Source organism: Streptomyces sp. NPDC056347, from assembly GCF_042262625.1.
Lineage (GTDB): Bacteria > Actinomycetota > Actinomycetes > Streptomycetales > Streptomycetaceae > Streptomyces.
In genome coordinates, this window is record NZ_JBHJQP010000014.1 from 437 (window position 1) to 55,689 (window position 55,253).

General features: G+C 72.3%; 52 protein-coding genes and 1 pseudogene. 24 read left to right on the forward strand and 29 right to left on the reverse strand.

Annotation, left to right across the window (positions count from 1 at the left end; all coding sequences use genetic code 11):
• Window positions 1-201 precede the first annotated feature (201 nt).
• The 7 genes from ACFCV8_RS05715 to ACFCV8_RS05745 all read right to left on the reverse strand — a co-directional run bounded on the left by ACFCV8_RS05715 (window position 202) and on the right by ACFCV8_RS05745 (window position 7,745).
• Window positions 202-324, reverse strand: a complete 123-nt coding sequence (locus tag ACFCV8_RS05715; RefSeq protein WP_376683977.1) for a hypothetical protein — start codon at window positions 322-324, stop codon at window positions 202-204.
• Between the two features lie 266 nt (window positions 325-590).
• Window positions 591-734, reverse strand: coding sequence for a hypothetical protein (locus ACFCV8_RS05720; protein WP_376683978.1), 144 nt, complete (start codon window positions 732-734; stop codon window positions 591-593).
• A 23-nt stretch (window positions 735-757) separates the two neighbouring features.
• On the reverse strand, window positions 758-889 hold the full coding sequence (locus ACFCV8_RS05725; RefSeq protein WP_376683979.1) for a hypothetical protein: 132 nt from the start codon (window positions 887-889) through the stop codon (window positions 758-760).
• Window positions 886-3,621 carry a class III lanthionine synthetase LanKC gene (gene lanKC / locus ACFCV8_RS05730; protein WP_376683980.1) on the reverse strand — a complete coding sequence of 912 codons (2,736 nt, stop codon included), beginning with the start codon at window positions 3,619-3,621 and terminating at the stop codon, window positions 886-888. The genes ACFCV8_RS05725 and lanKC overlap by 4 nt, the downstream gene beginning before the upstream one ends.
• Window positions 3,622-4,142: 521 nt before the next feature.
• Window positions 4,143-4,283 (reverse strand): hypothetical protein, encoded by a 141-nt coding sequence (locus ACFCV8_RS05735; protein ID WP_376683981.1) that lies wholly within the window; start codon window positions 4,281-4,283, stop codon window positions 4,143-4,145.
• A 114-nt stretch (window positions 4,284-4,397) separates the two neighbouring features.
• Window positions 4,398-4,616, reverse strand: a complete 219-nt coding sequence (locus tag ACFCV8_RS05740; protein WP_376683982.1) for a hypothetical protein — start codon at window positions 4,614-4,616, stop codon at window positions 4,398-4,400.
• 258 nt (window positions 4,617-4,874) lie between these two features.
• The gene (locus ACFCV8_RS05745; RefSeq protein ID WP_376683983.1) at window positions 4,875-7,745 is read right to left on the reverse strand and encodes a BTAD domain-containing putative transcriptional regulator; all 2,871 of its coding nucleotides are present in this window, start codon (window positions 7,743-7,745) and stop codon (window positions 4,875-4,877) included.
• A 178-nt stretch (window positions 7,746-7,923) separates the two neighbouring features.
• On the opposite strand from ACFCV8_RS05745, the gene ACFCV8_RS05750 reads away from it, so the two are divergent.
• A complete protein-coding gene (locus ACFCV8_RS05750; RefSeq protein ID WP_376683984.1) occupies window positions 7,924-8,709 on the forward strand; it encodes an SAM-dependent methyltransferase in 786 nt (261 codons plus the stop codon).
• A 215-nt stretch (window positions 8,710-8,924) separates the two neighbouring features.
• Here ACFCV8_RS05750 and ACFCV8_RS05755 read toward each other — a convergent pair whose 3' ends face one another.
• Together ACFCV8_RS05755 and ACFCV8_RS05760 are read right to left on the reverse strand one after the other, a co-directional pair.
• On the reverse strand, window positions 8,925-9,485 hold the full coding sequence (locus ACFCV8_RS05755; protein ID WP_376683985.1) for a flavoprotein: 561 nt from the start codon (window positions 9,483-9,485) through the stop codon (window positions 8,925-8,927).
• Window positions 9,482-10,696, reverse strand: coding sequence for a helix-turn-helix domain-containing protein (locus tag ACFCV8_RS05760; RefSeq protein ID WP_376683986.1), 1,215 nt, complete (start codon window positions 10,694-10,696; stop codon window positions 9,482-9,484). Before ACFCV8_RS05760 ends, ACFCV8_RS05755 begins: the two co-directional genes overlap by 4 nt.
• 797 nt (window positions 10,697-11,493) lie before the next feature.
• Here ACFCV8_RS05760 and ACFCV8_RS05765 point away from each other — a divergent pair.
• Window positions 11,494-12,681: a serine hydrolase domain-containing protein gene (locus ACFCV8_RS05765; RefSeq protein ID WP_376683987.1), complete on the forward strand. Its 1,188-nt coding sequence runs from the start codon at window positions 11,494-11,496 to the stop codon at window positions 12,679-12,681.
• Window positions 12,682-12,764: 83 nt separating this feature from the next.
• Here the strand turns inward: ACFCV8_RS05765 and ACFCV8_RS05770 are convergent, their stop codons facing one another.
• Entirely contained in the window at window positions 12,765-13,280 is a 516-nt protein-coding gene (locus ACFCV8_RS05770; protein ID WP_376683988.1) for a DUF2231 domain-containing protein, read from the reverse strand.
• 295 nt (window positions 13,281-13,575) lie between these two features.
• Between ACFCV8_RS05770 and ACFCV8_RS05775 the strand changes: the two genes are divergently transcribed.
• The 3 genes from ACFCV8_RS05775 (at window position 13,576) to ACFCV8_RS05785 (ending at window position 16,696) form a co-directional block, all read left to right on the forward strand.
• Window positions 13,576-14,310, forward strand: a complete 735-nt coding sequence (locus ACFCV8_RS05775) for a response regulator transcription factor (RefSeq protein WP_376683989.1) — start codon at window positions 13,576-13,578, stop codon at window positions 14,308-14,310.
• An 80-nt stretch (window positions 14,311-14,390) separates the two neighbouring features.
• Window positions 14,391-15,812, forward strand: coding sequence for a sensor histidine kinase (locus tag ACFCV8_RS05780; protein WP_376683990.1), 1,422 nt, complete (start codon window positions 14,391-14,393; stop codon window positions 15,810-15,812).
• A 68-nt stretch (window positions 15,813-15,880) separates the two neighbouring features.
• Window positions 15,881-16,696: an exodeoxyribonuclease III gene (locus tag ACFCV8_RS05785; RefSeq protein WP_376683991.1), complete on the forward strand. Its 816-nt coding sequence runs from the start codon at window positions 15,881-15,883 to the stop codon at window positions 16,694-16,696.
• A gap of 20 nt (window positions 16,697-16,716) precedes the next feature.
• Here the strand turns inward: ACFCV8_RS05785 and ACFCV8_RS05790 are convergent, their stop codons facing one another.
• Window positions 16,717-18,027, reverse strand: coding sequence for a DUF6193 family natural product biosynthesis protein (locus tag ACFCV8_RS05790; RefSeq protein WP_376683992.1), 1,311 nt, complete (start codon window positions 18,025-18,027; stop codon window positions 16,717-16,719).
• A gap of 75 nt (window positions 18,028-18,102) precedes the next feature.
• Here ACFCV8_RS05790 and ACFCV8_RS05795 point away from each other — a divergent pair.
• Together ACFCV8_RS05795 and ACFCV8_RS05800 are read left to right on the forward strand one after the other, a co-directional pair.
• Window positions 18,103-18,754: pseudogene (locus ACFCV8_RS05795) on the forward strand (XRE family transcriptional regulator).
• 5 nt (window positions 18,755-18,759) lie between these two features.
• Window positions 18,760-19,230 (forward strand): NUDIX hydrolase, encoded by a 471-nt coding sequence (locus tag ACFCV8_RS05800; protein ID WP_376683993.1) that lies wholly within the window; start codon window positions 18,760-18,762, stop codon window positions 19,228-19,230.
• Between the two features lie 99 nt (window positions 19,231-19,329).
• Here ACFCV8_RS05800 and ACFCV8_RS05805 read toward each other — a convergent pair whose 3' ends face one another.
• Window positions 19,330-19,995 (reverse strand): MerR family transcriptional regulator, encoded by a 666-nt coding sequence (locus ACFCV8_RS05805; RefSeq protein WP_376684038.1) that lies wholly within the window; start codon window positions 19,993-19,995, stop codon window positions 19,330-19,332.
• A 180-nt stretch (window positions 19,996-20,175) separates the two neighbouring features.
• Between ACFCV8_RS05805 and ACFCV8_RS05810 the strand changes: the two genes are divergently transcribed.
• From ACFCV8_RS05810 to ACFCV8_RS05825, 4 genes are all read left to right on the forward strand, one after another.
• The gene (locus ACFCV8_RS05810; protein WP_376683994.1) at window positions 20,176-21,705 is read left to right on the forward strand and encodes a flavin-containing monooxygenase; all 1,530 of its coding nucleotides are present in this window, start codon (window positions 20,176-20,178) and stop codon (window positions 21,703-21,705) included.
• Complete coding sequence (locus tag ACFCV8_RS05815; protein ID WP_376683995.1) at window positions 21,702-22,742, forward strand: alpha/beta fold hydrolase; 1,041 nt, start codon at window positions 21,702-21,704, stop codon at window positions 22,740-22,742. Before ACFCV8_RS05810 ends, ACFCV8_RS05815 begins: the two co-directional genes overlap by 4 nt.
• Window positions 22,739-23,632: an SDR family oxidoreductase gene (locus tag ACFCV8_RS05820; RefSeq protein WP_376683996.1), complete on the forward strand. Its 894-nt coding sequence runs from the start codon at window positions 22,739-22,741 to the stop codon at window positions 23,630-23,632. The genes ACFCV8_RS05815 and ACFCV8_RS05820 overlap by 4 nt, the downstream gene beginning before the upstream one ends.
• 86 nt (window positions 23,633-23,718) lie before the next feature.
• Window positions 23,719-23,970 carry a hypothetical protein gene (locus ACFCV8_RS05825; protein WP_376683997.1) on the forward strand — a complete coding sequence of 84 codons (252 nt, stop codon included), beginning with the start codon at window positions 23,719-23,721 and terminating at the stop codon, window positions 23,968-23,970.
• Window positions 23,971-24,104: 134 nt separating this feature from the next.
• Here ACFCV8_RS05825 and ACFCV8_RS05830 read toward each other — a convergent pair whose 3' ends face one another.
• Together ACFCV8_RS05830 and ACFCV8_RS05835 are read right to left on the reverse strand one after the other, a co-directional pair.
• Window positions 24,105-24,512 carry a (2Fe-2S) ferredoxin domain-containing protein gene (locus ACFCV8_RS05830; RefSeq protein WP_376683998.1) on the reverse strand — a complete coding sequence of 136 codons (408 nt, stop codon included), beginning with the start codon at window positions 24,510-24,512 and terminating at the stop codon, window positions 24,105-24,107.
• Window positions 24,509-26,572, reverse strand: coding sequence for a heavy metal translocating P-type ATPase (locus tag ACFCV8_RS05835; RefSeq protein WP_376683999.1), 2,064 nt, complete (start codon window positions 26,570-26,572; stop codon window positions 24,509-24,511). Before ACFCV8_RS05835 ends, ACFCV8_RS05830 begins: the two co-directional genes overlap by 4 nt.
• Window positions 26,573-26,667: 95 nt before the next feature.
• Between ACFCV8_RS05835 and ACFCV8_RS05840 the strand changes: the two genes are divergently transcribed.
• Entirely contained in the window at window positions 26,668-27,060 is a 393-nt protein-coding gene (locus ACFCV8_RS05840; RefSeq protein ID WP_376684000.1) for an ArsR/SmtB family transcription factor, read from the forward strand.
• 90 nt (window positions 27,061-27,150) lie between these two features.
• On the opposite strand, the gene ACFCV8_RS05845 is transcribed toward ACFCV8_RS05840, so the two are convergent.
• Complete coding sequence (locus ACFCV8_RS05845) at window positions 27,151-28,236, reverse strand: alpha/beta fold hydrolase (protein WP_376684001.1); 1,086 nt, start codon at window positions 28,234-28,236, stop codon at window positions 27,151-27,153.
• 138 nt (window positions 28,237-28,374) lie between these two features.
• Here ACFCV8_RS05845 and ACFCV8_RS05850 point away from each other — a divergent pair, with 138 nt between their 5' ends.
• On the forward strand, window positions 28,375-29,133 hold the full coding sequence (locus tag ACFCV8_RS05850) for a TetR/AcrR family transcriptional regulator (RefSeq protein ID WP_376684002.1): 759 nt from the start codon (window positions 28,375-28,377) through the stop codon (window positions 29,131-29,133).
• 1,089 nt (window positions 29,134-30,222) lie between these two features.
• Window positions 30,223-30,480, forward strand: a complete 258-nt coding sequence (locus tag ACFCV8_RS05855; RefSeq protein WP_376684003.1) for a hypothetical protein — start codon at window positions 30,223-30,225, stop codon at window positions 30,478-30,480.
• Between the two features lie 82 nt (window positions 30,481-30,562).
• Here ACFCV8_RS05855 and ACFCV8_RS05860 read toward each other — a convergent pair whose 3' ends face one another.
• The 5 genes from ACFCV8_RS05860 to ACFCV8_RS05880 all read right to left on the reverse strand — a co-directional run bounded on the left by ACFCV8_RS05860 (window position 30,563) and on the right by ACFCV8_RS05880 (window position 37,817).
• Window positions 30,563-31,042 (reverse strand): hypothetical protein, encoded by a 480-nt coding sequence (locus ACFCV8_RS05860; RefSeq protein ID WP_376684004.1) that lies wholly within the window; start codon window positions 31,040-31,042, stop codon window positions 30,563-30,565.
• A 223-nt stretch (window positions 31,043-31,265) separates the two neighbouring features.
• Window positions 31,266-31,916 (reverse strand): chitinase, encoded by a 651-nt coding sequence (locus tag ACFCV8_RS05865; protein ID WP_376684039.1) that lies wholly within the window; start codon window positions 31,914-31,916, stop codon window positions 31,266-31,268.
• A 302-nt stretch (window positions 31,917-32,218) separates the two neighbouring features.
• A complete protein-coding gene (locus ACFCV8_RS05870; RefSeq protein ID WP_376684005.1) occupies window positions 32,219-32,554 on the reverse strand; it encodes a DUF1330 domain-containing protein in 336 nt (111 codons plus the stop codon).
• A gap of 226 nt (window positions 32,555-32,780) precedes the next feature.
• A complete protein-coding gene (locus tag ACFCV8_RS05875; RefSeq protein ID WP_376684006.1) occupies window positions 32,781-34,331 on the reverse strand; it encodes a serine/threonine-protein kinase in 1,551 nt (516 codons plus the stop codon).
• Window positions 34,332-34,523: 192 nt separating this feature from the next.
• Entirely contained in the window at window positions 34,524-37,817 is a 3,294-nt protein-coding gene (locus ACFCV8_RS05880) for a S41 family peptidase (protein WP_376684007.1), read from the reverse strand.
• A 242-nt stretch (window positions 37,818-38,059) separates the two neighbouring features.
• Here ACFCV8_RS05880 and ACFCV8_RS05885 point away from each other — a divergent pair, with 242 nt between their 5' ends.
• Window positions 38,060-38,632: a TetR/AcrR family transcriptional regulator gene (locus ACFCV8_RS05885; RefSeq protein WP_376684008.1), complete on the forward strand. Its 573-nt coding sequence runs from the start codon at window positions 38,060-38,062 to the stop codon at window positions 38,630-38,632.
• Window positions 38,633-38,846: 214 nt separating this feature from the next.
• The gene (locus tag ACFCV8_RS05890) at window positions 38,847-41,096 is read left to right on the forward strand and encodes an MMPL family transporter (RefSeq protein ID WP_376684009.1); all 2,250 of its coding nucleotides are present in this window, start codon (window positions 38,847-38,849) and stop codon (window positions 41,094-41,096) included.
• Between the two features lie 156 nt (window positions 41,097-41,252).
• On the opposite strand, the gene ACFCV8_RS05895 is transcribed toward ACFCV8_RS05890, so the two are convergent.
• A complete protein-coding gene (locus ACFCV8_RS05895; protein ID WP_376684010.1) occupies window positions 41,253-41,576 on the reverse strand; it encodes an SsgA family sporulation/cell division regulator in 324 nt (107 codons plus the stop codon).
• Window positions 41,577-41,777: 201 nt separating this feature from the next.
• On the opposite strand from ACFCV8_RS05895, the gene ACFCV8_RS05900 reads away from it, so the two are divergent.
• The 5 genes from ACFCV8_RS05900 to ACFCV8_RS05920 all read left to right on the forward strand — a co-directional run bounded on the left by ACFCV8_RS05900 (window position 41,778) and on the right by ACFCV8_RS05920 (window position 46,426).
• The gene (locus tag ACFCV8_RS05900) at window positions 41,778-42,842 is read left to right on the forward strand and encodes an energy-coupling factor ABC transporter permease (protein WP_376684011.1); all 1,065 of its coding nucleotides are present in this window, start codon (window positions 41,778-41,780) and stop codon (window positions 42,840-42,842) included.
• Window position 42,843: 1 nt separating this feature from the next.
• On the forward strand, window positions 42,844-43,605 hold the full coding sequence (gene cbiQ, locus ACFCV8_RS05905; RefSeq protein ID WP_376684012.1) for a cobalt ECF transporter T component CbiQ: 762 nt from the start codon (window positions 42,844-42,846) through the stop codon (window positions 43,603-43,605).
• The gene (locus ACFCV8_RS05910) at window positions 43,602-44,375 is read left to right on the forward strand and encodes an energy-coupling factor ABC transporter ATP-binding protein (protein ID WP_376684013.1); all 774 of its coding nucleotides are present in this window, start codon (window positions 43,602-43,604) and stop codon (window positions 44,373-44,375) included. Before cbiQ ends, ACFCV8_RS05910 begins: the two co-directional genes overlap by 4 nt.
• Before the next feature lie 78 nt (window positions 44,376-44,453).
• A complete protein-coding gene (locus ACFCV8_RS05915; RefSeq protein ID WP_376684040.1) occupies window positions 44,454-45,623 on the forward strand; it encodes a serine hydrolase domain-containing protein in 1,170 nt (389 codons plus the stop codon).
• On the forward strand, window positions 45,620-46,426 hold the full coding sequence (locus ACFCV8_RS05920) for an SDR family NAD(P)-dependent oxidoreductase (RefSeq protein WP_376684014.1): 807 nt from the start codon (window positions 45,620-45,622) through the stop codon (window positions 46,424-46,426). Before ACFCV8_RS05915 ends, ACFCV8_RS05920 begins: the two co-directional genes overlap by 4 nt.
• Before the next feature lie 134 nt (window positions 46,427-46,560).
• On the opposite strand, the gene ACFCV8_RS05925 is transcribed toward ACFCV8_RS05920, so the two are convergent.
• Entirely contained in the window at window positions 46,561-47,553 is a 993-nt protein-coding gene (locus ACFCV8_RS05925) for an Lrp/AsnC family transcriptional regulator (RefSeq protein ID WP_376684015.1), read from the reverse strand.
• Between the two features lie 317 nt (window positions 47,554-47,870).
• Between ACFCV8_RS05925 and ACFCV8_RS05930 the strand changes: the two genes are divergently transcribed.
• Window positions 47,871-49,487, forward strand: a complete 1,617-nt coding sequence (locus ACFCV8_RS05930) for an MFS transporter (protein ID WP_376684041.1) — start codon at window positions 47,871-47,873, stop codon at window positions 49,485-49,487.
• Here ACFCV8_RS05930 and ACFCV8_RS05935 read toward each other — a convergent pair.
• The 7 genes from ACFCV8_RS05935 to ACFCV8_RS05965 all read right to left on the reverse strand — a co-directional run bounded on the left by ACFCV8_RS05935 (window position 49,420) and on the right by ACFCV8_RS05965 (window position 54,420).
• Window positions 49,420-49,911: a hypothetical protein gene (locus tag ACFCV8_RS05935; protein WP_376684016.1), complete on the reverse strand. Its 492-nt coding sequence runs from the start codon at window positions 49,909-49,911 to the stop codon at window positions 49,420-49,422. The two genes, ACFCV8_RS05930 and ACFCV8_RS05935, sit on opposite strands and share 68 nt — an antisense overlap.
• Window positions 49,912-50,046: 135 nt before the next feature.
• Window positions 50,047-50,631, reverse strand: coding sequence for a GNAT family N-acetyltransferase (locus tag ACFCV8_RS05940; RefSeq protein WP_376684017.1), 585 nt, complete (start codon window positions 50,629-50,631; stop codon window positions 50,047-50,049).
• A 308-nt stretch (window positions 50,632-50,939) separates the two neighbouring features.
• On the reverse strand, window positions 50,940-52,124 hold the full coding sequence (locus tag ACFCV8_RS05945; RefSeq protein WP_376684018.1) for an SGNH/GDSL hydrolase family protein: 1,185 nt from the start codon (window positions 52,122-52,124) through the stop codon (window positions 50,940-50,942).
• Window positions 52,125-52,269: 145 nt separating this feature from the next.
• Window positions 52,270-52,974, reverse strand: a complete 705-nt coding sequence (locus ACFCV8_RS05950; RefSeq protein WP_376684019.1) for an SDR family oxidoreductase — start codon at window positions 52,972-52,974, stop codon at window positions 52,270-52,272.
• Between the two features lie 87 nt (window positions 52,975-53,061).
• Entirely contained in the window at window positions 53,062-53,283 is a 222-nt protein-coding gene (locus tag ACFCV8_RS05955) for a DUF397 domain-containing protein (protein ID WP_376684020.1), read from the reverse strand.
• A gap of 85 nt (window positions 53,284-53,368) precedes the next feature.
• Window positions 53,369-53,581: a DUF397 domain-containing protein gene (locus ACFCV8_RS05960; RefSeq protein WP_376684021.1), complete on the reverse strand. Its 213-nt coding sequence runs from the start codon at window positions 53,579-53,581 to the stop codon at window positions 53,369-53,371.
• Window positions 53,581-54,420, reverse strand: a complete 840-nt coding sequence (locus ACFCV8_RS05965) for a Scr1 family TA system antitoxin-like transcriptional regulator (protein ID WP_376684022.1) — start codon at window positions 54,418-54,420, stop codon at window positions 53,581-53,583. The genes ACFCV8_RS05960 and ACFCV8_RS05965 overlap by 1 nt, the downstream gene beginning before the upstream one ends.
• A 113-nt stretch (window positions 54,421-54,533) precedes the next feature.
• Between ACFCV8_RS05965 and ACFCV8_RS05970 the strand changes: the two genes are divergently transcribed.
• A complete protein-coding gene (locus ACFCV8_RS05970) occupies window positions 54,534-54,782 on the forward strand; it encodes a hypothetical protein (RefSeq protein WP_376684042.1) in 249 nt (82 codons plus the stop codon).
• A 44-nt stretch (window positions 54,783-54,826) separates the two neighbouring features.
• Complete coding sequence (locus ACFCV8_RS05975; RefSeq protein ID WP_376684023.1) at window positions 54,827-55,192, forward strand: hypothetical protein; 366 nt, start codon at window positions 54,827-54,829, stop codon at window positions 55,190-55,192.
• The last annotated feature ends 61 nt before the right edge of the window (window positions 55,193-55,253 follow it).

A 55,253-nucleotide genomic window follows, 5' to 3' on the forward strand; every position in this document is an offset into this window, starting at 1 on the left:
GAGCTGAGGCCGTCGGCCGCCTGGTCGTCCTGCGGGCCCTCGGGGAGGTCGAGGTTCTGGAGGTTGAGGATCGCCTTCATGGTGTTCTCCTTCTGCTGCGAGCGTTGGTGTGCGTGAGGTGTTTCGGGCCGTGGCCGGGGCCGGGGCCGTGGCTGTGGCCGTGGCTGTGGCTTTGGCCGTGGCGGTGCGGGGTGCGGTGGATCAGGACTCGGTGCCGCCGCCGTTGTTGCAGAACATGCTGATCGAGCTGAGGCCGTCGGCCGCCTGGTCGTCCTGCGGGCCCTCGGGGAGGTCGAGGTTCTGGAGGTTGAGGATCGCCTTCATGGTGTTCTCCTTCTGGAATGAACGGGGGATTCTGATGATGTTTTGGGGCGTGGGGTGCGGGGGTGGGGCGGTGGGAAATTCGGGACGATCAGGTCTCGTCCTCGAAACCGCAGTGGAGAATGGAGCTGACGGCGCTGCTGGCGAGGGCGTTGTCCTCGTCGGGGGCGAGCTGGGGGCTGACGTTCTGCAGAGCGAGGATGGTCCTCATGGCATGGCCTGCTTTCCTGGTTGTGGTGTTCATGGGTGCGGGTTCAGGGGCGCGGTTCTCAGACCTCGGTACCGGTGCCGCCCCCGCCGCCCCCGCCGCCGTTGTTGCAGCCGATGCTGATCGAGCTGATGCCCTCGGCGATCTCGTCGTCCTGCGGGCCGCCGGTGACTTTGAGGTCCTGGAGCCTGAGGATCAGGTTCATGGCTTCTCTCCTTCTTCTCGGGACTATTCGTCGGTGTTGTCGGAGGCGCAGTTGAAGCTCATGGAGCTGTGGATGACGCCGGGGTCGAACGGACCTCCGTAGCCTTCCGGGGGGTGGTCGGTGGCGAGGTTCTGCAGGGCGAGGACCGCGTTCATCCCTCCTCCTTCTCCTTCGACGGGGTTCCGGCGGAGGCGCGGGCGGCCTCGGCGGGAGCTTCGGTGCCCTCGCAGGCCCAGACGCTGTGCGGATCCTCGGTGGGAGCGATGCCGCGTGGTGCGCTGCCGTGCGGGGCGGTGGCGGACGCGGCGGCCCGCGGCGTACGGGCCGGGGCGCCGGGCCGGTCCAGCAGGGGCAGGGCGGGGAGCCGTCCCGCCACGGTGTGCAGGGTGTGCAGGATGCCCGCGCTGCCGGTGGCCAGATCCATGGAAAGACGCAGGTTCTGGTCGCCGGTGGTGGCGATGCCGCCCTCGTGGTCCAGTGCGTGCCAGGCGAGGTCGCGGACATGGCCGGCGAGGGCCGCCGTGCGCCGTGGATTGTTCTCGGCGGCACGGTTGTGGGCCAGGGCGGCGGCCAGCCCGGCCCTGCCGAGGAACAGCCCGCTCTGGATGGTGAAGCTCAACTCCGTGGCCGCGTGCAGGGATTCGAGGGTGGCGTCGAGCTGCTCGTCGGGCCGGTGGAGCAGATAGGCGTGGAGCGCGAGGGCGATTCCCGCGCTGCCCTGCCCGAGGTACGGCAGCAGCCGCCGGCCGTCGTTGAGATTGAGTACGGAGTCGGCCTCCAGGCAGTGGTCCAGATCGAGCTGGAGGGACTGGCGGGCCAGGTCCAGATAGCGCTCCTCGCCGGTGTCCTCGTACAGGCTGACGAAGAACAGGGCGGGGCCGCTCCAGCCGCGCAGCAGTCCGGCGCTCCGGGCGGGGGTGCGGGTGACGGTGGCGAGCCGGGCCGCGAGGCGGTCGCCGGTGTCCAGGACGTGGGCGTGCAGGCCCGGTTCGTCGAGGGCGCGGGCGAAGTGCCGCAGGTTGAGGCCGATACCGGCCAGCCCGTCGTGCAGGCCGATCGGGGCGGCGTCGTCGGTCAGGTCGATGGCCCGGTCGAGCACTTCCAGGGCCTGCGCGGTGCGGCCGACCAGATGCAGGGTGTAGGCCGCGCCGTGCAGCCCGTCGTACAGTCCGGGCCGTGGGCCGGTGGCGCGGTGGGTGGCCTGCCAGAGCCATTCGTGGTGTTCCGGATCGGTGGGGTGGCCGGTGGCGGCCAGGGCGTAGAGGACACCGGCGGCGCCGTGCGCCAGGGTGTAGCCGCCGTCGTGCAGCGCGGCGGGGTCACCGGGGAAGAGCCGGTCGGTGCGTTCGGGCGTGGCGGCGGAACGGATCGCGGCGACCAGGCGTTCCTCCAGCTCGCGGGCGTGCTCCGAGGCCGGGTCGGCGGCGGTGGCGGCGAAGAGTTCGGGCACGGAGCGGTCGGTACGGGCGGTGACACCCGGTGGGGTGAGTCCGGCGCGTACCCGGCTCGGGAACTCCTCCGGAAGGTCGAAGAGGCGGGTCGCCGCCTCGGCGAGCTGTCCGGCGCGGGCCGGGTCCAGCTCCAGCGTCATGGTGAGCGGAAGGAACAGCGAGAGCCGCAGGCAGTCCAGGGCGTAACGGTCGCGGTCGAATCCGGTGGCGTGTGCGGCGACGTACCCGGGGGTGCCGATGCTGGGCACGGCCTCACCCGCGTCGGGCCGGTACGAGATCTCGAAGTCCACCAGGGCGACGCGCCCGTCCGGGCGGACCATCACGTTGGTGGGGCTGAGGTCGCCGAACACGGTGCCGGTGGCGTGGACGGCCTCCAGGACGCGTTCCAGCTGATCGAGGACGTCCAGCGCCCGGTCCGCGTACTCCTGCCGCTGCTGGGCGGTGGCGTGCGGTCTGACCAGCGGGTTGGCGGTGGCCGTGAAGCGCTGGAGGGTCTCTCCCTCGATGTATTCCTGGACCAGGAAGTGGTGCTCCCAGGCGGTGAACGTGCCGAGCAGTTCGGGTACGCAGTCCAGGTGGGCGAGCCGTCGCAGGGTGGCGGCCTCGCGGTGCAGCCGGGTGACCGCGTCGTCCCCCGCGCCGTCCAGCCCGGCGAGCGGCCGGGCCTCCCGCAGCACGACCTGGCGGCCGGTCGCGTCGTCGGTGGCGAGATAGACGCCCCCGCCGTTGGAGTAGTGCAGGGCCCGTTCCACCGTGTACGGGAAGGCGGGGTCGTCCTGGGCCGCGTCACGGGCGTCGATCTGCGCGGCGACGAAGCCGGGCACCGGCGCCCAGTCGGGGACCTGGAAGACCGGGGTGCGCTCGTCGGGCACCAGTACCCCGTCGGGGCGGGAGACGGCGGGGCTCCGGTCGCCGTTCTCGGTCAGGCACTCGCGGCGGGCGAACCCGCCGTAGCGCAGGTAGAGGGGGCCTTCCCGCCACCGCAGGTCGCTGAGGATGTACGGGCCGGGGCGCCCGGCGAGCAGCGGATCGAGGTCGTCGAGGGTGCGCTTCAGGTCGGCCTCGTCGACCGGGTAGAGGGTGATGAGTTTGCCGCTGCTGCCCCGGGGGGCGTACTTCGCGTTCATCGCCCGGTGCACCTGGGGGTGGGGCAGGAACTTGAAGGACAGCGAGCGGGAGACGCAGTAGTCCCAGACCGTGTCGATGACCTCGGCGGCGTCGGAGGCCGTGGCGGAGACGTGGATCTTCCAGCCCTGGGCGGGCAGTTGCACGTGCTCGGGGTGGACGTAGAGCCAGACGCTGCTCTCGGTGCGGCGCCAGCCGGGCGGTGCGGGGCGCTCGGTGGCGGGGAACGGCGAACCGGTGCGGGCGGTGTCGTTGCTCTCGTAGAACGGCTCGTCCGCCCGGCAGTAGGCGAGGTGGTTGATTCTCTCCACGGGATTCTCCTCGGGGTGCGCCGGGGTGCGGCGGCGTGACGGATCGCCGGCCGACCGGGGCGGGGCGGACAGGGCGGGGTACGGAAGGAAGAGGGGCGGCGCGGTACGGCGCGGGAGCGGGCTGCCCGGGGAAGCGGGAGGCTCACCGCGTGAGGGGCCGCGGGGGGTGGTGAGGCGTCACGAAGGTCCGCGGGGGATCGTGGGGCGTCACGAAGGTCCGCGAAGGATCATGAGGATCATGAGGGGCTGCGAGGAATCGCGAAGGGCCGCGAGGGCTCGGGTGGGGGCCGCAGCGGACCGCGAAGGCGCGGGAGACCGCGAAGCGCGACGCGGATCGGCGGGCCGGGAAGCCATCGGCCGGGAAGTCGCCGGCCGGGAAGCCGTCGATCGGGAAGTCGCCGATCGGGAAGTCATCGGCCGGGCTGCCGGATCAGCGGGTCGACGGGGCCGCGGGCCGAAGGGGCTGAAGCGGCCGGGTGGACGGGCGGGTCACGGAACCGCGGGGGCGGGCGCCGCGCCGGTCACAGCACCACGACCTGCTCCGGTCCCATGTCCGGCCAGGGAAGGGCGCCGTCGGCGGCCGGACCGCCCTCCTCGTCCTGGCGGGGGTCGTAGAAGCGGTCGAAGAACGGGTCGTGGGCGGAGCTCGAGAACGCGTGCACGAGGATCATCTCCCTGAGGTGTGGGCTCGAACGGGGTTCTTCCGGGTGTACGGGACCAGGGGGCCGAGGCGCGAGGCGTGAGGCGCGAGGTGCGTACGGGGCGGAGGCCCGGGACTACTGGACCGGGCAGCCGGCCGGGACGGGGCGGGTGTTGCAGCTCGGCTCGCCCCAGCCGGTCTCGTCGCCGTCCGGCGCGGGGAGGGGGGTGAACGCGGTGGTCGAGACCGGGGCGGACGTCGCCGTCGTACCCTCCGCCGCGTAGGAGGCGCTCGCGCCGCCCAGGACGAAAGCCGTCGCCGCAGCCACTGCCACCACTCGGATCGCGTTGCGCATGTTCATGTCTCCCCACATCTCGATCGGCTCCGGTCCGGGTCGGTCCGGATCGTTTCGGTTCGGGTTCCTCCGGGATTCTCCGGCGGCCCCTTCCTTCTGATGAAGAGACTGCCGCCCCGGCGGCACCGGGACCATACGGCCGATCCGTCCTGAACGTGCAGCCCGGTTGAGAGGGGATGACAATCCGGTACGAACCCTCATCGAACCACCCACCGGACACCTCTCCGGAACCCGCCCACAAGCTGCAGACCCATCCGGTCAGGGAGACAAAACGGACCGATCGTCGTCCTCGGGCCGCACCGGCGGGGCCACCGCCCCTCCCAGGGAGGCGAGTTGGGACCTGGCCCGGTCCACGCCCTCCTGGAAGCCCTGACGGGTGGCCTCCGCGAGCGCCTGGCGTACGCAGCGCTCCGCCGCGTCCCGCTCGCCCAGCGCGAGCAGCGCCTCGCCCCGGCTCAGCCGCAGGGTGGCCCGGCGCATCACGCCCAGGCCGGTCGTCACCCCCTGGCCGTCGAGCGCCAGCGCGTACGCCGTGCAGCGTTCCGCCGCCGCGATGTCGCCCCGGTCCAGGAGCTGGTACGTGCGGTGCTGGAGGGCGAGGAGTTCGGTGAGTACGTCGTCGGCCTCGCGGGCCAGCCGGACGGCGCGGGTGACATGGTGCAGCGAGGTGTCGGTGACCCCGTCCGCGTCCAGCGCGACCGCCAGGTTGATCAGTGCGATCGCCTCGCCCGACGTGTCGTGCGCGCGGGCCGCGAGGGCCGGAGCCGGCTCCAGCCGGGCCAGCGCCTCGGAGAGCCGCCCCTCCCTGGTCAGCACCCAGCCCAGCAGCGCCCGCACCCGGGACTCCGCGTCCGGGTCGTCGAGCAGCCTGCTTGCCTCCAGGGCCTGTTCGAGCAGCGGCACCCAGCCGTCCCGGACGCTCCACACCACGTACGGCCACTGGAGTACGACCAGGCGCCAGGCCCGGTCGTCGTGGCCCGCCGCGCGGGCGGCGGACACCGCGGCGGCCAGGTTCTCGCGCTCCACCGCGTACCAGCGCAGGGCGTCGTCCCGGTCCGCGAAGGTCCGCACCGGGAGGTCCGCCGCGGCGTCCCCGGGCAGGGCGCAGCACGGCTTCTCGCCCGGTTCGGCGGCCAGCGACGCGGCGAGCGCGGTGGCCGTGCAGCCGTCCAGCAGCCGCAGCAGCGCCCCGTCGTCGGTGACGAGACCGCGCGCGTACAGCCGGACGAGGTCGTGCAGGGAGTAGCGGCCGGGGGCGTGCTCGGTCACCAGATGGGCCCCGGCGAGCCGGTCGAGCGCCTCGGCGGCCACGGCGGGCGGGCGGCCCAGCAGCGCGGCGGCGGCGTACCGGTCGAGGTCCGGCCCGGGCACCACCCCGAGCAGGGCGAAGAGCCGCATCGCCTCCGGCGCCAGCCCCTGCACGGTGATCCGCAGCGCCGCCGCGACCCCCGAGTCCTCCGCGTCGTCGAGCGAGAGCAGGGCCAGCCGGCGCTGCTCGTCGGCGAGTTCGGCCGCCAGATCGGCGAGCCGCCAGTACGGGCGGGCCGCGAGCTGGGCCGCCGTGATGCGCAGCGCGAGCGGCAGCCCGTCGCAGAGCCGGGCCAGCCGGTCCGCCGCCTCGGGCTCGGCCGCCACCCGCTCCTCGCCGACCGCCGCGGCGAGCAGTTCGGTGGCGGGTACGGGGCCGAGGACGTCGAGCGGCACGGGCCGGGCCAGCTCCTCGACGATCAGCCCGCCGAGCCGGGTGCGCGAGGTGACCAGGACGGCCGAGCCGGCCCCGGCGGGCAGCAGCGGGCGGACCTGGCCGGGGCCGCGCACGTTGTCCAGTACGACCAGGAGTGCGCGCTCGGAGGTCAGTTCGCGGTACAGGGCGGCGGCGCAGGCGGCGGACTCGGGCAGCCTGCGCGCGGGAACCCCGAGCGCGAGCAGGAACTCCCGTACGGTCTCGGCCGGTTCGGCCGGTACGCCGCCGAAGCCGCGCAGGTCGGCGAAGAGGGTGCCGTCCGGGTAGCGGGACTGCGCGTGGTACGCCCAGTGGAGCGCGAGCGCGGTCTTGCCGACCCCGGCGGGGCCGGTGACCAGCGCGACGGTGCCGGCCCCGGTGATCCGGTCCAGGGCGTCCAGCTCCGTGTCCCGGCCGAGGAACCCCTTGACCCCGCGCGGCAGCAGCCGCGGCACCGTCCCGGCCCGCTCCGGGCTCTCCCGCACGCGTGCCGGGCCCGCGGCCGACCCGGCAGCGGCCCCCGCGACCGCCCCCGTGACCGACCCGGCGGAAGAGTCCGCGGCAGCCCCCGCAGCCGACCCCGGACCCGACCCCGACTCCGCACCGGAGCAGGCCTCTTCCCGGCCCCCCGGTACTCCGCGCCCCGGCCGCCCCGGCGCCTCCCCGGCCCCACCGCGAAGGATCGCCTCGTACGCCCCCCGGAGCCCCGGCCCCGGGCCGACGCCCAGCTCGTCGGCGAGCAGGCAGCGGGTGCGGTGGTAGTGGTCGAGCGCGTCCGACCGGTGCCCCGCCCGGTCCAGCGCCACGACCAGCGCCTCGGCCAGCGATTCGCGCAGCGGGTGCGCCACCGCCTCCGCCTGGAGCACCGCGATCGCACCCGCCCGGTCCCCGAGCCGTTCGTACGCCTCCGCCAGGCTCTCCGCGACCTCCAGCCGCTCCTCCTCCAGCGCCTGCGCGGCGGCCAGCAACGAGGCGCTCGGGGCGGTGCCGTCGAGCGCCGGGCCGTGCCACAGGGCGAGCGCCTCGCCGAGGTCGGCCACCGCGTCGGCGGCCCGCTGCCGGGACCTGCCGCGCCGGGCCAGCCACTCGAAGCGGTACGTGTCGAGCAACGCCTCCGGCACCTCGAACACGTACGACGGGCCCCGGGTCACCAGGCCCACCCCGTGCTCCGCGGCACCGGCCGAGGACAGTAGGGCCCGCAGCCGCGACACATGGCCCTGGACGACCGTACGGGCATGGGCGGGCGGCGCCGTGTCCCAGACCGTGTCGATCAACTGGTCCACGGAGACGGCGGAGTTGGCCCTGAGGAGCAGCGCGGCGAGCACGCTGCGCCGCTTGGCCGGACCCAGCTGGACCCCACCCGCCCCGGTGACGACGCCCACCGTGCCGAGCAACCGGAATTCCATCGCCGCCTCCCCAACGGTCCCGGGGCCGTTACCCCGGAGGCCGTTACCCCGAAAGGCCGTGCTCCCGAGGCCGTACCCAGGACCGATGATCTTACGAGCCCTGCCGTGGGCCCAGGGAACCGAGTCACTTACGCTGGGCGCGTTCGCACGAGTGAGGAAGCCCGCGAGGAGGCGCCCCGTGCCGGTCGACACGCCCGAGCCCCGGATCGACACCAGCAAGCCCCACCCCGCACGCGTCTACGACTGGCTGCTGGGCGGCAAGGACAACTACCCCGTCGACCAGGCGGTGGCGGAGAAGCTTCCGGCGGAGGCGCGCGGCAACGCGGCACGGAACCGGGCCTTCATGCACCGGGCCTCCGCCTGGCTGGCCCGCGAAGGCGTCGACCAGTTCCTCGACATCGGCACCGGCATCCCCACCGAACCCAACCTCCACCAGGTCGTCCAGCGGATCACGCCCACCGCCCGGATCGTCTACGCCGACAACGACCCGATCGTGCTGCGCCACGCGGAGGCGCTGCTGATCAGCACGGCGCAGGGCGTCACCGACTACATCCACGCCGATGTACGCAGCCCCGAAGCGATCATCGAGCACGCCCGCACGCTGCTCGACTTCGACCGGCCCATCGCCCTCTCGCTCATCGCGCTGATGCACTTCCTGCCGGACGACCAGGACCCGTACGGCCTCACCCGCACCCTCGTCGACGCCCTGCCCCGGGGCAGCTGCCTGGTGCTCTCGCACGGCACGGCCGACCAGCACCCGGAGCTCCGGGCGGCGACCGAGGACGCGTACAAGAAGGGTGCGATCCCGCTGCGGATGCGGACCCGGAGCGAGGTCGAGCCCTTCTTCGAGGGCCTGGAGCTGGTCGAGCCCGGCCTGGTCTTCGCCACGGAGTGGTACCGCGACACCCCCGCACCGGTCCAGGAGCGCAGCGGCTTCTACGTGGGCGTGGGCCGGGTCCGCTGAGCCGTCGCGGTCAGGGCTCCGCGGGTTCGAGCCCTCGGCCTCGTGCCGGGACCGCCCGGTGACCTCGGCGTGCGCGGCGGTCGACGTCCGCGCCCGGGCCGCGGTCTCCACCGTCGGACGGTTCCTCCACCGCTCCGCTCACGTCACTTCGCCGAGCCGGACCAGCCGGACCAAGCCGGATCGGCCGGATCGGCCGGATCGGCTCGTCATCCGGTTCACCCGTCATGACGGGGCTCGCGCGGTGCCTGCCCGGCGAGCTTCGTGACCGCGTTCACCGCGGCGCGCCATGGGTAGTCCCCCGGCGCACCCTGTTTCGGCGGGTGCGACACGTACCCGTCCGGCCCGTCCAGATAGAGCACACCTTGCGCTCGTAGGTCCGCGATGCTGCGAGCCACGGCGGGCTGCGCGGCCTGAGCACGGTTGAAGTACGGCATGGCCACCACCGGTACACCGAGGTGAACGCCTTCGGACACCAGGCCCAGGGCGACCGTGTCGGCTATCCCGTTGCCCCATTTGTTCAGGCTCGTGCAGGACAGCGGAGCCACGAGCATGGCGTCCGCCTTCGGCAGCGCGTCGCGTTCTCCGGGCAGTTTGTACTGCGAGCGGACCCGGTGACCGGTCAGGTCCTCCAGCTCCGCGAGGCGCGGCTCCCACCACCGGGCGGCGGCCGGGGTCAGCACCAGGCAGGTGTCCCAGCCGAGGGCCTGTGCCTGCCTGACGCCGTTGTCCACGTACTGCGTGGGGCCGGCCGCGCAGGCGATGAGGTACAGGATCATGCGGGGAGTCCACACCGCGCGGCCAAGCGGCGCAAGTCTCCGGCCGGGGCCGGAGTCGCTCCGGCCACGTCGGAGACGAGGTCGATCGTGGACTGCCGGCCGATGACCTCTTCCGGAGCCAGCCGGGCTGCTTCGATCAGCGATTCGGCCGCGGCCTCCTTCCGCCGTGTCAGGAGTTGAGCGTGTGCCAGCGTGATGAGGTGCTGCGCCCGGCGCTCCTTCGACAGCCCGTGCAGCGCCTCGCTCCCGACCTTTTCGGCGGCCCTGAGCGCTGAATCCGCATCATCGAGCCTGGCCAGCACGTCCACCCGGTGCAGTTCGACGTTGGTGGGCCCGAACATGGTGTAGTCCTCGTCGAGGTCGGCGCCTTGTCGGTCAGCCACCTCGAAGGCTCGGTCCACGTGCTCACCCGCCTGACGCACTGCGGTCGGCGACCGCCCCGAGGACGAGGCCGCGACCGCGGCGGACAGGTACAGCATGCCGAGCGTCGAGAGTCCCATCGGCCCGCCGCCCTCCAGCTCCGAGGCCAGGCGCCGCGCCGCACCTGTGGCGAACTCCATTGCTGTTCGCGGCTGTTGTTGGTGGACGAGTGATTTCGCCACCCGTCTCGATGCCGCACCGATCGCGATCGGGTCGCCGGACCTCTCTGCCGCGGCCAGGGCCCGGTCGGCGACGACCGCCGCCTGCACCGCCGTTGCCGGGCCGTACTTGTGGAGGAACGAGGCCGCCAGTTGGAGGACCCGTGAATGCAGAGCGTGAGCTTCGCCGGCATCGGCACCAGCCCCCGCGGCGAGCCGCCTGGACCCGGTGATCAGCATGGGCAGGTCGCGGCCGAGCGCCCCGTAGTGGCACGCCTGGAACGCCTCGCAGCAGTAGACGAGCCGACGTCTCAGTTCCGCGAGCGTCGGGGCATCCCCGTCCTCCCTGTCCTCGCGGTACAGGACATCGATCACGGCGAGTGCCTCGACAGGCGGCGTGGTTGCCGGGACCGGTTCCGGGGGCCCGTCCATCAGAAGTTGCTCCAGCGGGATACGCAGTACCTCGGCCGCGCGCACCAGGACGGACAGCCGCGGGTCCTGCTGGCGCTGCCCGCCTTCCAGGTCCTGCACCCACCTGCGGGTCCGCCCCATCAGGCGGCCGAAATCCGCTTGTGTGAAGCCGCGGAACCCTCGCCAGTAGGCGATGCGGCGGCCGATGTGTCCAGTCTCCACCGAGCACCCCCGAACAGGGCACGCACCGTGCGTGCCCATGCCCGTTCTACCCGGCCCTACGGTGCGCGTACTGGAGATCCGCGGAGATCCCACCAGCAGGGAGCAGGGGCCGTCATGACGATGACCATCAGGGTGTACGAGGTCGACCGGCACGGTTCCACGACGCGCGTCGTGAAACCCACCACCGAGGTCGTTCCGGTCGATCACGTCGCCCTCTGCCACGCGTACCCGGCGTGCCGGTGCGAGCGGTGCACCGGCGCGGGCGGCTGGTGCGACTGGCACAAGGGGCCGTCCGGAACTGCCGTCCCGGTCGATGCCGCCGGGGAGGGACGGGGCCCGGACGCTCCGCGGTACGCGTGTGCGCCATGCCGTCGGCAGCGCGGTCTTCGGCCGGCGGGGGAGCGGTGACCGCGTCGGCCCGTACCGGCCTCGCGCCCGCGTGCCGCACCGGGGTCCACGCCGAATGCCCCGGGCCGGTCGACATACGGGTACGGGACGCCGTGGTCGAGCGCCTCCGCTGTGCCTGCCCGTGCCACGCCCGGCCCCACGCGCAGCGGAGAAGGAACGACGAGTGAGGACCCCCCACGACGCGCCGGACCCGGAGCGAGGTCGAGCCCGGCCTGGTCCTCGCCACGGAGTGGTACCGCGACACCCCCGCACCGGTCCAGGAGCGCAGCGGCTTCTACGTGGGCGTGGGCCGGGTCCGCTGAGCCGTCGGAGCGAGTCCGCCCCGGACCGATGAGTCCGGGGCGGGGCGGCGGTCCGCCTTCCGTACGGACGGACGGGAAGGTGGACCGATGAATGATCTGCGCGAGCTCCTGACGAGGACGACGGGCCCCGGACACGAGGGTGGCGGGGCGGCGCCCGGGGCGGTGGGCCTGGTGGCCCGGGGTGACCGGGTCGAAGTGGCGGCGGTCGGCACCGCGGAGGAGGGCGGCGCGGTCCCGATGGCCCGGGACACCCTCTTCCGGATCGCCTCGCTCACCAAACCGCTGACCGCCGCGGCCGCCATGCTGCTGGTCGAGGAGGGCCGGATCGCGCTGGAGGAGCCGGTACGCCAGTGGCTGCCGGAGCTCGCGGAGCCGAAGGTGGTCCGCACCCCGGGCTCCCCGCTCGACGACGTGGTACCCGCGAACCGGGCCGTCACCGTCGCCGACGTGCTCGCCTCCCGGGCCGGGTACGGCTTCCCGGCGGACTTCTCGCTCCCCGCCGTCCAGGCGCTCTTCGGCGAGCTGAAGCAGGGGCAGCTGCGGCCGCAGCACGTCCCGGACCCGGACACCTGGATGGCCGCGCTCTCCCGCATTCCGCTGCTCCACCAGCCGGGCGAGGCCTGGCTGTACAACACCTGCTCCGACATCCTCGGCGTGCTGATCGCCCGGGTCGCGGGGCGGCCGCTGCCCGAGTTCCTCGCGGAGCGGCTGTTCGCCCCGCTGGGCATGACCGACACCGGTTTCGCCGTACCGCCCGGAAAGCTGGACCGGTTCACCGGCTACTACGGCCCCGCCCCGGACGACGGCGAGGACGGTGACGGCGGCCTCCGGCTGCTGGACGCCCCCGACGGCCAGTGGAGCAGCCCGCCCGTGTTCGCCTCCGGCGCGGGCGGTCTGGTCTCGACCGTCGACGACTGGTACGCCTTCGCCCGGATGCTGCTCGCCGACGGGCACGCGGCGGCCACGGGGCGCCGGCTGCTGTCCGCCGGGTCGGTGCGGCTGATGACCACCGACCACCTGACCCCGGCGCAGCGCGAGGACGCCGCGCTGTTCCTGGAGGGCCAGGGCTGGGGCTTCGGCGGCTCGGTCGACGTACGGGCCACCGAACCCTGGAACGTACCGGGGCGCTACGGCTGGGTCGGCGGTACGGGTACCGCGGCCCACCTCACCCCCGCCACCGGCACGGTCGCCGTGCTGCTGACCCAGCTCGCCATGACCGACCCGGCCCCGCCCGCCTCGACGCGGGCCTTCTGGCGCTACGCGTCCGGCACCTGAGCCCGGGGCCGGCCGGCACGGCCGGACCGGCCGGGGCGGTGGGACCGCTCCCGGGCGGCCGACGTGACACGGCCGTCCGTTCGTCAGCCGCGGTCGGAGCGGGCGGTGGTGGAGTAGGCGTCGTGCCAGGCGGCCTTGGCGCCGGAGTCGCCGATCCGGTACACCTGCACGCCCGCGCCGACTCCGACGACGAGGGACAGCACCGAGGCGGCGACACGCAGCGGTACACCCACCGTGCCGGCCGGTCCCGCGGCGCCGGGTGTCCGGCGGGCGGCGCCGCGGTGGAGCCACCACACCGCCGCGGACACCAGGAAGAGCCCGACGGACCAGGGAAGCAGCCCGTCGCCGAGTTCCGCGTGCCTGCGGACCAGCGCGTCACTTCCCACGTGCCGCTCCAGCCACTCGCCGGCGTCCGTCGTCAGCGGAACGGCGATCAGGGACACCAGGGCGAGAACGGGCAGCGCACTTCCGAACCGGCGCATGACGGGGGGCAGCGCGGCGCACAGCACCAGGGCGAGAGCGGTGAGGGGTACCAGGACCACGACGACATGCACGAGCAGGACATGTGCCGGGACGCCGTTGATCAGATCGAGTTCCACAGGGGGCTCCTTCGGGGTCGGTGTTCGATGCGGGGCGGGCCCTGCGGTGGTGGTGAACACACAGGTCACGGGGCGCCTCCGGACGGGGCGCGCCACGGCGCTGGGTGGCCACCCTCACAGCCCGACCTCTGTGAATCCTCTGAACCCGCGAGCCGTCGGCGTCCCTGACGCCGCCGCGGAGGAGGTCCGGAGGAATCCCGGAAGAATCCCGGAGGGAACTCGGAGGGAACTCAGAGAGAACTCAGAGGTACGGCCCGCCCCGCCGGGGCCCGTGGCGGGGCATGCTGACAGGACCATGGACGAGCCGCGTACGACACCGCTTCTGCACCGACCCGACGGGGAGCCCGTACGGATACTCGTCGTCGACGACGAACCCGATGTCACCGACGTCCTGGCAGGAGTGATGGCCGGCGAGGGCTGGGAGGTCCGCACCGCCCCCGACGGCACGACCGCGCTCGCCACCGCCCATGACTTCCACCCCGACGCGGTGGTCCTGGACTGGATGCTGCCGGACCTGAACGGGCTGCAGGTCCTGCGGGCACTGCGCCGCGAGGAGCCGGGCGTGTGCGTGCTCTTCCTCACCGCCCGCGACGCGGTCGAGGACCGTATCGCGGGCATCACCGCCGGTGGCGACGACTACGTCACCAAGCCCTACAGCCTGGAAGAAGTCCTCGCCCGGCTCCGCGGGCTGCTGCGCCGAGCGGGCATGACCGCCGCGCGGGGAACGGACCAGCTGGCCGTCGGTGACCTCGTCATGGACGAGGACGCCAGGGAGGTCAGGCGCGGCGGGTCCGTCATCGACCTGTCCCGCACCGAGTTCGAACTCCTCCGCTTCCTCATGCGCAACCCGCGCAGGGTCCTGTCCAAGGCGCAGATCCTCGACCGGGTCTGGGCCTACGACTTCGGCGGCCGCGCCCACGTCGTCGAGCTCTACATCAGCTACCTGCGCAAGAAGATCGACGCCGGACGGACGCCGATGATCCACACGGTGCGCGGTGTCGGCTACGTACTCAAGCCGGACGTGTCGTGAGGCGTCCGTCGCCCCGGCGCCGGCGCGGCCTGCTGCCCCGGCCCTTGAGCGGCCTGCGGCCCCGTACCCTGCACGGCCCGTTGCCCCGTACCCTGCGCGGCCAGCTCACGGCGGGGCTGGTCACCCTGCTCGCCCTGGCCTGCCTCGCTGTCGGCGTCACCACCGCGCTCGCGCTGCGCGGCTTCCTCGTGGGCCGCCTGGACGACCAGCTGGCCGCTTCCGACGGCCGGTTCGCCGCCAGCCTGGAGCACGAGGCCAGGCCAGACGCCGACAACCGCCCCGACATCCGCGGCCAGGCCGAATCAACCTTCGGCGCCCGCCTCCTGAACGGGACCGTCGCCCGGGCCGCCGTCGTCGACGGTGTCACCGACCGGCCCCTCCGGCTCACGCCCCGGGACCGCCGTGCCCTGGCGGGAATCCCCGTCGACGGAACCGGGCACAGCATCCGGCTCTCCGCTCCGGGGGCCTACCGCGTCACGGCCGTCCGGGGCGACGACCAGGACATCCTGGTCACCGGCCTGCCCCTGCACCCGGTGGAAGAGACCGTCCACCGCCTCGAAGCGGTGGAAGCCGTCCTGTTCGGCGCCGCACTCGTGGCCACCGGCCTCGCCGGAGCCCTGTGGGTACGGATCTCCCTGCGCCCCCTCCAGAACGTCACCGCCCGCGCGGTGGAGGTGGCCGGACTGCCACTCGCCAGCGGGGAGGTCGCCATGCCCGGACCGCTCCCCGACACCGACCCGCGCACCGAGGTCGGCCAGGTCCGTACCGCCTTCGACCACATGCTCGGCCACGTCGAGGACGCCCTCACCCGCCGCCAGGCCGGCGAGGAACGGCTCAGGCGCTTCGCCGCCGACGCCAGCCACGAACTGCGCACCCCCGTGGCCAACATCCGTGGCCACGCCGAGCTCGCCCTGCGCCACCACAGTTCCGTCCCCGCGGAAGTCCGCCACGCCCTGGAGCGCATCGACGGCGAGTCGCGGCGCATGACCCGGCTCGTCGACGACCTGCTTCTCCTCGCCCGCCTGGACGCCGGACGCCCCCTCGAACACGAGCCCGTCGACCTGACCCTGCTGATCCTCGACGCGACGGACGACGCCCGCGCCGCGGGCCCCGGCCACCACTGGATGCTCGACCTTCCGGAAGAACCCGTCACCGTGACCGGTGATGCCCACCGTCTCCAGCAGGCCATCGGCAACCTCCTGGCCAACGCCCGCACCCACACCCCGCCCGGCACCGATGTGACCGTCACCCTCACCACGGGTGACGGCCTGGTTCGCGTGAACGTGAGCGACAACGGCCCCGGCATCCCCGAAGAGGTCCAGCCCGAAGTCTTCGGACGGTTCGTCCGCGCCGACCACGCCCGCTCCCGAAGCGCCGGAAGCACCGGAAGCACCGGTCTGGGCCTCGCCATCGTGCACGCCGTCCTGACCTCCCACGGCGGAACCGCCGCCGTCACCAGCCGCCCCGGGCACACCGTCTTCCGCCTCGCGCTCCCCGGCTGACGTCCCCGCCCCCGTGCGCGCCTTCCGGCGTTACGCGTCCGGCGCCCGGCCTCGGTATCGTCGGGTGAATGCTCACTGTGTCCACTGCCAATGTGAACGGGCTCCGTGCCGCCGCCAAGAAGGGCTTCGTCGAGTGGCTGGCCCGGACCGAAGCCGATGTGATCTGCCTCCAGGAGGTGCGGGCCGAGCCGGGCCAGCTGCCCGGGGAGGTACGTGACCCGGCGGGCTGGCACACCGTGCACGCCCCGGCCGCCGCCAAGGGCCGGGCCGGGGTCTCCCTCTACACCCGGCGCGCGCCGGAGCGGGTGCAGGTCGGCTTCGGTGGGTTCGGGATCGCCGGGAGCGACGAGTTCGACACCAGCGGGCGCTACGTCGAGGCCGACCTGCCGGGCGTCACGGTCGCCAGCCTGTACCTGCCCTCCGGCGAGGTGGGCACCGAGAAGCAGGAGGAGAAGGAGCGGTTCATGGCCGCGTTCCTCCCGTACCTGAAGGGCCTGAAGGAGCGGGCCGCGGCCGGCGGCCGAGAGGTGCTGGTCTGCGGCGACTGGAACATCGCCCACCAGGAGGCCGACCTGAAGAACTGGCGCGGCAACAAGAAGAACTCCGGGTTCCTCCCCGAGGAGCGCGAGTGGCTGACCCGCGTCTTCGACGAGGCCGAGTACGTCGACGTCGTACGCGCCCTCCACCCCGACCAGGAGGGCCCGTACTCCTGGTGGTCCTACCGCGGCCGGGCCTTCGACAACGACACCGGCTGGCGGATCGACTACCAGGTCGCGACGCCGGGCCTGGCCGGGCGCGCGGTGAAGGCCCTGGTGGAGCGGGCCGAGACGCACGCCGAGCGCTGGAGCGACCACGCGCCCGTGACGGCAGTCTTCGACCTCTAGGCGGCTGGTCAGGTCGTTCATCAACCGCCGAGCGTGACCGGGGCGAGGCCGGGCGGCAGGTGGCGCACGGCCGCTGCCACCGCATCGCGTGCCGTGCTGAACTGAACGCCGCCCGTGCCCGTTATGGTCTTGGAAACTGAGTACTCGTCGACACCCTGAGCGATCAATATCGGTCCCACGACAGCAAGCCCGGGCCGGGTTTTGGCGGAGAAACGCAAGGCCCAGTGGCTGGTAAAGGGGTACAGGTTGCGTAGCGCCGGTTCGGCGTGGGCCGCTTCCACCAGGGCCTGATAGGCGGGTCCCCAGGGGTATTCCAACTCGCTCGCCTCCGTGCGCAGGTGGTGCCATTCGCTTTCCGTCAGGCGGGAGGGGTCGAGGTCTGGGACCTCGAAGCGGCCGCTCAGGTGCACGAACGGGGCGTCTCGTGGGATGTCGCTGAGTGCTTCTCCGTCGTGCCATGCCCGCATGGCTGCGGCGATCTGCACCGGGTCCTCCGTCGTGCCTCCGACGAGTTTCAGGTCCTGGAACGACTCGGTACCCCTGATCGACCATCGCCGCTCGTGGTGCCAAGCGTTGATCTGCAATGGGTTGCGGTGCCGCAGCGTGGACTCGACCGACGTAAACATCAGTGGCTCGGCTTCCGAGCTCACCATCGGGATGCCAGTCAGGCGGCCCTCTGCCACAGCCTGCAGAGCGGCGCTGAGGCTGCCATGGGCCGCGATGTCGGGGTACAGGACGGCTGGATCAGGAGGTATGGGCACAGGTCCCGATTGTGCCTGACGCGTCACGCCGTGGGTACGTCTCATGGGACGCGTCATCCAGAGCTGAGGAGTGCGACCCGCTGAGCGGTCTTGCTCGCCGTCGCTCAGCGGGCCGGGGTCAACGTCGGTGGCCAGCCTCGCACCGGTCGCACCGGCAGGGGGGGGCCATGCGGAGGACACCAGCGGAGCCAGGTCGTCCGAGCCGTGTACGGCTTGCTGCGGGCCGAATGTGCGCCCGCTGTTCCGAGAGACGCGGATCGTCATCAACGGACGCTCAGCCGTTCTCCGCGCGGTCACCGCGTCACCTTGAGGCAAGCCACGTGTCGGTAGATCACCGTGGGCGCAGCGGACGGGCGTTCCAAGGTGCCGCGCATCAGTCTTGAGTGGCCCGCGCGTTTCCTTGGCCAGATCAGCGACCAGGCCACGCGCAGACGGCGTGTAGCGAACGGTCTCGGGAGACGCCTTGTACGCGCGGCTCATCCAATGCAGCGCGCCCGCAGGGTCCTTGCGCTGACGCTGGGCACGGGCCAGCTCCACCAGGACGCGCGAACGGCGTTCCATGCTGGGCATGGCGTCAAGGTCGATGGACTCGGCGCGGCTGAGGGCAGTTCCCGGGGTGCGGAGATCCACACCGACGCTGACCGCATGGAAGTCCGTGTTGGCGCGACCGAACACCGTCCATGTGTGGGCGTAGTCGCTGGGCAGTCGTTCGGCCGTGCGGTCGGCTTCGTCCTCTGGCCGGCGCTCCGGCAGGCCCGCGCCGCACGCGCCGTCAGTCCCGAACTGGTCGCTCTGTACGGGCAACGGGCGGATCTTCCTGTTTCGGTCTTCGTGAAGCTCCTCTCCGGGGCGGGGCGTCGGATCGACATCCTGGTGTACGCGGCCGTCTTCCTGCACGAGGCATACCCCCCGTCTCAATGACCTCCTGCGTGAACGCGCGGACGAAGGCTGCGCGATCCGTATCGCGGTGTGCGACGCCGATGACCCCAAGGTCCAGCAGCGCGGACGGGAAGAGAAGTTCGGCCACGGCATCGAATCCCGCTGCCGTCTCGTGCTCCTGCACTACCGCCCCCTCGTGGGCGTGCCGGGGATCGAGCTACGCACGCACGGAACGACCCTCTACAACAGCTTGTACCGAGCCGACGACCAGATGTTGGTCAACACGCATCTATGGGGCGTCAACGCCTACGGTGCGCCCGTGTGGCACCTTCGGCGCCACGGCGGCGGAGGCATGTTCGACACCTACGCGGGGAGCTTCGACGCCGTATGGGACACGGCGCGCCCCGTGGAAGGCTGAGCGGCATGGCCCGAACCGAGTACTACGACGATCCGGATGCCCCCCGGCCGAACAGTCTGGTGGTGGCGGCCTCCGCCGCGGTCACCGACGGGGACGGTCGCGTCCTTCTCCAGCGGCGCCGGGACAACGACTTGTGGGCGCTGCCGGGCGGGGCGATGGACATGGACGAGTCCCTGCCCGGCACGGCGGTGCGGGAGGTGAGGGAGGAAACCGGTCTGAACATCGAGATCACGGGGCTCGTCGGCACGTACACCGACCCCCGTCACATCATCGCGTACGGTGACGGAGAGGTGCGCAGGCAGTTCAACGTCTGCTTCACCGCCGAGGTCGTCGGCGGCTCCCTGGCCATCTCGGACGAGAGCACGGAACTCCGTTTCGTGACACCCGAAGAACTCGACTCGCTCCCCATGCACCACACGCAACGACTGCGGATCAGGCACTTCCTGGAGCGTCGTGCCGCCCCGTACCTGGGGTAGGGGCAGCGCGCTGTGGAGGGGTACGGGGCCGTGCGGGGCGGGCAGGATTCCGGGGTGCGATCAAGGAAGTTGCCGTGCCCGGACCCGTACCGACGGCCGTCAGGCGGGCTTTTTGGGCTCCCCGGCAGGCTCGTCCGGCTTCGACGGCGGCTCCCCGCGCAGGCGGCGGTCCAGGGCCATGGACAGTTCGGCGTCCACCACCGCGCGGGCCAGCGGGCGGAGCTGGGCCGGTTCGGGCTCGTGGCTGTGTTCCCGCAGGACGTCCACGAAGAGTTCCGCGAGCGCGTCCGCGTGTTCGCGGACCCGGCGCCCGGCCGCCAGCACCGTGGCCAGCGGCACGCCCTCCCGTACCAGCTCGGACGACACGTCCAGCAGGCGGCGGCTGATGTGGACGATCTCCTCGCCGTCGGTGGCGAGGTAGCCGAGTTCGAGGGCGGTCGCCAGGTTCTCGGTGGTGGTCTCGCCCTCGAAGTAGTCCGCGAGCTGCTCGGGCGTGAGGTGGACCGGGGTCTCCTCGCTGGGCTCGCCCAGCCCCAGCACCTCGGCGACGTCCCGGCCGCTCTCGAAGGTGCGGGCCAGGTCGGCGATCCCGGTGAGGGTGTGGCCGCGCTCCAGCAGGCCCGTGATCGTCCGCAGCCGGGCCAGGTGCCGGTCGTCGTACCAGGCGATGCGCCCCTCGCGGCGGGGCGGCGAGATCAGCCCGCGCTCCCGGTAGAAGCGCACGGTCCGCACGGGGATCCCGGCCTTCTCGGCCAGCTCCGCCATGCGGTACTCACGCTGCTCGTCGCGCTTCTCGCGTCCTTCGGCCACACCCGCACCCTATGTTGTACCGCCAGTAACTTTCCCCCGTCGTACCCCTACCCATCGGTACGGAGCTGCTCTACTCTCCCAACATTGCCAGTGATTGCTGGCAGAGTCGTGTGACGTACCGCGGGAGGCGGCAGCATGGCCGAGCACGAGCACGTACGGGTGGCGGTGATCGGATCCGGATTCGGGGGCCTCGGTGCCGCGGTCCGGCTGCGCCGCGAAGGAATTACGGACTTCGTCGTCCTGGAACGCGCCGACTCGGTCGGCGGCACCTGGCGCGACAACAGCTATCCGGGCTGCGCCTGCGACGTACCGTCCCACCTCTACTCGTTCTCCTTCGCGCCCAACCCCGACTGGCCGCGCACCTTCTCCGGGCAGCGGCACATCCGCGCGTACCTGGAGCACGTCGCGGACACCTTCGGACTGCGCCCGCACATCCGGCTCGGTCACGAGGTGACCGTCATGCGCTGGGACGGCACCGAGCTGCACTGGGTCATCGAGACGGCGAACGGGGCCACCCTCACCGCCGACCTCGTGGTCTCCGCCTGCGGCCCGCTCTCCGACCCGAAGATGCCGGACATACCCGGACTGGCCGACTTCCCCGGCAAGGTCTTCCACTCGGCCCGCTGGGACCACGGCGCCGACCTGGCCGGCAAGCGCGTCGCCGTCGTCGGCACCGGCGCCTCCGCCATCCAGATCGTGCCCGCGATCCAGCCGGAGGCCGGCCGCCTCACCCTCTTCCAGCGCACCCCGCCCTGGGTCATGCCCCGCATGGACCGGAAGATCAGCGGCGCCGAGCGCTGGCTGCACCGCGCCCTCCCGGCCACCGGCACCGCCCGCCGCGGACTGCTGTGGGGCATAAGGGAGTTGCAGGTCAGCGCCTTCACCAAGCACCCGGGCGAGCTGGGCCTGGTCGAGAAGATAGCGAAGGCCAACATGGCCCGCGCGATCAAGGACCCGGCGCTGCGGGCCAAGCTGACCCCCTCGTACCGCATCGGCTGCAAGCGCATCCTGCTCTCCAACACGTACTATCCGGCGCTCGCGCAACCCAACACGGACGTGGTCGCCTCCGGGCTGGCCGAGGTGCGCGGCTCCACGCTCGTCGCCTCCGACGGTACGGAGACCGAGGCCGACGTCATCATCTTCGGCACCGGCTTCCACGTCACCGACATGCCGATCGCCGAGCGTGTGGTGGGCGCCGAGGGCATCACCCTCGCCGAGCACTGGAAGGACGGGGTGCAGTCGCTGCGCGGCGCGGCCGTCTCCGGCTTCCCCAACTGGCTGTCGATCATCGGCCCGAACACCGGGCTCGGGAACTCCTCGATGATCCTGATGATCGAGTCCCAGCTGAACTACCTGGCCGACTACGTACGCCAGCTGGACATGCTGGGCGGCCGGGTCGCCCTCGACGCGCGGCCCTCCGCGCTCGGCGCCTGGAACCGCCGGGTGCAGGACCGGATGCGGCGCACCGTGTGGAACACCGGCGGCTGCGACAGCTGGTACCTGGACGCCAACGGCCGCAACACCACGGTCTGGCCCGGCACCACCGCCGACTTCCGCCGGGCCACCCGCACGGTCAACCTCGCGGAGTACCAGGTCGTACGCCCCCCGAAGCAGGCGCCCGCGGCCGGCGCGGCGGTCCCGCTCGCCGAGGAGGTCGTGGGGTGAGCAGACTCCTGCGGCGCGACGGCGCCCCACCGCCGCCGACGCGTGAACTCACCGTGCGCTCCGCCGACGGCGCCCGCCTCCACGTCGAGGTGCACGGCCCGGACGGCGCCCCCGCCGTGGTCCTCGTGCACGGCTGGACGTGCAGCACCCGTTTCTGGGACGCGCAGCTGAGGGACCTCGCCGCGGACCACCGGGTGGTGGCCTACGACCAGCGGGGCCACGGCGGCACCCCGGCCACCCCCGGGGGCTACAGCACCGACGCCCTCGCCGACGACCTCGAAGCCGTGCTCGCCGCCACCCTTGGGCCGGGGGAGAAGGCGGTGATCGCCGGGCACTCCATGGGCGGCATGACGATCATGGCCGCCGCCCGCCGGGCCGGGCTGCGCGAGCGCGCCGCCGCCGTACTGCTGTGCAGCACCGGCAGTTCGCGGCTGCCCGGCACATCGACCGTGCTGCCGTTCCCGGCGGGCAGGGCCCGGACCGCGGGGACCCGCGCGATCCTCGCGTCCTCGGCCCCGCTGGGCCCGGTCACTCCGATTACCCGCCGGGTGCTCAAGTACGCCACGATGGGAGCGGGGGCGGCCCCGGAGCGCGTCGCGCTCTGCGCCCGGATCGTGCACGCCTGCCCGCGGGCGGCCAGGTCCGGCTGGGGCAGGGTCCTCGCCGATCTCGATCTCGACGCGGGCGTACGGGAGTTGAGGGTGCCCACGGCCGTGGTCGCGGGCACCGCGGACCGGCTGACGCCGATCGGGCACGCCCGCGCCATCGCGGCGGCGCTGCCCGAGTGCCTGGGGCTCACCGAACTGACGGGCCTGGGCCACATGACACCCGTGGAAGCGCCGGAGGCGGTCACCGCGAAGATCCGGGAACTGGTCACCGCGTACCTCCCGGCAGGAATCCCGAGCCCGGACGGACGCACGGACGGACGCCCGGACGGACGCACGGACGGACACGCGGACGGACACGTAGACGGACACGTAGACGAACGCACAGGTGATGGCACGGACGGCACGGCCGAGAAGGAGGAAGTCGCATGAGCGGCAGGCGGAGTCTCGAAGGACAGGTCGTCGTCGTCACCGGCGCGGCACGGGGTGTGGGCGAGCTGCTGGCCCGCAAGCTGTCGGCGCGCGGTGCCAAGCTCGCGCTGGTCGGCCTGGAGCCGGACGAGCTGAAGAAGGTCTCCGAGCGGCTGCACACGGAGAGCGACCACTGGTTCGCGGACGTCACCGACCACGAGGCGATGGCCCGGGTCGCCCAGGAGGTCAAGGAACGGTTCGGCAAGGTCGATGTCGTCGTCGCCAACGCCGGGGTCGCGGCGGGCGGGCCGTTCGTCGACTCGGACCCGGAGGCCTGGCGGCGGGTCATCGAGGTCAACCTGATCGGCGGCGCGGTGACCGGGCGGGCCTTCCTGCCGGTCCTCATGGAGAGCCGCGGCTACTTCCTCCAGATCGCCTCGCTGGCCGCGATGACCCCGGCCCCGATGATGACGGCGTACTGCGCGTCGAAGTCGGGCGTGGAGGCGTTCGCGCACTGCCTGCGCGCCGAGGTCGGCTACCGGGGCGTGAAGGTGGGCGTCGGCTACCTGTCCTGGACCGACACGGACATGGTGCGCGGCGCCGACCAGGACGACGTGATGCGGGAGTTGCGTCAGCGGCTGCCCTGGCCGGCGAACCGCACGTACCCGCTGGGGCCCGCCGTCGACCGGATCGTGGCGGGCATCGAGCGCCGCGCCCCGCATGTGTACGCGCAGTGGTGGCTGCGCGGGATGCAGTCGGTACGGGGCTACCTGCCCTCGGTGATCGGAGTCGTCGGCCAGCGGGAGGTACGGAAGTTCGCCCCGCGGCTGGACGGCATCGGCAAGGGGCTGGTGGGCGCCGGGGGCGCCGCCGACCAGGACGCGAGGGCGGCGAACACGCAGCGTAAGTGATCGACATGCGGTGCCCACCGGGGGCTGCGAGGCTGAACGCGGTCCTCATGGACCGTCCCCCACGCACCCACGAGGAGTGACACCGCATGGGTATCGCAGACCAGTTCAAGGACAAGGCGCAGCAGCTCGCCGACGAGGCCAAGAAGCGGGCCGGCCAGAGCGGCCAGGGCCAGGGCCAGGGCGACGACAAGGGCCGGGGCGGCCCGGACCGGATGGGCGACGAGGCCCAGGAACGGATGCGGGACGCGTCCGACCAGGCTTCGGACACCATGAAGCAGGGCCGTGACCGGGCGGGCAAGGCGGCGGACGACCTCCGCAACCGCCGCGACGACCGCTGACGCGGACCCGTCGTGTCCCGTCGTACGGCTTGCTCGCGCATTGTCCGTGAGCTGTAGGTGAGTTGTACGTGATCTGCCCGTGAGGGGCGTGCTCGGCCGGGCACGCCCCTCACGCACGCCCACCGTGTTGCCGGTTACGTGTCGTGCAGTTCGGCCTGCACGCGGCGGGAGGGGCGGAACGCGTAGAGGTCGAGCACGGCGGGCGGGTCGGCGATGCCCGGTCCGCCGTCCTCGACCCAGGCGGCGATGTCCGCGGTGGCGTCCGGGTCGTTGACCAGGCCGAGCCAGACCGGGCGCCCGCCGCTGCGGCGGCCCTCGGCGCAGGGCTGGACGACGACGACATTGGCGCGCTCGCACGCGTCGAGGCAGTCGGTGACCCGTACGGTCGCGGTGGAGCCGAGGGCCTGGCGCAGTGCGCGCAGCTGGGCGGCGTGGTCGAGGCCGGGGACCTTGGGGCTGCCGCAGCAACACCCCCGGCAGACGGTGACGGTGGGCCGTGCCGCCCCCTGGGCGGGGGCGGCCTTGCGGGTGCGTTTGCTCATGCCGCGTCCTTCTCGGAGTCGAACCGGGGCCAGGCGGCTTCACGCAGCAGGCGCAGGCCGTTGAGGCCGACGATGACGGTGGACCCCTCGTGCCCGGCGACGCCGAGGGGCAGGGGGAGCGTACCGATCAGGTCCCAGGCGACCAGGCCGGTGATGAACACCCCGGCGATGACGAGGTTCTGGACGACGAGGCGCCGCGCGGTGCGGGAGAGCTGCACGACGGAGGGGATGGCGGCGAGTTCGTCGCGGACCACGACGGCGTCGGCGGTCTCCAGGGCGAGATCGGAACCGGCCCTGCCCATGGCGACGCCGGTGTGGGCGGCGGCCAGGGCGGGGGCGTCGTTGACGCCGTCGCCGACGACGAGCACCTTCCGGCCCGCCGCCGCCAGCTCCTGTACGGCGCCGGCCTTGTCCTGCGGGAGCAGCCCCGCCCGTACGTCGACGATGCCGGCCTCGGCGGCGAGCCGGGCCGCCGCGCGCGGGTTGTCGCCGGTGAGCAGTACGGGAGCCGTTCCGGCGAGCCCGCCCAGCGCGGCGACCGCCGTGCCGGCCCCCTCGCGCAGCCGGTCGGCGATGCCCAGGACGCCTGCCGGGGTGCCGTCGACGGTGACCAGTACGGCGGTGCGGCCCTGCTCCTCCAGCCGTACGGCCGTGGCGGCCGCGGCGCGGGCGGCGGAGTCGGCGCGGCCGTCGAGGAGCCGGGCCGGGCTGCCGACCGCCACGGTGCGGCCGTCCACCTCCGCGCTCACCCCGGTGCCGGGTGCGGAGGAGAAGTTCTCCGCCGTGGGGATGCCGAGCCCCCGCGTGCGGGCGGCGTCCACGACCGCGCGGGCCAGCGGGTGCTCGCTGGGGTGCTCGGCAGCCGCCGCCAGCCGCAGCAACGCATCCTCGCCCGCACCGGAGCCGTGCGTACCGAAAGCACTCGCCCCCGGAGCCCCCGCCTCCGACGCCCCGGCCCCCGTGCCGGCCCCCGCTCCGGCCGTCGGGTGGACGTCGGTCACCCGGGGCGTGCCCTCGGTCAGCGTGCCGGTCTTGTCCAGCGCGACCGCGTCCACCTGCCCCAGGCGCTCCATCACCACGGCCGACTTGACCAGGACGCCGTGGCGGCCCGCGTTGGCGATCGCCGACAGCAGCGGCGGCATGGTCGACAGCACCACCGCGCACGGCGAGGCCACGATCATGAACGTCATCGCCCGCAGCAGCGCCGCGGACAGCGCGTCGCCGAAGGCGAGCGGTACGGCGAACACGGCCAGGGTCGCCGCCACCATGCCGACCGAGTAACGCTGCTCGACCTTCTCGATGAACAGCTGGGTGGGGGCCTTGGTCCTGGACGCCTCCTCGACCATCCGCACGATCCGGGCGATCACCGAGTCCGAGGGGTCCCGCTCCACGCGTACGCGCAGGGCGCCGGTGCCGTTGACGGTTCCGGCGAACACCTCGTCCCCGGCCCGCTTGACCACCGGCAACGGCTCGCCGGTGATGGTCGCCTGGTCGACATCGCCGACACCGTCGAGGACCCGGCCGTCGGCGCCGATCCGCTCGCCGGGCCGGACCAGGACGATGTCCCCGACCGCCAGCCGCTCGGTGCCGACGCTCTCCTCGGTGCCGTCCGGCAGGAGCCTGGTCGCGGTGGCCGGGGCGAGGTCGAGCAGGCCGCGCACGGAGTCCGCGGTACGGGCGGTGGCGACGGCCTCCAGGGCGCCGGAGGTGGCGAAGATGACGATCAGCAGCGCCCCGTCCAGCACCTGTCCGATCGCCGCCGCGCCGAGGGCGGCGACGACCATCAGCAGATCCACGTCCAGCGTCCTGTCCTTCAGCGCCTTCAGCCCGGCCCAGCCCGGCTCCCAGCCACCGGCCACGTAGGCCGCGCCGAAGAGCGCTCCCCGCAGCCAGGCCGGACCGTCCAGCAGGTGGACCGGCAGGGCGATCAGGAACAGCACGAGGGATGCGAGCGCCCACCGGGCCTCCGGCAGGGCCAGGACGCGCGTACGGCGTCGTGGCGGGGCCGGACGGGGAGCGCCGAGCGGCGGCACGGACCGCTGGTCCAGGACAGAAGACATGACCGGGCAATCCTTCACATGGCGGGGAGGGCCGACGCTCCCACCGTACAGGAATATATGAACAGGTCTTCAAGTGTCATCGTTATGCTGGACGCATGGGCCACGGACACGTCACCACCAGCAGCGCCGGTGCCGGCACCCGCGAACGCCTCGACGCGGTCGGTACCGCCGACGTCGCCGCCACCCTCCAGGCGCTGGCCACCCCGTCACGGCTGTACATCCTGGCCCGGCTCCAGGAAGGCCCCTGCGCGGTCGGGGAACTCGCCGACGCCGTGGGCATGGAGGCCTCCGCCTGCTCGCACCAGCTGCGCCTGCTGCGCAATCTCGGGCTGGTCGTCGGCGAGCGACAGGGCCGCTCGATCGTCTACTCCCTCTACGACAACCACGTCGCGGAACTCCTCGACCAGGCCCTCTACCACGTGGAACACCTGCGTCTGGGCGTCCGCGATCTCCCTGCGGACCGGGCCGAGCGGGTCGCCGCGGACTGAGGAGCGCGCCGGGAGGGCGTCGCTCGCGCACCCCCGGACCGCGGCACGCCGCTGCGTGACGTCCGCGTCCGCCGGGCGCCGGGCGCCGGATCAGGGGCGGGGCGCCGTTTCGTCGTCGAGGGCCGGGCGGACCTTGGTGAGCATCAGGTCGAGGAACGTCTCCGGGTGCCGGAAGGAGGCGAAGTGGCTGGCGTCGGGGATCAGGGCGAAGTCCTTCACCGGTGCCTCGACGTCGTCGAAGAACCGCCGGGCGGGTCCGGGCGGGGTGAGGACGTCCCGCGCGCCCTGGAAGACGAAGAAGGGGAGGGCGAAGGTGGTGCCCTCGCGCCACTCGTCGATGGTCACCGCCTCCGGCGCGAGCTGCTCGGAGAAGGTCATCCCCTTCATGTAGGCGCCGAGTCCCCGGAGCGTGTGCTGCGGTGAGAACCACAGTGAGCGGACCACCACGGTCTTCATGGTGTCGTAGGACAGCGGGTCGCTGGTGATGACCAGCTTGTTGTACGTCGACCACTGCCGCGTGGTCCAGGTGGACCTGTCGGGACCCATGGAGGTGGCCCCGGCCAGTTCCTTGCGTTTGCCGGTCCGCCGCAGGCGTTCCAGCAGTGCGTCGTAGGCGGAGGTGTCGCGGCCGCCCCCGGCGATGTTCTGGTCGGTGCCGACGTACGCGGAGTACAGCTCGGGGTGGCTGCGGGCCAGGCGCAGTCCCAGCACCGTGCCGAAGGAGTTGGCGACCAGCAGCACCTTGGGGACGCCGAGCCGCGTGCGGACGTGCTCGGTGACCTCCAGGGCGTCCCGGTGGAGCCGGTCCAGCGTGAACTCGCCCTGCCCGTCGGCTCCGTTCCGCACGAAGGTCCGGCCTGCGCCCCGCATGTCCCACCGGACGATGGTGAAGTGCCGTTCCCAGGCGCGGGTCCGGGGGAGGAACACGTGATTGGCGGCGCCGGGACCGCCGTGGAGCTCCAGGATCACCGGGTTGCGGCGGTCGTCGCCGCGCACCGAGACCCACTGGTCGATGCCGCCGATCCGGACGAACCCCGACTCCTCGATGCCTCCGGGGGCTGTGATGCGGAGCCGCTTGGCGTGGGCGGCGCGCTTGAGCTGCCGGTATCCCAGCAGGCCGGCTGCCGGGCCGACGAGAACGGTCGCGGCGGTCGCGGTGAGGATGCTGCCGAGCATGAGTTGGCTCCTTAAACTGTTTATGCCGTAAGCGGTGAACTTTAAGGTATATACAGTTGTGGTCGGGCGTCAACGCCCGCACCGGAAGTCGCGTGACCGAGTCGCGTGCCGGGTGGAGCACAGAGAGGACCGGGAGCCATGGCCGGAACCAGAGCCGGGGAGAAGAAGGCGCGTGACCTGCGTGCCGGGGTCGCGCTGTTGTGGGGCGAGCAGGACCAGCCCACGCGCGGCCCCAAGCCCAGCCTCACCCCGCACCGGATCGCCGAGGCGGCCGTCGAACTGGCGGACGCCGAGGGTCTGGACGCCGTCTCGATGAACAAGGTGGCTGCCGCCTTCGGCGTCTCGGCGATGGCCCTGTACCGCTACGTCCCCGGCAAGACCGAGCTCGTCGAGCTGATGGTCGAGGCCGCGGTGAAGGACGCCCCCGCCCTCGCGGCCGAGGGGTCGGAATGGCGACCGCGCCTGACCGCGTGGGCCCGGTCCTGCTGGGAGGTGTACCGGGGTCACCCCTGGCTGCTGGCTGCCACGGCGATGCGCCGCCAGGTCATGGGCCCCCATCAGCTCGCCTGGCTCGACGCCGCCCTCGGAATTCTGGAGCCGACCGGCCTGACCGCGCCCCAGCGGCACCAGATCTTCCTGCTCGTCATGGGCCACGTGCGCAGCCTCGCCCAGCAGCTCGCCGACTTCGACGAGGAGCACGAGCGTCAATGGCTCGCCCTGACCGGTGAGTTGCTCGTCCGGCAGGCCGACCGCTTCCCGGCGCTCACGCGCGCCGTCGATGCCGGTGTCTTCGCCCCCGACGGCGAAGGGGCCGCCGATGGCGACGACCCCTTCGAGTTCGGACTCTCGCGCATCCTCGACGGCGTCCAGGCCCTCATCGACCGCCCCGGATCTTGAGTCCCGGGGCCTGGGTTCCGGGCCTCGGGCTTCGGGCTTCGAGTGCCGGGGAGGGGGCGGTTCACTCTTTCGTGGGTGTGGGAGGGGGTGCGGGGCCGGGTCCCGAGCTTCGGGTTTCGGGGGTCGGTCTTCGGGGGCCGGGATTCGAGCGGTGTGTTCCAACCGGGGGGTGACCGGGGGTGGTTGGGTAAACCCCCCTGCCCTCCCGGACCCGTCACGGCCAGCAAGTATGACTAATTGTGATCGAGTTGCGGCGGAGAGTCGCGGCGGCTTACGGTGCGAACGAATCGACCCCGGCACAGTGTTAGCGCACTGCCCGGGGTCTGACCCCAAGATCGCACCGTTTAGAAAGACGATCCCGTGGCTGTTTCAGACCTTAGTCCTGCCGTGCCTGCCGTCGCATCTTCGCGTGCGCACCCGAGGGCGAAGCCCGGTTACGGGAAGCGGACCGTGGTGGAGGGGTGTTCGTCGGGTGCGGATGTTTTCGCGTTGCTGCCGGTGCGGGAGCGGCATATCGCGGGTTATGTGGATGCGTTGCCCGAGGGGGCGGCGATGGACATCAAGTCGCTGGCCCGTAGCCAGCCGTTGTACGGGCAGATGGCGGTGGGCAGTGCGTTGCGGGCGCTGGGGGTGGCCGGACATCTCCGCCATGTCCGCTGCCTGAGTGCTGAGGGTGGTCAGGTCCGCTGGGTGACCCGGACGTTCTGGTCGCGCACGGCCCACGACAACGAATGGTGGGACGCCTTCCTCGACGCCGAGGAACGCCGCTCGGCCCCACCCGCCCCCGAACCCGGGGCCGCAACCCCCGCACCCGCCGACGTACCTGCCCCCGACCCCGCCCCTGCCGACGTGCCTGCCCCGACCGTTCCGCAGCAGCGCACCGCAGAGCCCCAGTCCGACCCCCAGCCCCAGCCCCAACCGGAGCCGCAGTCGCAGTCCGGCACAGGTGCGGCTGCTGGTGCTGGTGCGGGTGTTTCGCCTGGGTTTGCTGTGTTGGCGCAATTGGGTCGGGTGGATGCGCGGTTGGCGTTGTCGGCTGTGGACTGTGTGGCGTTGGAGGGGTTGGTGGCGGAGTGGTTCGGGCGGGGTGTGGACGCTGATTACGTGGTCCGTGTGCTGACGGCCGGGCTTCCCGAGCGGGTGGGTTCGCCCTTCGGTCTGGTCCGGCGTCGGCTGCGGGACAAGCTGCCGCCCCGGTTGCCCGCTACTCCCGTACCGCCTGCTCCTGCGCAGGCGCCGGTGCGGCGGCTGATGCCGGAGTGCACCGAGTGCGGCGTACCGGGAAGGCCCGAGGCGTTCCGCGACGGACTCTGCTGCCCCTGCCGCGAGTCCGACCACACCCCCTGACGAAACGACCTGTCGAACACCCACCCAACTGTCACGTCAGAAACACGGGCAGGGGCCGGGGTCGAGTCGGCGGCGCGGTGCATCATTCGATTCCGAGGGGGCCGATCCCCAGGTCCTCGCGCATGAGGTGACGCATTCGTGCCATGGCCCTGCGTCGGCGCTCCAGCAGGGGCGCCACATCGGCGGAGCCGACAGCGGCTCCCCGGGCATAGGCGTCGCGAATCTTGCGCAGACAGCGGAACGCCTCGTTCCCGGCCTCCACGACCTGCGGCGGACCCACGAGCCAGAGGCGCTCGCTCGCCGTGTAGATGCCGGTGCCGCGCACCGCCTCCCGCACCGCCGCGTCGCGTGCCGACTCGGACATGTGATCGCCGAGGGCGACGGCCCGTATCTCCTCGCCTGCGGCCTTGAGCGCGGAGACGTAGTCCGTGTAGGCCTCGCGCCGTACTTCCAGAGCGTTCCTGGTTTCCTCCCGCCGCCAGCGGTTGCGGTCGGCGATCAGAGTGGCCGCGATGCCGATGACGGCACCGGCCAGTGTGGAGAGCAGAGGCGTCCAGTCCATGTGTCGCAGCCTGTCGAAACCGGCGCGTCGGCACCAGTGGCTTTCGCCGCGAACGACCGTGACCGGCATCTCGGAACGCGCCTCGGGGCGGGGCTGCCGCAACAGCGCGGTAGGTGTCGCCCCGGCGGATCGAGAGGTGCCCGCGCTCGCCCACGCACTCCCGGCGCGGACCGGTGCCGTGAGGCATCGACCGCGCCGGGAGTTCCATCAGGTCACTCGTGCCTCAGCAGGAGAGGTTGCCGCCCGGGTCGGTACCCAGGGCGGCGGTGAACTGCTTGTACAGGTTGATCCGGGCGTCGCGCTGGTCCGGATTGTTGCCGTTGCACTCCAGGGCGCCGTTGATGCTGCGGATGGTCTCGCCGAAGCCCTTGTCGTTGACCATCGCGTTGTGCGGGGTCATGCTTCCGGCGCCGGACTGCGTGTTCCAGAACCAGAGCCCGGTCTTCCAGGCGGTGGCCGGGTTCTTCTCGACCTGCGAGGGGTCGTGCAGCAGGTCGATGCCGAGGGCGTCCCCGGCGGCCTTGTAATTGAAGTTCCAGCTGAGCTGGATCGGCCCGCGCCCGTAGTAGGCGGACTGGCCCGCCGGACAGCCGTAGGACTGGGAAGTGTCGCAGTAGTGCGGGTAGTTGGCGGTGTTCTGCTCGACGACGTACTTCAGCCCGCCCGTCTCGTGGCTGACGTTGGCGAGGAACGCCGCCGCCTCACGCTTGCGGATGGTGTCGCTGCCCGCATTGGCGAACTCCGGGAAGGCGCTGAGGGCGTCGGTGAGACCGGAGTACGTGTAGAAGGCGTTCCGTGACGGGAACATCTGGTTGAACTGGGCCTCGCTGACCACGAAGGAGGCGGCGGAGGCAGGCGCTGCCTGACCCGCCATGGAGAGGGTGCCCAGAACAGCGGCTGAGGCCAGCATCGACAGAGTGCGGGAGATCTTCATCTTCGTCCTCGGTTCGGCAGTGGGCGTGACGGTGCCTCAGATGTGAAGCACCGGAGCCCATCGTGATCACCGATTCCGAGGTGCAGTACACGGAAAGCCCGAAATCACCCTCCCGTGCCACATCCGGGCACGCTGCTGACGCAGTTTCGGGCCAATCGGCGAACTCGGCCACGCGGCACTGTTACCGACCGCTGACAGGGAAGTAGCGCTTCCGGAAGGGCGGCCCCGGCGTGGGGCGGGCGCTACCCGGCGTGCGGACCGGGCGCCCGCACGGTCGGGTCGTAGCCGGGGCCGACGCCCTCGACCAGCACCACGTCACCCGGGACATGATCGGTACGCAGGCGCAGAATGGCCTGATAGGCGGGCGAGTCGTACCAGGCACGCGCCTCGGCGAGGCCGGGGAACTCGATCAGCACCATGGCGCCCGGCCACGCCCCCTCCAGCACCTCCGCCGGAGGGCCGTGGATGACGAAACGGCCCGCGAACGGGTCGAGCGTGGCCTGGATGCGCTCCAGATACGTGCGGATGTCGGCGTGAGTGCTGGTGCTGTGGAGGTGGGCGAATCCGTAAGCGGTCATGGGTGGGTCCCTTCGGGTCCGGGAGTGCACGGCGCGTCATCAGGATGCGGGGCGGGGCGGCGGCGGGCCATTACCTCGGAGGTAGTCGCCGGACGGTTCGCGGAGGGCGGTCCGGCTCAATGGGCGTGCGGGTAAAGGCGATTGATGTGGGTGGTGTGTGCAGGGGCGGGGGATTCGGGCGAGGGCCGGGCACGTACGCGTCGCGGGCCCGCGCCCGGCCCGGGTACTACGCGATGTCCGGCTGGTGGGCCGGGCGGCGGGTCGCCGTCTCGCGGACCCGGAACAGGGCGATGGCCAGGACCGTCACGCCCAGGCTGACCGTCAGCGGCGGGACGAGGGCGAGGTACGGGAACCGTACGTCCATGAGGACCAGGATCTCCGTGTTGAACACGGCGGCGGCGTTGAGCCCCAGGAACACGTAGCCCACCCCGCGCGTCCCGCGCCCCGAGCGCGGGGTGAGGACGGCGGCCAGGACCAGCAGGCCCGCCAGCGCGAGCGAGGAACCGGCGCTCGTCATGTACGGGTGGTACTCGGCGTTCGGGGCCGCCGCCGTGACGTAGGCGCCGAACAGGAGGGTCGGCGGGAGGAAACGGAAGAGGGCCGCCGCCTTCGCGCGCCAGTCGAGCAGCTGGACCCCGGCCCCGCCGGGCACCGCGAGCACCACGTAGCTGATGAACACGGCGGTGGCGAGGGTGATCATGCCGACGGCCGAGGAGATGTCCCGGGCGTCCCCGGCCCCGTTCGCGTTGCCCACGGCCAGCGGGGTGCTCACCATCACCACCAGGAGCCAGACCCCGGCCGCGCGCCAGGTCCCGGTCGGGATCGGGTTCCTGGGCCGGGCGGGCGGCGGCACGGACCGGGGCGCCGGGAACCTGAGCGTCGGAAGGGCGGCGGAGAAGGAGGACGAGGTGGGGGAGGAGGGCGTGGAGCCGGAGAGATGGGTCAGCCGGCGCAGCGCGAGGGCCACTTCGGCGGCGGAGGCGTACCGCTCGGCGGGGTCCTTGCGCAGGAGGGTGAGGACGAGGTCGTCCCAGGGGGCCGGGATGCCCGGGACCACCGAGCTGGGGGCGGGGGCGTCCTGGCTGAGGTGGGCGGTGAGGAAACCCATCGCGTCGGGGGCCTCGAACGGCAGCCTGCCCGTGATCAGTTCGAAGAGCAGACAGCCCAGCGCGTACAGGTCGCTGCCCGGTTCGGGGCGGCCACGGGCCTGCTCGGGCGCCATGTACGGGGGCGTGCCCACGATGACACCCGTCCGGGTGAGCCGGTCGGAGGTCGCGTACGGGTCGGCGGCGCGGGCGACCCCGAAATCGAGGACCTTCACTGTCCCCGATCCGGTGATGACGATGTTGGACGGCTTGATGTCCCGGTGCAGGACGCCCGCCGCGTGCGCCTCGGTGAGCGCGTCGCAGACCTGGGCACCCCAGCGGGCCGCCGCGGCCGGCGGGACGGGGCCCCGGCGCAGCTTGGCGTCCAGGGTCTCGCCCTGGAGCAGCTCCATCACCAGGAACGGGGCGTCGCCGTTCTCCGTACCGCTCTCGCCGAGGTCGTGGACGGTCACCACGTTGGGGTGCTGGAGGCCCGCGGTGATCCGGGCCTCGCGCAGGAAGCGGGCCCGTGCCTCGCTGCCCCGGCTGCCGCCGCCGGCGAGCAGGGAGATCACCTTGACCGCGACCCGGCGGTCCAGGGTCTCGTCCTGTGCCTCCCAGACCTCCCCCATGCCGCCCTCGCCGAGCTGACGCACCAAGCGGTAGCGGCTTCCCAGGAGTTGATCGCGCATCACGGCCCTCCCCGGTCCTGGACGTGTGGCGGTCGCGCGCGGCGAATCGCCCAACCCGATCATGTCACCCGTTCCGGGGCGATGTGGACAGGATGCGTAAGGCCCCGGCCTCAGGCGGAGTGAAAGATTCCGCGGGCCGGGGCCTTCTGTTCACAACGGACCGGACAAGACCGGATCGAGGCCGGATCGGATCTATCTCGGGGGCAGGGGCGGGCGGCGGCGGTCCGGGACGTCGTCGTACGTGGGCGGGGCCGCCGCCGGCTGGGCGGCCAGCAGGTCCAGGGCGACGCGGACCGCGTCGTCGAGCACCGCGTAACGGCCCTCCGCCCAGTCGAGCGGGGTGCGCAGGGCCTCCAGGTCCGGTTCGACGCCGTGGTTCTCCACCGACCAGCCGTAGGTGTCGAACCAGGCCGCGTTCATCGGCACCGTGATCACCGTGCCGTCGCCCAGCCGGTTCCGGCCGGTCATGCCGACCACTCCGCCCCAGGTCCGCTGGCCGACCACCGGGCCGAGCTTCAGCAGCCGGAACGCGGCGGTGATCATGTCGCCGTCCGAGGAGGTCGCCTCGTCGGCCAGGGCGACCACCGGGCCCCGGGGCGCGTTGGAGGCGTAGCTGACCGGCTGGGCGTTGCGGGTCAGGTCCCAGCCGAGGATGGTGCGGGTCAGCTTCTCCACCACCAACTCGCTGATGTGCCCGCCCGCGTTGCCACGTACGTCGACGATCAGGGCGGGGCGCGAGACCTCCATCCGCAGGTCCCGGTTGAACTGGGCCCAGCCCGATCCGCCCATGTCCGGGATGTGCAGGTAGCCGCACTTGCCGCCGCTCAGTTCCCGTACCACCTCGCGCCGTTTGGCCACCCAGTCCTGGTAGCGCAGCGGGCGTTCGTCGACCAGCGGGACGATCGCGACCCGGCGCGGCCGGTCGCCGTCGCCCGCCGGGCGGAAGGTCAGCTCGACAGTGGTGCCGCCCGCCGCCGTGAGCAGCGGGTACGGTCCGGCGACCGGGTCGATGGGGCGGCCGTCCACATGGGTGAGGACGGCGCCCTCCCGGACGCCCGTACCGGCCAGCGGGGAGCGGGCCTTGGAGTCGGAGGAGTCGCCGGGCAGGATGCGCCGGACCGTCCACGCGCCGTCCCGGCAGACCAGGTTGGCGCCGAGCAGGCCGATCGCCCGCTGGTAGTGCGGCGGGCCCTCGTTGCGGCGGGCCGGTGTCACGTACGCGTGCGAGGTGCCCAGCTCGCCCAGGACCTCGCGGAGCAGATCGGCGAAGTCGTCGGGGGAGGCGACCCGTTCGAGCAGCGGGCGGTACTGGTCGAGCACGGCGTCCCAGTCGATGCCGCACATGTCCGGCTCCCAGAAGTACGCGCGGATGATGCGCCCGGCCTCCGCGTACGCCTGCCGCCACTCGGCCGCCGGGTCCACCTCGTGCAGGATGCGGCGCAGGTCGAGGTAGACGGTGGAGTCGTTGTCGCCGGGCTCGGTGGCGGGGACCGCGCGCAGTTCGCCCTCGTCCATGACGACCAGCCGGGTCGTGTCGCCGCTGACCGCGAACCAGTCGAGGTGGCCGACCAGTTCGGTCTTCCTGGCCTTGGAGATGTTGAAGTGTTCGAGGGTGGGGCGGCCCGACATGTCCGCCGGGTTGGCGAAGGTCTCGCCGAGCGCGCCGGAGATCGGCCAGCGCAGCCAGACCAGGCCGCCGCCGCTCACCGGGTACAGGGCCGAGTACTTCGACGCGGAGACCGGGAAGGGCGTCACCCGGTTCTCCAGCCCCTCGAACTCGACGGTGACCGGGGTGGGGCCCTCGCCCGCCCCGGTGTCCGGGAGGTCGTCGGCCGGGTCGAGACCGCCCGCCGCCGGGCGCCCCTCCGGGGACAGCGCGAAGGGGGACGGGGTGGCGGAGGAGAGCGGTACGAGGTAGGGGCGGCAGCCCAGCGGGAAGGAGAGGTCGCCGGTGTGGACGTCGTACACCGGGTCGAAGCCGCGCCAGGAGAGGAAGGCGAGGTAGCGGCCGTCGCCGGTGAAGACCGGGTTCTCGTCCTCGAAGCGGCCGTTGGTGACGTCGACGATCACCGGGGCGCCGGCGCCCAGGATGCGGGCCAGCTTGATCTGGCGCAGCGAGCGGCCGATGCCGGGGTGCGACCAGGTGAGCCAGGCGCCGTCCGGGGAGAACGCCAGGTCGCGGACGGGGCCGTTGATGGAGCGGATCAGTTCGGTGGGCTCGGCGTCCGGCGCGGTCTCCTCGCCCGTCTCCAGGAGCAGCAGGCGGCCGTCGTTCGTGGCGATCGCCAGCCGTTCGCCCTCCGGGTCGGCGATCATCTCGTGCACCCGGCCGATCAGCCCGGAGGCCAGCCTGCGCGGCGCGCGGTCGCCGCTGGCGCGCGGCAGGTAGGCGATCTCGACGGCGTCCTCGCCCTCGGCGTCCGTGACGTACGCGACCTGGCCGCCGCTGCCCAGCATCTCGGGCAGCCGGACCCGGACGCCCGGGGTGTCGGCGATGGTGCGGGCGGGGCCGTCGCGGTGGGTGAGCCAGTAGAGACTGCCGCGTACGGTGACGGCGCTGGCCCGGCCCGTCTCGTCCACGGACAGCGAGTCGACGTTGCTGGCGGCGGGCACCTGGTAGGGGCGCCGCCCGGTGCGCGGGCCGCCGAGCCGGACCTCCAGCTTCCGGGGCACGGCGTCCGGCGAGGCCAGGTCGTCCACCAGCCACAGCTCGCCCGCGCACTGGTAGACGACCCGGTGGCCGTCGCTGGAGGCGTGGCGGGCGTAGAAGGCGTCGTGGTCGGTGTGGCGGCGCAGGTCGGTGCCGTCGGGGTGGCAGGAGTACAGGTTGCCGACGCCCTCGTGGTCGGAGAGGAAGGCGATCCGGCCGCCGACGAACATCGGGGAGGCGAGGTGGCCGCCGATGTCCGGCAGCAGCCGCTTGCCGTGCAGCCAGAGCCGGCCGGTCGCACCGCCCCGGTAGCGCTTCCAGGCGGCCGGTTCGTGCGGCGGGGTGCCGGTGAGCAGCAGGGTGCGCCGTTCGCCGTCGACGTCGCTGACCGCGATGTCGGAGACCGGGCCCCAGGGCAGCTTGCCGCCGGGGCTGCCGTCGGTGGGGACGCTGTAGGCCCAGGAGACGTACGAGAACGGCTGGCTGTGCGAGGAGACGGCGAGGATGTGGGAGGCGTCCCCGGCGTCGGGGGTCCAGCCGCAGACCCGGGTGTCGGTCGAGCCCCAGTAGGTGAGCCGCCGGGCCGGGCCGCCGTCGACCGGCACGAGGTGGATCTCGGGGTCGAGACTGCGCCAGGTCGTGTACGCGATCCGGCGGCCGTCGGGGGAGAAGCGAGGGTGGCCGATCCTGGTCCGGTCGACGGTGAGCCGCCAGGCGCGGCCGGGCCGCCGGCCCTCGGGCGCGAGGGGGGCGACCCAGAGGTCGTCCTCGGCCGCGAAGCACAGCAGGTCGTCGTGGAGGTGCGGGAAACGGAGATACGCGACGTCGTCACTCACCCTCCCATGCTTTCCGCGCGCAACGGCCCCGGCAACTCCTGGTGCCGGGTGTGTTGGGGCGCGGCGGGAAAGCGGCGGCGGCACCCCGGCACCCGTCGGCTGTGGCGCGGAACACAAGCGAAACGGTTTCGTTTCGCTTGGCGGTGCGGTTACCGTCTACGTGTACGAAACGGTTTCGTTCGCCTGGTCGGTGTGCGAACACCGGAACGCATGAGCGTGAGACATCAGGACAGGAGGCCGACATGGCGCGTACCCGGCTCACGCCCGAGCGTGAGAGCGAGCTCTACGCCGCCGTGCTCGACCTGCTCCGCGAGGTCGGTTACGACGCCCTGACCATGGACGCCGTCGCCGCCCGCACCCGTTCCAGCAAGGCCACCCTCTACCGCCAGTGGGGGAGCAAGCCCGAGCTGGTCGTCAAGGCGTTGCGGCACAACAAGCCGGTGTCCCTCGAGGAGATCGACACGGGCTCGCTGCGCGGTGACTTCCGCGCCGTGCTGAGCCTCACCGACGACTGCCAGATGGAGAAGGACTCCGCGCTGATGCGGGGCCTGAGCCATGCCGTCCACGAGAATCCCGATCTGCACCAGGCCCTGCGCGAGCTGCTGATCGAGCCGGAGATGACCGGCCTCGACCAGTTGCTGCGCCGAGCCGTGGACCGGGGCGAGGTGCGCCCGGACAATCCGGCGCTGAAATACGTGTCGCACATGCTGATCGGCGCTTTCGCCGCCCGGCAGCTGGTCGAGGACCGCTCCGTCGACCAGGAGTTCCTGCTCGATTACGTCGACTCCGTGGTTCTTCCCGCTCTCGGAGCCTGACCCCCGGGCTTCCAGAGCCTGACCCCGGGCTCTCGGAGCCTGACCCCCGGGCTCCCGGTGCCCGACCCCGGACCGCCGCGCGCGGCCCGGTTCCCCGGCACCGTCCCGGTCCCCGCACGCCCTCTCCCCAGGTCCGCCTGACGCGCCGCTCTTGTCGTCGGGTCGGCACCGCACGCCCTTTTCCACCCACGACCCGACCTGGGAGTACCTCTCCGTGGCCACATTCCTCTACCGACTCGGACGGCTCGCCTTCCGGCGCCGCTGGCGCGTCGCCCTGATCTGGGTGGCGCTGCTGGGCCTCGCCGGATTCGGCGCGGCCACCGCGTCGACGCCCACCTCCAGCTCCTTCTCGATACCGGGCACGGAGGCGCAGCGCGCCTTCGACCTGCTGGAACAGCGCTTCCCCGGGGGCGGCGCCGACGGCGCGACCGCCCGGGTCGTCTTCAAGGCCCCCGGCCACGAGAAGATGACCGACGCCGCCAACAAGGCCGAGGTCGCCAAGGTCGCCGCCGACCTGAAGGCGGGCTCCGACCAGGTCGCCTCGGTCAGTGACCCGTACACCGCCGGTGCCGTCAGCAAGAACGGCTCCACGGCGTACGTCTCGGTCTCGTACAAGGTCAACTCGATGGAGCTGACCGACGCGACCCGGGAAGCTCTGGAGGACGCGGGCCACGCGGCGCAGAAGAGCGGGATGACCGTCGAGATCGGCGGTGACGCGCTTCAGGTGATGCCGGAGACCGGCGCCACCGAGATCATCGGCGTCGCGATCGCGGCGGTGGTGCTGGTCATCACCTTCGGCTCGCTGGTCGCCGCCGGACTGCCGCTGCTCACCGCGCTGATCGGGGTCGGCGTCGGCGTATCGACGATCACCGCGCTGGCGAACGTGCTGGACCTGGGCTCCACCACCTCCATCCTGGCGATGATGATCGGCCTCGCGGTCGGCATCGACTACGCGCTGTTCATCGTCTCCCGCTACCGCGCCGAGCTGGCCGAGGGCCGGGAGCGCGAGGAGGCGGCCGGGCGGGCCGTCGGCACGGCCGGGTCCGCGGTGGTCTTCGCCGGGCTCACCGTCGTCATCGCCCTGGCCGGTCTCGCCGTCGTCAACATCCCGATGCTCTCGAAGATGGGCTTCGCCGCGGCCGGCACGGTCGTGATCGCGGTCCTCATCGCGCTCACCCTGGTCCCGGCGGTGATGGGCATCGCCGGAAAGCGGGTCATGGGCCGCAAGGCGCGCAAGGCCGCCGAGGCCGGGCAGCACCCCGGCGCGGGGCCGTCCGACGCCAAGCCGAACATGGGTACCCGCTGGGCCCGCTTCGTGCTGCGCCGCCCGGTGTGGGTGCTGCTCGTCGGCGTCCTGGGCCTCGGTGCCGTCGCCGTACCGGCCGCTTCCCTGGAGATGGGCCTGCCGGACGACGGTTCCCAGCCCACCAGCACCACCCAGCGGCGCGCGTACGACCTGCTCTCCGACGGCTTCGGCCCCGGCTTCAACGGGCCGCTGATGGTCGTCGTCGACACCGCGGACAGCTCGGACGGCAAGGCCGCCGCCAAGCGGGTCACCGACGAGATCTCCGGCATGAAGGGCGTCGTCGCCGTCACCCCGGCCCAGTTCAACAAGGCCGGTGACGCCGCGATGGTCACCGTGGTCCCGAAGGACCGGCCGAGCTCCGTCGAGACGGAGAACGTCGTCCACGCGATCCGCGACGCCGGCCAGGACATCAAGTCCGACACCGGTGCCGAGCTGCTGGTCACCGGCTCCACGGCGATGAACATCGACTTCTCGCAGAAGATGAACGACGCCCTGCTGCCCTACCTGGCACTCGTCGTCGGCCTCGCCTTCCTGCTGCTGATGGTGGTCTTCCGCTCCGTGCTGGTGCCGCTGAAGGCGGCCCTGGGCTTCCTGCTCTCGGTGGTGGCCGCCCTGGGCGCGGTCGTCGCGGTCTACCAGTGGGGCTGGCTCGGCTCGCTCTTCGGGGTGGAGCAGACCGGTCCGATCATGTCGATGATGCCGATCTTCATGGTGGGCGTGGTCTTCGGCCTCGCGATGGACTACGAGGTCTTCCTCGTGACCCGGATGCGCGAGGCGTACGTCCACGGCGAGAAGCCCGGCCAGGCCGTCGTCACCGGCTTCCGGCACGGTGCCCGGGTCGTCACGGCCGCGGCCGTGATCATGATGGCGGTCTTCGCGGGATTCATCGGATCCAGCGAGCAGATGGTCAAGATGATCGGCTTCTCGCTCGCCGTCGCCGTCCTCTTCGACGCCTTCGTGGTCCGGATGGCGATCGTGCCCGCCGTCCTCGCCCTGCTCGGCCACCGCGCCTGGTGGCTGCCGCGCTGGCTGGACCGGCTGCTGCCGAACGTGGACGTGGAGGGCGAGGGGCTGCGCAAGCAGCTGGAGGAGACGCCCGGCGACGGTGACGGTGACGGCGGCGGCGTCGGGGGCGAGCGCGAGCTGACCCGCGTCTGACCCGTACCGCCCCACCGCGGACACACCGCGGACGCGCCGCGACGGCCCGTACCCCACCTGCCCGGTGGGCGTACGGGCCGTACGCGTATCAGGGACGTACGGACATCAGGGACGTGCGGACATCGGGGGCGTGCGGACATCGGGGACGTACGGACGTCAGGCGCGCGTGCGGTCCAGGAAGCGGATCACCGGGGCGCTGTCGAACTGCACCACCTCCACGCCCTGCGCCGAATGCACCTCCACCACCAGCTGCGTACGCCCGCAGGGCCAGACCCGGACACCGCCGCGCTCGGTGGGGGCCGTCAGCCCGCCCTCCAGCAGATCGCGGGCGAAGGCCCAGTCGGCGCCGCCGGGGAACGAGACGTGAATGGTGCGCGGATCCTTCTCGGCGTCGTACAGCAGGTCCACCGGGACCGCCGGAAGGTCGGGGGTGTCGTTGACGAGCCGGACATCGGCCTGCTCATGGATCACGGGGGGCATGGAACGGCTCCTCCTACGTGTACCGCTTCAACATCTAATGTCCCATATGTACCCCTGTTTCTTCCTCGGAGATGCGGCGAACAGGTGTGATGCATGCGCTCTTGCGAAGGGTTCGCAATAAGGCCCTATCATTGAGCGGTTCACGACATTGCCGGCCGCGTCCTCCGCGGCGGCACCGGACCGCAGGGAGCGGAACCCCTCATGCATGTACCCGACGGATTCATCGACGCGCCCGTCTCCGCCGTCACCGGTGTCGTCGCCGCGGGCGCGGTAGCGGTCAGCCTGCGGGGCGCCCGGCGCGAACTGGACGAGCGCACGGCTCCGCTCGCCGGGCTCGTCGCCGCGTTCATCTTCGCCGTGCAGATGCTGAACTTCCCGGTCGCGGCCGGTACCAGCGGCCACTTGTTGGGCGGGGCGCTGGCGGCGATCCTGGTGGGGCCGTACACCGGGGTGCTCTGCGTGACCGTCGTCCTGCTGATGCAGGGCATCCTCTTCGCCGACGGCGGGCTCACCGCGCTGGGCGTCAACGTGCTCGACATGGGCGTCGTCACCGTCGTCGTCGCGTACGCCCTCTTCCGCGGGCTGCTCAAGGTGCTGCCGAGGACGCGGCGCTCGGTGACCGTCGCCTCGTTCGTCTCCGCCCTGGTCTCCGTGCCCGCCGCGGCCGTCGCCTTCACGCTGGTCTACTGGGCCGGCGGCACCACCGACATCCCGATCGGCAAGGTCTTCACCGCGATGGTCGGCGTCCACGTCCTCATCGGCATCGGCGAGGCCCTGATCACCGCCCTGACCGTCGGCGCGGTCATCGCCGTACGCCCCGACCTCGTCCACGGCGCCCGCGGCCTCACCACCGCCCTCAAGCTCCGGGTCGACGGCGAACTCGTCGACGCCCCCGCCGCGCCCGCCCCCGCCCCGGCCGCCGTCGCCGCCCGCTCCCACCGGGGCGTCTGGGCCACCGGTCTGGTCACCGCGCTCGTCCTGGCCGGCTTCGTCTCGTACTACGCCTCGGCCAACCCGGACGGCCTGGAGAAGGTCGCCGCCGACCAGGGCATCGACAAGAAGACCGAGGAGCACGCGGCCAAGGACTCCCCGCTCGCCGACTACGGCGTCAAGGACATCTCCGACGCCCGGCTCTCCGGCGGCCTCGCCGGGATCATCGGCGTCGGCGCCACCGTCGTCGTCGGCAGCGGAGTCTTCTACGTGCTCCGCCGCCGCCGCGCCCAGGACACCCCCGAGGCCCCCGCGCAGGACAAGGAAACCGTCTGACATGGGCGCCGGGCACGCGCACAAGCTCTACCGGCACGGCCACTCGCCCGTCCACGAGCTGCCGCCGCACTGCAAGATCGCCGCGGCCTTCTGCTTCGTCGTGGCCGTCGTCCTGACCCCGCGCGAGTCGGTCTGGGCCTTCGGGCTGTACGCGGTGCTTCTCGCCGCCGTCGCCGCACTGGCCCGCATCCCGGCGGGCCTCCTGCTCAAGCGGCTCCTCATCGAGGTGCCGTTCGTCGCCTTCGCGCTGCTCATGCCGTTCGTGGTGCCCGGCGAGCAGACCCACGTACTCGGCCTGTCGGTCAGCGTCCCCGGCCTCTGGGGCGCCTGGAACGTGCTGGCCAAGGGCACCCTCGGCGTCGCCGCCTCCGTGCTCCTCGCCTCCACCACCGAACTGCGCGAACTGCTCCTCGGCCTCCAGCGGCTCAAGCTCCCGCCGCTGCTCGTCCAGATCGCCTCCTTCATGATCCGGTACGGCGACGTCATCACCGACGAGATGCGCCGGATGTCGATCGCCCGCCGCTCCCGGGGCTTCGAGGCCGGCGGCGTACGTCACTGGGGGGTGCTCGGCAAGACCGCGGGCGCCCTGTTCATCCGCTCGTACGAGCGCGGCGAACGCGTCCACCTCGCGATGGTCAGCCGCGGCTACACCGGCACCATGCCGGTCATCGACGAGGCGACCGCCTCCCGGACCCAGTGGGCGCACGCCGCGGTGCTCCCCCTGCTCGCCCTCGCCGTCTGTCTGCTGGGATGGACCCTATGAGCCAGTCCACCGCCCCCGCCGCGCCGTCCCTCGAAGTCAGCGGCCTCGCCTTCGCCTACCCCGACGGCCACCAGGCACTCTTCGGGGTGAACCTCACGGTCCACCGGGGCGAACGCGTCGCCCTGCTCGGCCCCAACGGCGCCGGGAAGACCACCCTCGTCCTCCACCTCAACGGCATCCTCGACGCGGGCGCGGGCACCGTCCGGGTCGCCGGACTCCCCGTCGAGAAGCGGAACCTGGCCGAGATCCGCCGCCGCGTCGGCATCGTCTTCCAGGACCCCGACGACCAGCTCTTCATGCCCACCGTCCGCGAGGACGTCGCCTTCGGCCCGGCCGCCTCCGGGCTGCGCGGCGCCGAGCTGGAGGAACGGGTCACCGAGGCGCTGACCCAGGTCGGCATGGCGGAGTACGCCGACCGGCCCCCGCACCACCTCTCCTTCGGCCAGCGCCGCCGCGTCGCCGTCGCCACCGTCCTCGCCATGCGGCCGGAGATCCTGGTCCTGGACGAGCCGTCCTCCAACCTGGACCCCGCCTCGCGCCGCGAACTCGCCGACATCCTGCGGGCCCTGGACGTCACCGTGCTCATGGTCACCCACGACCTGCCGTACGCCCTGGAGCTCTGCCCGCGCTCGGTGATCCTCAGCGAGGGCGTCATCGCCGCCGACGACCGCACCCAGGACCTGCTCTGCGACGACCCCCTGATGCGCGCCCACCGCCTGGAACTCCCCTTCGGCTTCGACCCGCGCTCGGTGACCGTGCCCCACGGCTGACCCGGGCCCCCGCCCGGTCGCGGAGGCGTGCACCATGGAGGGATGAGCGGGAGCGCAGAAGCAGGCGCCGGTGCGGGCGTGGACGTACGCGGCACGGTGGCGGCCGGATTCGAACCGGTACGGGACGCCTTCGTCCGTAACTTCGAGCAGCGCGGCGAACGCGGCGCGGCCGTCGCCGTCTACCGGGACGGGCACAAGGTCGTCGACCTCTGGGCCGGTACGCGGGATGTCGACGGCGCCGAACCCTGGGCCGTGGACACGGTGCAGATCGTCCGCTCGGCGGGCAAGGGCATCGCCGCCGCCGTGCCGCTGCTGCTCCACCAGCGCGGCCAGCTCGACCTGGACGCCCCGGTCAGCACGTACTGGCCGGAGTTCAAGGCCGGGGGCAAGGAACGCGTCCTGGTCCGCCACCTCCTCGCACACCGGGCCGGGCTCCCCGCCCTCGACTGCCCGCTGACCCCCTCCGAGGCCGCCGACGGGATCACGGGGCCGCAGGCCGTCGCCGCCCAGTGCCCCCAGTGGGAGCCCGGCACCGATCACGGCTACCACGCCCAGACCTACAGCTGGCTCGTCGGCGAACTGGTCCGCAGGGTCACCGGACGCACCGTCGGCCGCTGGATCGCCGAGGAGATCGCCCGCCCGCTCGGCCTGGACTTCTGGTTCGGCCTCCCGGCGGAGGAGACGCACCGGGTCGGCCGGATCGGACCCGTCGAACCGCCCGCCGCCACCGGCACATCGGACGGCGGCGTCCTGCGGATGCGCCCCAAGCGCTCCGTCACCGAGGCGTACCGCGACCCGCAGTCCCTCACCCGCCGCGCCTTCGGCGCCATCGACCCGCTGCCCGACGAGAACGACCCCGGCTACCGGGCCGCCGAACTCCCCGCCTCCAACGGCATCTCCACCGCCCGCGCCCTGGCCCGCGCCTACGCCGCGATGATCGGTCCGGTCGACGGACACCGCCTCTTCGCCCCCGCCACCCTCACCCTCGCCCGCACCGAGGAATCGGCGGGCCCCGACCGGGTCCTCGTCGTCAGCACCCGCTTCGGCCTCGGCTACATGCTGCACGGCCCCGCGGCCCCGCTCCTGGCCCCCGGCTCCTTCGGCCACCCCGGCCGGGGCGGCTCGCTCGGCTTCGCCGACCCCGAATCGGGCATCGCGCTCGGCTACGTCACCAACGGCCTGCAGAAGGGAGTCACCGCCGATCCCCGTGCCCAGGCACTGATCAGAGCAGTACGGTCGGCACCATGACACCCACTCAACCCACCGGAACAGGACCGCGGTTCGCCGGTCACGGCGCACTCGTCACCGGCGCGGGCCAGGGCATCGGCGCGGCCACCGCCCGCCGCCTCGCCGCGGAGGGCGCCCGCGTCCTGGTCACCGACCTGGACGGCGGGCGCGCCGCCCGCACCGCGGAGGAGATACGCGAAACGGGCGGCGCCGCCGAGGCGTTCACCTGCGACGTGGCCGACCAGGACGCCGTCCGGGCGGCGGTCGCCCGCGCCGTCGCCGCCTTCGGCACCCTCGACGTGCTGGTCAACAACGCGTACGCCTGCACCCGCGACGCCCCGCTCTTCGAGGACGAACCCGACGAGTCCTGGCAGCGCGACCTGGACATCAGCCTCACCGGCCCCTACCGCTGCGCCCGCGCCGCCCTCCCGCACCTGGTGGCCTCGGGCCGGGGCGCCATCGTCAGCATCGGCTCGGTCAACGGCGAGCAGAGCTTCGGCAACCACGGCTACAGCGCCGCCAAGGCGGGCCTCGCCAGCCTCACCCGCACCCTGGCGGCCCACGCCGGACCGCGCGGCGTCCGCGTCAACCTGGTCGCCCCCGGCACCGTCCGTACCGACGCCTGGGCGGGCCGGGACGCCCACCTGGCCCGGGCGGCGGCCCTCTACCCGCTCGGCCGGGTCGGCGAACCGGAGGACATCGCGTCCGCCGTCGCCTTCCTCGCCTCCCGCGACGCGGCCTGGATCACGGGCACCACCCTGATCGTGGACGGGGGCCTGACGACCTCCAACTACGGCTTCAGCCAGGCCATATCGGAAATCTGACAAGCCGTATCGGGCATCCGGCAGGCCGTATCGGACATCTGGCAAGCCGTAATCGGGTATCCGGCAGGCCGCTTCCGGCATTCGGCAGGCCGTTTCGGGTATCCGGGCAGCCTCCCCGCGTTCGCCCGGCAGCGTCAGGCGAGCGCGGGGTGGATCAGCCGGCCGTGCAGGACGAGCGAGGCGGCCAGCTTCAGACGGCGTACCCGCACGCTGATCTCGTACCCCCTGACCCCCTCCGTGCGGGCGAAACGGCCGCTGAGGTAGCGGTAGAAGTCCTCCGGGTCCTTGCAGATGACGACGGCCATGATGTTGTGCCTGCCGCTGATCGCCGCGGCGAAGGCGCACTCGGCGTGCCTGCTCAGCTCCTCGCCGACCGCCTGGAGCCGGGGCAGGTCGACCTGGAGCCAGAGAGTGGCGTTGAGCCCGTAGCCGAGGCGTTCGGGCACGGCGTCGACGTCGAAGACCAGGGAACCGGCCGCTTCGAGGGCCTCCAGCCGCCGGGCCACGCGCGGCGCGGACCAGCCGGTGGCCTCCGCGAGCCGGGTGTGGGAGGCGCGGCCGTCCTCCGCCAGCGCCTCGAGGAGCGGAAGGTCCTCGTCGGTCGCGGCGAGCGGGGGCCCGGTGGGGGCGGGACGCCCGGCGACCAGCTGCCGCACCTGCGCGTCGGTGAGGGCGCCGCCCCGCCCGGTCCAGCCGGCCGTTCCCGGGGCACCGAAGGGGTGCATCAGGAGGTCGACGCTCAGATCGAGGACCGACGCGGCCCGGGGGAGCTGCCGCAGCAGCACGTCGTCGCGGGCGGTCCCGGCCGGGGAGCGGACGATGCAGATGATCTCCGAACCGCCCGAGGCGATGCTCGTGTACGCGACCTCCGGCCTGCGGACCAGCGAGTCCGCGAGGGGCCCCACGGCGTCCGGGCGGCAGCGCATCCGCGCGACCCACTCGGACTGGCTGCGGGCGGCCGGACTGCTCAGCCCGACGACGCGCACGACCCCACCGCGCCGCAGGGCGTTGTAACGCCGGGCCACGGTCTGCTCGGACGCCCCGATGACCTCGCTGAGGCGCCGGAAGGAGACCCGGGGCGAGCAGCTCAGCCCATGGATGATTCTGCGGTCCAGATCGTCGGCCATGGAGGAATCCTCACATGAATGCCGCTCATGGCGGTTGTTTCACGACGTTCACCGGGATCGCTTGGGGATTCGGCGACGTCCGGGGCGAAGCTGGTCGGCGGCTCCGCGGGCGGACCGGCGCACCGCCGCGGTCCGCCCGGCCCGGGAGCGGGCGTACGCCGGACGGCGGCGCTCACACAGAGCGGCCGCTCTCGCGCGGAGCGAGCGCGCTCGCACGGAGCATGTGAAGGAACCACCGCGTGAATCGCGCAATACAGCAGGCCGGGCCGCCCGGCCCGGACGGGCAGGACCTGTCGGGGCGCCGTGTCACGCTCCTCATGGCCTGCCTGGGCGTCTTCGTCGCCTACCTCCCCGTCACGACCGTGTCGGTGAGCCTCCCGGCCATCCAGCGGGCGCTGGGCGCCTCCACCTCCCAGCTGTCCTGGGTGTCCGACGCGTTCGTCCTGCCGATGGCCGCCCTGATCCTGACCACCGGGGTGTGGGGCGACGTCCACGGCCGCAAGCGGGTGTTCCAGACGGGCATGGCCCTGTGCGCCCTGGGCGCGGCGGTCTCGCTGTCGGCGGACTCGGTGCAGTGGGTGTGGGCCGGGCAGGCGGCCTCCGGGCTGGGCGCGGCGGCGCTGCTGCCCACGACGCTGGCCCTGATCAGCCACGCGGTCCCCGATCCCCGGGAGCGCGGCAAGTACATCGGCCTGTGGGCGATGGCCCTGATGGGCTCGCTCGCCGTGGGCTCGCTGATCGCCGGGCTGCTGCTGGAGCACGTCGCGTGGCGGTGGATCTTCCTGCTGCCGGTGCCGGTCTCGCTGACGGTGATGGCCGTCGCGGCGTTCCGGCTGCCCGACTCGCGCGCCCCGCACGGCCGCCGGCTCGACTGGCCCGGCCAGATCACCGCGGCCGTCGCCGTGACCGCCGTCGTCTACGGCGTCATCGAGGGCGGCGCGGACGGCTTCGGCGAACCCGTCGTGGTGGCGGCCCTGGCGCTCGGCGTGGTCGCCGCCGTCGCCTTCGTCCTCGTGGAACGGCGCAGCGAGAGCCCGATGCTCGACCTGGACCTGTTCCGCAGCCCCGCCTTCACCGCCACCGCCCTGGTCGCCATGATCAGCTTCCTCGGGCTGATCGGCTTCTTCTTCGTGCTGAGCCTGTACTTCGGCATGGTGCAGCACCTGAGCACGTTCGACGCGGCGCTGCGGATGGTGCTGGTGGCCGGCACCTCCCTGGTGGCGAGCGCGCCCGTCGGGCGGCTGATGCACCGGGTCTCCGCCCGGGTCCTGATCACCTCGGGCCTGGTCGTCGCGGCGGGCGCGATGTTCTCGCTGACCGGCGTCGATGCCGACACCTCCTACGGCGCGGTCGCCTGGCGGCTGGTCCTGCTGGGCCTCGGCATGGGGGCCGTGCTGACCCCGATGACGGCCTCGGCGGTGTCCTCCGTACCGTTCCGCCTGGCCGGGATGGCCGCCGCCGGGAACAACGCCTTCCGCCAGGTCGGCGGCGCCCTCGGCCCCGCCGTGCTCGGCGCCCTGCTGACCACCCGGGCCCTGGACGCCCTGCCCGGCCGCCTCGCCGACGCGGGCGTACCGGCCGGGGCCTCCGACCGGGTCCTGGACACCGCCCGCGAGCAGGGACTCGGCGCGGTCGCCGGGCTCGACCTGGACGCCGCCACCGGACCGGCCCTGTCCGCCCTGGGCGACGCGTTCCTCGACGGCATGCGGCTGTGCATGATCGTGTCCGGCGCGCTCGCCCTGCTGGCCGCCCTCGCCTGCGCCCTGCTGCTGCGCCCGGCACCCGCGCCGGTGCCCCCGGCGGCCCGTGCCGGGAACGTGTCCGGGAACGTGTCCGGCGAGGTGTCCGACGAGGTGTCCGGCGGGCTCAGCCCCGGGGCGGGCCGGACTCGGCCCACTCCGGCACCCGCGGCGACGACAGGAATTTCTCCTTGAGCCCCACCGCCACCGCCAGCGCGATCATGCAGCCGATCGGAATCCCGAACAGCAGGACGAGGAACAGGAGCGGGTGCTCGCGGCTGTACGCGTCGCTGTTGAGCCCGAACACCGTGACGGGCCCGGCGACGACGAGAGGGATCACGATCCAGAAGAACAGATAGGTCTGGATCACCTCGCTCGCGCGGAGATCGGCCTCGCCCAGGAACACGTACTCCGTGGTGCTGGTCGAGGCCCCGCGCCCCGCGGAGGCCGAGACCGTCTCGCCCTCCTTGATGTAGTAGCGCCCGAGCGGCCGTATCGGCAGCATCAGCATGGTGAACCAGCGGGTGGCGAAACAGGCCCCCGCGGCATCCGGCTTGGTCTTGCCCAGCATCGTCCGGCCGAACCCGTTGAACGTCCCCAGGCGCGGTGCCGTTCTCATCGGCCTGACCTTGTCCGGCATCCTGCTCTTCCCCCCGGTCACGATGGCAACGCGGACCCGATCAGCATGCCATTCGCGTCCGGCCGGAAGCCGTCCTCGCCGCCCAAGCTTTCGCCAAGATCCCGCACGCCCGCGTCAGTTGACGCCGACGCGGGCGTGCAGGTGCATGTCGTGCCAGCCGTCCGCGTGCAGCAGGGCCCGGCGCCGTACTCCTTCCGGCGCGAAGCCCGTCCGCCCGGCGACACGGCAGGACGCGGCGTTCGCCGTCGAGTGGCCGAGCTCGATCCGGTGGAAGCCGGCCTCGTCGAACGCCCAGCGCGCCACCCGGTCCACCGCCCGGGAGCACACGCCCCTGCCGCGGGCCTCCGGGGCCGTCCAGTACGAGATCTCCGCCTGCCCGCCTGCCAGGACCAGGGACCGGAGGGAGACCTTCCCGAGGAGCCGGTCGTCGTCGACCGCGTCGGTCACGGCCCAGTGGCAGGCCGTCTCACGCTCCCAGTCGTCCCGCCACTGCTCGATCCACTCCCGGGCCTCGTCCTCGGAGTCCGCCCGGCGCAGATGCCAGCGCTGGATCGCCGGGTCCTGGAACACCCTGACGACGGCGGCAGCGTCGCCGGACCGCCACGGCCGCAGCACCCGACCACCCCCGACCGGCAGCGTGGGCCGGTCCATGGCGCGCAGGGAGCCGGCAGGGATGACGGGAGTCACGAGGAAGGCCATGGCCGCCATCATGCCGAGCGGCGGGACACATCGCCGTCGGGCGGCCTCGCCACTGACGGAACAGGCACTGACGGCCCCGCTGGCCACAGCCGCCCCCACCTCGACCGTCGCCGCCGTGCCGGCCGGCGGCGCCGACGTCTCCGGAACACGCCAAGTCCCCCCGAACGGCGGTCTGTCGCCCATCTCCGGATGGGCTTCCGACGCTGCGGAGGGACAGATGGCGGAACATTCCGGCGAACCCCCGGACCCGCCCCGGGCCGTCCCCGGCCGAATGCCGCGGTACGGGGCCTGCCGGGCGGCGGCCGGAGTTACTTCAGGGCGTCACGGACGGCGGCCTCGACCCGGGTGGCGATATCGGCCTGACCTGCGGCGTTGGGGTGCATGAGGGTGGCCCGCTCATTGTCGGAGCAGGTCAGGGTGACCAGGCCCAGCGCGGTCTCCTGCGGCCAGTACGAACCGCCCTCGCCACAGATTCCCTCCACCCACTTCTTGGCCCGGGGCTGGCAGGCGTCGTGGCCGACGCTGGGGGTGGCGATGTCGATGTAGGTGTCGCCGCTCAGCTTCGTGAGGGCCTTGATGATGGCGTTGAGGTGGGTGTTCACCTCGTTCAGCCACGCGATGTCCCCGTGGGTGACGGAGATCCGGCCGAGGCCCTGGACGTCGGCGGCCAGTTCGCTGGAGTCCTGGCGGTCGCAGGTGGCGGGGTCGGACGGCACGATCGTGGGATAGCCGACCGTGATGACCTTGGCCTTGGGGGCCCGCTTGTGCACGTCACGCAGCATGGCGGCGTAGTTCTGGGTGACCCGGTCGTACTTGTCCTGGATCGACTCGGGGTCGAAGACCGGGCCGTTCGCCTTGTAGGCGTCCCGGCAGGGGGAGGCCCCGTCCGACTGGCTGATCCCGCCGATCAGGCAGGACACGAACATCTTGCTGAACGGCAGGCTGTTGCCGCCGGCGCCGATCGTGACCACGTCGGTCTTCGAGCTCAGCGAGGCGCGGTAGACCTGGGGGGCCACGCTGGGCCAGCCGCCCTCGGGCGGCTGCACCGGGCTGACGGGGGTCTGCCGCGCGGTGGTGATCTCGTCGATGGTCGCGCCCCCGCAGCTGACGTCGGTCAGCTTCACCGTCCGGCCCTCCGGCGGGTGGGCGGTGAGCTTGCGCGCGACGAGGCTCGGGTACGAATCCGTCGTACGGTCGCACCCGTCACGCCCCGGGCTTCCCAGCGCCGGGCCCGGGTCACCGACGAACTCCCCGGTCGTGTACGAGTCCCCGAGCACCACCCACTGCGCGGGCGCGGGTGCGGGCTCGGGTGCGGGCTCGGACTCGTCCGCCGGAGCCGGAGCCGGAGCCGCGGTCGCGGCCGGGGCAGCCGAGGCGCCGGTCTGCGCGGCCGCCGCGAGCGCCAGCGCGGCCACCGCCCCCAGCGCGACCTTGCGTACGAAGCCCCCGCCCCGACCGGAACCGGCGGCTGGGGACGTCTTGAGGTGGAACACGTAGCCTCCTGGGGCAACATAAACAGTCGATTACGCATCGCACCCAAACAGTTACGTTTCACGTCCGTCCAGCTGGGCACTGATCATTCACCCCACCGGGTACACCGGTTTCGCGCCCTCCACGCCCTCCGGCCTGCGCCCTCCCCTACACGGGCTGGCCGATCGGCCTGACGATCACGGTGTTGATGTCGACGCCGCGCGGTTGACCGATGGCCCAGACGATCGTCTCGCCCAGCTGGTCCGCGGAGAGGAAGTCGCGGTCCGGCAGTCCGCCGGGGGCGTTGTCGAAGAAATGCGTCCGCGTCGCCCCCGGCGAGACGAGGGTGACGCCGATGCCCTCGGAGGTCACCATGCGCCGGGTGTTCTCCGCGATCCCGGTGACGGCCCACTTGGTCGCCCCGTAGATGTTGCCGGGTGTGTGGATGTGCCCGGCCACACTGCCCACGAGCACGATCCGGCCCTTGCTCGCGCGCAGCGCGGGCAGGGCGGCGCCGATGAGCAGCACGGGGCCGAGCACATTGGTCAGCACCATGTCCCGCCAGCCGTCCGGGTCGCCGTCGGGCAGCTCGTCGAAGGTCGCGTAACCCGCATTGGCGACAACCACGTCGAGCCGCCCGAACGCCGCCACCGTCGTCGTGACCGCCGTACGCACGGCCTCGTTCTCGGCGGCGTTCCCCGGCATCACCAACAGCTCCGCCGGATCACCGAGTTCGGCCGCGAACCGCCGCAACCGCTCCTCGCTGCGCCCGGTGACCGTGACCCGGTACCCGCGCTCCAGCAACTGCCGGGCCGTGGCGGCCCCGATCCCGCTGCTGCCACCGGTGATGAGTGCGACAGGAGAGTGCGACATGTGCGGGCCCCCGCTCGTGTGGTGAAGTCGGCAAGGGGATTGCAGCACTTGAAGCGCTCTCGAAGTCAACCACGTCGTTTCAGGGGCTCAGGCGGTGTCGAACTTCCCGGCCTTGACGCCCGCCACGAAGGAGGCGAAGGCGGCGGGGGAGGTGTGCAGCACGGGTCCGCCGGGGTTCTTGGAGTCGCGTACGGGGACGATGCCGGTGGTGAATGCCTGGGCCGGGGACCACTCGACGCAGGAACCGCCATTTCCGCTGTAGGAGGACTTGACCCAGCGGGGCGACGGGGCGTCGGCCGTGTTCGTCATGGATTCCCTCTCTCGAAACGTGAACGCCCCGCCGTGCAGAGCAGGGCGGGGCGGATTCGGGACACGTGCGCCGGTCGTTCGTCGGTCAGACGGTGCCGAACTCCCCGGCCTTGACGCCCGCCACGAAGCTGGCGAAGGCGGTGGGGGAGGCGTGCAGCACGGGGCCGCCGGGGTTCTTGGAGTCGCGTACGGGGACGATGCCGGTGGCGGATGCCTGGGCCGGGGACCACTCGACGCAGGTCCCGCCGTTGCCGCTGTACGAAGACTTGAGCCAGAGGGGAGAGGAGGAATCGGTCATCAGGGGGTGCCCTTTCGTGCCTCGTCGATCACGGCCACAGAAGCCGCCTGGGAGAGCGCCTCGGCCTGAAGCTGATGGTAGTACCTCACCAACGGCAGCACCGACGTCAATTCCCTGTCCAAGTACCCGTTGGTCTCGGACTCTACGTACGACATCACCGAGCGGTCGGGCAGGGTCAGCAGATTCACCTGGCGACCGAATGGCCGCCGCTCCCCCATAGCGTAAGGGGCCAACTGGAGCACGGTGTTCGACCGTTCGGCGAAATCGATCAGATGGGCCATCTGACGTTCCATGACGGCAGGGCCACCGATCACGCGGCGAATGCAGCTCTCGTCCAGCACGACGATCAACATGGGTGGGACCCGCCGGTTCAGGGTTGCCTGTCGGTCCAACAGCGCCTCGACCCGTTCGGCGGCCTGATCCGGAGTGATCGTTCCCCGTCTGACATTTCCCTCTTCCAGGACTGTCGCGTACTCCGGCGTTTGGAGCAGCCCAGGAATCACTCCGATGTCGAACAGACGGATCTCGGCCGCGCGGTTCTCCTGACCCAGGTACTCCGGGAAGCCCTCCAGCAGACTGCCGTTCCGCAGTTCTGCCCAGGCGCGTTCGAACGATTCGGCGGTACTGGTGAATCCGAAGACTGTATCCATGCTCCGCGAAAAGCGGAGCGTCGGCGGTTTGCGACCAGTTTCGATGGCCGAGATGTGCCTGCCCGAGTAGCCCGCCAGGTCGGCGAGTTCGTCCTGGGTCCAGCCACGCCCTTCGCGCGAACTGCGTAAGCGGGCGCCGTAGGCCGCTCGTGGGCTCGCTTCCGGGTTCAGCTGCTTGATGTTTACCAACGTGCCCTCCGATTTGGAAACGTTGAAGACGTCTCGACCCTAGGTCACTCTGAGGGCTCTTGGTAGTGGGACGACTACGGAGCGGAGTTGACGTGCGCGAGGATGACGGTGCTCTGAATGGCCAGGAATTCCCGGAGGACCCTGAAGTGCCTTCGCCGGGGGTGTTGTTCAGGGATGTGGGGCGTGGGGGTCGGGTGGGGGAGTTTTGTGGGGTGGTGGGGCCGTATTGGTCGTTGCGGCCGGTGGGGGGTGGGGTGGAGTGGGAGGTGGAGCCGGAGTGGGTGCGGGCGTTGACTCCGGGGGAGCGGTTGAGTGTGGAGAACGCGTTGCGGAATCTGCGGAGCAGCAGGGGTGGCGTGTGAGCGGGCGGGGGGAGCAGCCGGGTTATCGGTGTGAGGTGTTGGCGGTGGAGTTCTTCGGGGATACGGGGCGGATGGCTCGGTATGTGCTGGGGACGTTCGAGACGATCTCGCCGGTGCTGGCGGTGCGGTGGCTGGGTGGGCAGGCTTTGCGGATCGCGGAGTTGCTGAATGAGGATCCGGAGGGTGGGCCGCGGTTGGATCTGGAGGGGGCGGCGTGGGTGCAGCCGTTGCGGCGGTTGCCGGTGGGTTCGCCGCCGGGGCGTCCGGCGGAGCTGTGTGCGTGGTACGAGGACCGCAGGGGTCAGCGTGAGGCGCAGGCGCATGTCAGGAGCGGCAATCCGCTTCTCGTCGTCGTCCCGGACACCGACTGCACGTACACCCTCTCCGTACGCCCCAGCCAGAAGACGTGACACCCCACGGGGCGGTGATTCCTGGGCCGTCGGGCCTTCTCCCCGTCACGCTCGCTCCCGT

Bases quoted from the DNA above. Each gene is read 5' to 3' on its own strand.
- ACFCV8_RS05715 (WP_376683977.1), bottom strand. From the start codon at position 324: ATGAAGGCGATCCTCAACCTCCAGAACCTCGACCTCCCCGAGGGCCCG.
- ACFCV8_RS05720 (WP_376683978.1), bottom strand. From the start codon at position 734: ATGAACCTGATCCTCAGGCTCCAGGACCTCAAAGTCACCGGCGGCCCG.
- ACFCV8_RS05725 (WP_376683979.1), bottom strand. From the start codon at position 889: ATGAACGCGGTCCTCGCCCTGCAGAACCTCGCCACCGACCACCCCCCG.
- ACFCV8_RS05740 (WP_376683982.1), bottom strand. From the start codon at position 4,616: ATGCGCAACGCGATCCGAGTGGTGGCAGTGGCTGCGGCGACGGCTTTC.
- ACFCV8_RS05745 (WP_376683983.1), bottom strand. From the start codon at position 7,745: ATGGAATTCCGGTTGCTCGGCACGGTGGGCGTCGTCACCGGGGCGGGT.
- ACFCV8_RS05755 (WP_376683985.1), bottom strand. From the start codon at position 9,485: ATGATCCTGTACCTCATCGCCTGCGCGGCCGGCCCCACGCAGTACGTG.
- ACFCV8_RS05765 (WP_376683987.1), top strand. From the start codon at position 11,494: ATGAATGATCTGCGCGAGCTCCTGACGAGGACGACGGGCCCCGGACAC.
- ACFCV8_RS05775 (WP_376683989.1), top strand. From the start codon at position 13,576: ATGGACGAGCCGCGTACGACACCGCTTCTGCACCGACCCGACGGGGAG.
- ACFCV8_RS05785 (WP_376683991.1), top strand. From the start codon at position 15,881: ATGCTCACTGTGTCCACTGCCAATGTGAACGGGCTCCGTGCCGCCGCC.
- ACFCV8_RS05790 (WP_376683992.1), bottom strand. From the start codon at position 18,027: ATGCCCAGCATGGAACGCCGTTCGCGCGTCCTGGTGGAGCTGGCCCGT.
- ACFCV8_RS05800 (WP_376683993.1), top strand. From the start codon at position 18,760: ATGGCCCGAACCGAGTACTACGACGATCCGGATGCCCCCCGGCCGAAC.
- ACFCV8_RS05805 (WP_376684038.1), bottom strand. From the start codon at position 19,995: ATGGCGGAGCTGGCCGAGAAGGCCGGGATCCCCGTGCGGACCGTGCGC.
- ACFCV8_RS05810 (WP_376683994.1), top strand. From the start codon at position 20,176: ATGGCCGAGCACGAGCACGTACGGGTGGCGGTGATCGGATCCGGATTC.
- ACFCV8_RS05820 (WP_376683996.1), top strand. From the start codon at position 22,739: ATGAGCGGCAGGCGGAGTCTCGAAGGACAGGTCGTCGTCGTCACCGGC.
- ACFCV8_RS05825 (WP_376683997.1), top strand. From the start codon at position 23,719: ATGGGTATCGCAGACCAGTTCAAGGACAAGGCGCAGCAGCTCGCCGAC.
- ACFCV8_RS05830 (WP_376683998.1), bottom strand. From the start codon at position 24,512: ATGAGCAAACGCACCCGCAAGGCCGCCCCCGCCCAGGGGGCGGCACGG.
- ACFCV8_RS05835 (WP_376683999.1), bottom strand. From the start codon at position 26,572: ATGTCTTCTGTCCTGGACCAGCGGTCCGTGCCGCCGCTCGGCGCTCCC.
- ACFCV8_RS05840 (WP_376684000.1), top strand. From the start codon at position 26,668: ATGGGCCACGGACACGTCACCACCAGCAGCGCCGGTGCCGGCACCCGC.
- ACFCV8_RS05845 (WP_376684001.1), bottom strand. From the start codon at position 28,236: ATGCTCGGCAGCATCCTCACCGCGACCGCCGCGACCGTTCTCGTCGGC.
- ACFCV8_RS05850 (WP_376684002.1), top strand. From the start codon at position 28,375: ATGGCCGGAACCAGAGCCGGGGAGAAGAAGGCGCGTGACCTGCGTGCC.
- ACFCV8_RS05860 (WP_376684004.1), bottom strand. From the start codon at position 31,042: ATGGACTGGACGCCTCTGCTCTCCACACTGGCCGGTGCCGTCATCGGC.
- ACFCV8_RS05865 (WP_376684039.1), bottom strand. From the start codon at position 31,916: ATGGCGGGTCAGGCAGCGCCTGCCTCCGCCGCCTCCTTCGTGGTCAGC.
- ACFCV8_RS05870 (WP_376684005.1), bottom strand. From the start codon at position 32,554: ATGACCGCTTACGGATTCGCCCACCTCCACAGCACCAGCACTCACGCC.
- ACFCV8_RS05875 (WP_376684006.1), bottom strand. From the start codon at position 34,331: ATGCGCGATCAACTCCTGGGAAGCCGCTACCGCTTGGTGCGTCAGCTC.
- ACFCV8_RS05885 (WP_376684008.1), top strand. From the start codon at position 38,060: ATGGCGCGTACCCGGCTCACGCCCGAGCGTGAGAGCGAGCTCTACGCC.
- ACFCV8_RS05895 (WP_376684010.1), bottom strand. From the start codon at position 41,576: ATGCCCCCCGTGATCCATGAGCAGGCCGATGTCCGGCTCGTCAACGAC.
- ACFCV8_RS05900 (WP_376684011.1), top strand. From the start codon at position 41,778: ATGCATGTACCCGACGGATTCATCGACGCGCCCGTCTCCGCCGTCACC.
- cbiQ (WP_376684012.1), top strand. From the start codon at position 42,844: ATGGGCGCCGGGCACGCGCACAAGCTCTACCGGCACGGCCACTCGCCC.
- ACFCV8_RS05910 (WP_376684013.1), top strand. From the start codon at position 43,602: ATGAGCCAGTCCACCGCCCCCGCCGCGCCGTCCCTCGAAGTCAGCGGC.
- ACFCV8_RS05920 (WP_376684014.1), top strand. From the start codon at position 45,620: ATGACACCCACTCAACCCACCGGAACAGGACCGCGGTTCGCCGGTCAC.
- ACFCV8_RS05925 (WP_376684015.1), bottom strand. From the start codon at position 47,553: ATGGCCGACGATCTGGACCGCAGAATCATCCATGGGCTGAGCTGCTCG.
- ACFCV8_RS05930 (WP_376684041.1), top strand. From the start codon at position 47,871: ATGGCCTGCCTGGGCGTCTTCGTCGCCTACCTCCCCGTCACGACCGTG.
- ACFCV8_RS05935 (WP_376684016.1), bottom strand. From the start codon at position 49,911: ATGAGAACGGCACCGCGCCTGGGGACGTTCAACGGGTTCGGCCGGACG.
- ACFCV8_RS05940 (WP_376684017.1), bottom strand. From the start codon at position 50,631: ATGGCCTTCCTCGTGACTCCCGTCATCCCTGCCGGCTCCCTGCGCGCC.
- ACFCV8_RS05950 (WP_376684019.1), bottom strand. From the start codon at position 52,974: ATGTCGCACTCTCCTGTCGCACTCATCACCGGTGGCAGCAGCGGGATC.
- ACFCV8_RS05955 (WP_376684020.1), bottom strand. From the start codon at position 53,283: ATGACGAACACGGCCGACGCCCCGTCGCCCCGCTGGGTCAAGTCCTCC.
- ACFCV8_RS05960 (WP_376684021.1), bottom strand. From the start codon at position 53,581: ATGACCGATTCCTCCTCTCCCCTCTGGCTCAAGTCTTCGTACAGCGGC.